General features: G+C 70.8%; 41 protein-coding genes, 1 tRNA gene and 1 pseudogene. 16 read left to right on the top strand and 27 right to left on the bottom strand.

Annotation, left to right across the window (positions count from 1 at the left end; genetic code table 11):
• A pseudogene (locus ACFHWU_RS22820) lies at window positions 1–212 on the bottom strand (hypothetical protein); the annotation flags it as partial.
• 796 nt (window positions 213–1,008) lie between these two features.
• On the opposite strand from ACFHWU_RS22820, the gene ACFHWU_RS22815 reads away from it, so the two are divergent.
• Window positions 1,009–1,767, top strand: a complete 759-nt coding sequence (locus ACFHWU_RS22815) for an XRE family transcriptional regulator (protein ID WP_416591530.1) — start codon at window positions 1,009–1,011, stop codon at window positions 1,765–1,767.
• A 5-nt stretch (window positions 1,768–1,772) separates the two neighbouring features.
• On the top strand, window positions 1,773–2,243 hold the full coding sequence (locus ACFHWU_RS22810) for an NUDIX hydrolase (RefSeq protein ID WP_416551904.1): 471 nt from the start codon (window positions 1,773–1,775) through the stop codon (window positions 2,241–2,243).
• Here the strand turns inward: ACFHWU_RS22810 and ACFHWU_RS22805 are convergent.
• Window positions 2,240–2,791 (bottom strand): HD domain-containing protein, encoded by a 552-nt coding sequence (locus tag ACFHWU_RS22805; RefSeq protein WP_416551905.1) that lies wholly within the window; start codon window positions 2,789–2,791, stop codon window positions 2,240–2,242. The two genes, ACFHWU_RS22810 and ACFHWU_RS22805, sit on opposite strands and share 4 nt — an antisense overlap.
• A gap of 735 nt (window positions 2,792–3,526) precedes the next feature.
• Complete coding sequence (locus ACFHWU_RS22800) at window positions 3,527–4,297, bottom strand: phosphatase PAP2 family protein (protein WP_416591529.1); 771 nt, start codon at window positions 4,295–4,297, stop codon at window positions 3,527–3,529.
• Between the two features lie 150 nt (window positions 4,298–4,447).
• Here ACFHWU_RS22800 and ACFHWU_RS22795 point away from each other — a divergent pair, with 150 nt between their 5' ends.
• Window positions 4,448–5,668 carry a DUF4032 domain-containing protein gene (locus ACFHWU_RS22795; protein WP_416551907.1) on the top strand — a complete coding sequence of 407 codons (1,221 nt, stop codon included), beginning with the start codon at window positions 4,448–4,450 and terminating at the stop codon, window positions 5,666–5,668.
• 37 nt (window positions 5,669–5,705) lie between these two features.
• Here ACFHWU_RS22795 and ACFHWU_RS22790 read toward each other — a convergent pair whose 3' ends face one another.
• Complete coding sequence (locus ACFHWU_RS22790; RefSeq protein WP_416591528.1) at window positions 5,706–7,457, bottom strand: NAD-binding protein; 1,752 nt, start codon at window positions 7,455–7,457, stop codon at window positions 5,706–5,708.
• 122 nt (window positions 7,458–7,579) lie between these two features.
• On the opposite strand from ACFHWU_RS22790, the gene ACFHWU_RS22785 reads away from it, so the two are divergent.
• Window positions 7,580–9,148 carry an FAD-dependent oxidoreductase gene (locus ACFHWU_RS22785; protein WP_416551909.1) on the top strand — a complete coding sequence of 523 codons (1,569 nt, stop codon included), beginning with the start codon at window positions 7,580–7,582 and terminating at the stop codon, window positions 9,146–9,148.
• Window positions 9,149–9,184: 36 nt separating this feature from the next.
• On the opposite strand, the gene ACFHWU_RS22780 is transcribed toward ACFHWU_RS22785, so the two are convergent.
• Window positions 9,185–9,889 carry a hypothetical protein gene (locus tag ACFHWU_RS22780; RefSeq protein WP_416568720.1) on the bottom strand — a complete coding sequence of 235 codons (705 nt, stop codon included), beginning with the start codon at window positions 9,887–9,889 and terminating at the stop codon, window positions 9,185–9,187.
• Between the two features lie 384 nt (window positions 9,890–10,273).
• On the opposite strand from ACFHWU_RS22780, the gene ACFHWU_RS22775 reads away from it, so the two are divergent.
• Entirely contained in the window at window positions 10,274–10,552 is a 279-nt protein-coding gene (locus ACFHWU_RS22775; protein WP_416591531.1) for a Fic family protein, read from the top strand.
• 665 nt (window positions 10,553–11,217) lie between these two features.
• On the opposite strand, the gene ACFHWU_RS22770 is transcribed toward ACFHWU_RS22775, so the two are convergent.
• Window positions 11,218–11,294 (bottom strand) — tRNA-Thr (locus ACFHWU_RS22770).
• Window positions 11,295–11,656: 362 nt separating this feature from the next.
• Between ACFHWU_RS22770 and ACFHWU_RS22765 the strand changes: the two genes are divergently transcribed.
• Window positions 11,657–12,748, top strand: a complete 1,092-nt coding sequence (locus tag ACFHWU_RS22765; protein ID WP_278171834.1) for an ABC transporter ATP-binding protein — start codon at window positions 11,657–11,659, stop codon at window positions 12,746–12,748.
• Between the two features lie 120 nt (window positions 12,749–12,868).
• Here ACFHWU_RS22765 and ACFHWU_RS22760 read toward each other — a convergent pair whose 3' ends face one another.
• The 7 genes from ACFHWU_RS22760 to ACFHWU_RS22730 form a co-directional block, all read right to left on the bottom strand.
• Window positions 12,869–14,689: a family 16 glycoside hydrolase gene (locus ACFHWU_RS22760; protein ID WP_416591527.1), complete on the bottom strand. Its 1,821-nt coding sequence runs from the start codon at window positions 14,687–14,689 to the stop codon at window positions 12,869–12,871.
• A 130-nt stretch (window positions 14,690–14,819) separates the two neighbouring features.
• Window positions 14,820–16,172: a pectate lyase family protein gene (locus tag ACFHWU_RS22755; RefSeq protein ID WP_416552086.1), complete on the bottom strand. Its 1,353-nt coding sequence runs from the start codon at window positions 16,170–16,172 to the stop codon at window positions 14,820–14,822.
• Window positions 16,173–16,418: 246 nt separating this feature from the next.
• The gene (locus ACFHWU_RS22750; protein ID WP_416551912.1) at window positions 16,419–17,603 is read right to left on the bottom strand and encodes a Gfo/Idh/MocA family protein; all 1,185 of its coding nucleotides are present in this window, start codon (window positions 17,601–17,603) and stop codon (window positions 16,419–16,421) included.
• A gap of 31 nt (window positions 17,604–17,634) precedes the next feature.
• Complete coding sequence (locus ACFHWU_RS22745; RefSeq protein WP_416552087.1) at window positions 17,635–19,098, bottom strand: mannitol dehydrogenase family protein; 1,464 nt, start codon at window positions 19,096–19,098, stop codon at window positions 17,635–17,637.
• A 23-nt stretch (window positions 19,099–19,121) separates the two neighbouring features.
• Entirely contained in the window at window positions 19,122–20,432 is a 1,311-nt protein-coding gene (locus tag ACFHWU_RS22740; protein WP_416551913.1) for an enolase C-terminal domain-like protein, read from the bottom strand.
• Window positions 20,429–21,898, bottom strand: coding sequence for a glucuronate isomerase (uxaC, locus tag ACFHWU_RS22735; protein ID WP_416551914.1), 1,470 nt, complete (start codon window positions 21,896–21,898; stop codon window positions 20,429–20,431). The genes ACFHWU_RS22740 and uxaC overlap by 4 nt, the downstream gene beginning before the upstream one ends.
• A gap of 88 nt (window positions 21,899–21,986) precedes the next feature.
• Window positions 21,987–23,315: a Gfo/Idh/MocA family protein gene (locus ACFHWU_RS22730; RefSeq protein ID WP_416551915.1), complete on the bottom strand. Its 1,329-nt coding sequence runs from the start codon at window positions 23,313–23,315 to the stop codon at window positions 21,987–21,989.
• 271 nt (window positions 23,316–23,586) lie between these two features.
• Here ACFHWU_RS22730 and ACFHWU_RS22725 point away from each other — a divergent pair, with 271 nt between their 5' ends.
• The 5 genes from ACFHWU_RS22725 (at window position 23,587) to ACFHWU_RS22705 (ending at window position 28,609) form a co-directional block, all read left to right on the top strand.
• Complete coding sequence (locus ACFHWU_RS22725; protein WP_416551916.1) at window positions 23,587–24,621, top strand: LacI family DNA-binding transcriptional regulator; 1,035 nt, start codon at window positions 23,587–23,589, stop codon at window positions 24,619–24,621.
• Between the two features lie 48 nt (window positions 24,622–24,669).
• Window positions 24,670–25,989 (top strand): ABC transporter substrate-binding protein, encoded by a 1,320-nt coding sequence (locus tag ACFHWU_RS22720; RefSeq protein WP_416551917.1) that lies wholly within the window; start codon window positions 24,670–24,672, stop codon window positions 25,987–25,989.
• A 111-nt stretch (window positions 25,990–26,100) separates the two neighbouring features.
• Window positions 26,101–27,093 carry a carbohydrate ABC transporter permease gene (locus ACFHWU_RS22715; RefSeq protein WP_416551918.1) on the top strand — a complete coding sequence of 331 codons (993 nt, stop codon included), beginning with the start codon at window positions 26,101–26,103 and terminating at the stop codon, window positions 27,091–27,093.
• Window positions 27,093–27,992: a carbohydrate ABC transporter permease gene (locus ACFHWU_RS22710; protein ID WP_416591526.1), complete on the top strand. Its 900-nt coding sequence runs from the start codon at window positions 27,093–27,095 to the stop codon at window positions 27,990–27,992. The genes ACFHWU_RS22715 and ACFHWU_RS22710 overlap by 1 nt, the downstream gene beginning before the upstream one ends.
• Before the next feature lie 5 nt (window positions 27,993–27,997).
• Window positions 27,998–28,609 carry a hypothetical protein gene (locus ACFHWU_RS22705; protein WP_416551919.1) on the top strand — a complete coding sequence of 204 codons (612 nt, stop codon included), beginning with the start codon at window positions 27,998–28,000 and terminating at the stop codon, window positions 28,607–28,609.
• Here the strand turns inward: ACFHWU_RS22705 and ACFHWU_RS22700 are convergent.
• The 3 genes from ACFHWU_RS22700 to cysS all read right to left on the bottom strand — a co-directional run bounded on the left by ACFHWU_RS22700 (window position 28,596) and on the right by cysS (window position 33,840).
• On the bottom strand, window positions 28,596–31,220 hold the full coding sequence (locus ACFHWU_RS22700; protein WP_416591525.1) for an Hsp70 family protein: 2,625 nt from the start codon (window positions 31,218–31,220) through the stop codon (window positions 28,596–28,598). The two genes, ACFHWU_RS22705 and ACFHWU_RS22700, sit on opposite strands and share 14 nt — an antisense overlap.
• An 89-nt stretch (window positions 31,221–31,309) precedes the next feature.
• A complete protein-coding gene (gene rlmB / locus ACFHWU_RS22695) occupies window positions 31,310–32,425 on the bottom strand; it encodes a 23S rRNA (guanosine(2251)-2'-O)-methyltransferase RlmB (protein ID WP_416551921.1) in 1,116 nt (371 codons plus the stop codon).
• Window positions 32,425–33,840: a cysteine--tRNA ligase gene (cysS, locus tag ACFHWU_RS22690; protein ID WP_416551922.1), complete on the bottom strand. Its 1,416-nt coding sequence runs from the start codon at window positions 33,838–33,840 to the stop codon at window positions 32,425–32,427. The genes rlmB and cysS overlap by 1 nt, the downstream gene beginning before the upstream one ends.
• Window positions 33,841–33,882: 42 nt before the next feature.
• On the opposite strand from cysS, the gene ACFHWU_RS22685 reads away from it, so the two are divergent.
• Window positions 33,883–34,533, top strand: coding sequence for a helix-turn-helix domain-containing protein (locus ACFHWU_RS22685; protein WP_416551923.1), 651 nt, complete (start codon window positions 33,883–33,885; stop codon window positions 34,531–34,533).
• A 30-nt stretch (window positions 34,534–34,563) separates the two neighbouring features.
• Here ACFHWU_RS22685 and ACFHWU_RS22680 read toward each other — a convergent pair whose 3' ends face one another.
• The 4 genes from ACFHWU_RS22680 to ACFHWU_RS22665 form a co-directional block, all read right to left on the bottom strand.
• Window positions 34,564–35,244: an HAD family hydrolase gene (locus ACFHWU_RS22680; RefSeq protein WP_416551924.1), complete on the bottom strand. Its 681-nt coding sequence runs from the start codon at window positions 35,242–35,244 to the stop codon at window positions 34,564–34,566.
• A 19-nt stretch (window positions 35,245–35,263) separates the two neighbouring features.
• The gene (locus tag ACFHWU_RS22675; protein WP_416568722.1) at window positions 35,264–36,712 is read right to left on the bottom strand and encodes a class II fumarate hydratase; all 1,449 of its coding nucleotides are present in this window, start codon (window positions 36,710–36,712) and stop codon (window positions 35,264–35,266) included.
• Window positions 36,713–36,765: 53 nt separating this feature from the next.
• Window positions 36,766–37,212, bottom strand: coding sequence for a hypothetical protein (locus ACFHWU_RS22670; protein ID WP_416591524.1), 447 nt, complete (start codon window positions 37,210–37,212; stop codon window positions 36,766–36,768).
• A gap of 76 nt (window positions 37,213–37,288) precedes the next feature.
• On the bottom strand, window positions 37,289–38,428 hold the full coding sequence (locus ACFHWU_RS22665; RefSeq protein ID WP_416591523.1) for a winged helix DNA-binding domain-containing protein: 1,140 nt from the start codon (window positions 38,426–38,428) through the stop codon (window positions 37,289–37,291).
• A gap of 247 nt (window positions 38,429–38,675) precedes the next feature.
• On the opposite strand from ACFHWU_RS22665, the gene ACFHWU_RS22660 reads away from it, so the two are divergent.
• Entirely contained in the window at window positions 38,676–39,740 is a 1,065-nt protein-coding gene (locus tag ACFHWU_RS22660; RefSeq protein ID WP_416591522.1) for a helix-turn-helix transcriptional regulator, read from the top strand.
• Window positions 39,741–39,931: 191 nt separating this feature from the next.
• Here ACFHWU_RS22660 and ACFHWU_RS22655 read toward each other — a convergent pair whose 3' ends face one another.
• The gene (locus ACFHWU_RS22655; protein ID WP_416551929.1) at window positions 39,932–40,645 is read right to left on the bottom strand and encodes a hypothetical protein; all 714 of its coding nucleotides are present in this window, start codon (window positions 40,643–40,645) and stop codon (window positions 39,932–39,934) included.
• Between ACFHWU_RS22655 and ACFHWU_RS22650 the strand changes: the two genes are divergently transcribed.
• Window positions 40,588–41,580, top strand: coding sequence for a CU044_5270 family protein (locus ACFHWU_RS22650; protein ID WP_416591521.1), 993 nt, complete (start codon window positions 40,588–40,590; stop codon window positions 41,578–41,580). The genes ACFHWU_RS22655 and ACFHWU_RS22650 overlap by 58 nt on opposite strands.
• Here the strand turns inward: ACFHWU_RS22650 and ACFHWU_RS22645 are convergent.
• Genes ACFHWU_RS22645 through ACFHWU_RS22630 form a run of 4 tightly spaced genes read right to left on the bottom strand, consistent with a single transcriptional unit; the run spans window position 41,577 to window position 51,764 of the window.
• Window positions 41,577–43,721: a DEAD/DEAH box helicase gene (locus ACFHWU_RS22645; RefSeq protein WP_416591520.1), complete on the bottom strand. Its 2,145-nt coding sequence runs from the start codon at window positions 43,719–43,721 to the stop codon at window positions 41,577–41,579. The genes ACFHWU_RS22650 and ACFHWU_RS22645 overlap by 4 nt on opposite strands.
• The gene (gene brxD, locus ACFHWU_RS22640) at window positions 43,718–45,046 is read right to left on the bottom strand and encodes a BREX system ATP-binding protein BrxD (protein WP_416551932.1); all 1,329 of its coding nucleotides are present in this window, start codon (window positions 45,044–45,046) and stop codon (window positions 43,718–43,720) included. Before brxD ends, ACFHWU_RS22645 begins: the two co-directional genes overlap by 4 nt.
• A complete protein-coding gene (gene pglZ / locus ACFHWU_RS22635; protein WP_416591519.1) occupies window positions 45,043–47,931 on the bottom strand; it encodes a BREX-2 system phosphatase PglZ in 2,889 nt (962 codons plus the stop codon). Before pglZ ends, brxD begins: the two co-directional genes overlap by 4 nt.
• Window positions 47,928–51,764 carry a phage resistance protein gene (locus tag ACFHWU_RS22630; protein WP_416591518.1) on the bottom strand — a complete coding sequence of 1,279 codons (3,837 nt, stop codon included), beginning with the start codon at window positions 51,762–51,764 and terminating at the stop codon, window positions 47,928–47,930. The genes pglZ and ACFHWU_RS22630 overlap by 4 nt, the downstream gene beginning before the upstream one ends.
• Window positions 51,765–52,249: 485 nt before the next feature.
• Between ACFHWU_RS22630 and ACFHWU_RS22625 the strand changes: the two genes are divergently transcribed.
• Both ACFHWU_RS22625 and ACFHWU_RS22620 read left to right on the top strand, forming a co-directional pair.
• The gene (locus ACFHWU_RS22625; RefSeq protein ID WP_416591517.1) at window positions 52,250–52,735 is read left to right on the top strand and encodes a hypothetical protein; all 486 of its coding nucleotides are present in this window, start codon (window positions 52,250–52,252) and stop codon (window positions 52,733–52,735) included.
• Window positions 52,725–53,333: a hypothetical protein gene (locus ACFHWU_RS22620; RefSeq protein WP_416568732.1), complete on the top strand. Its 609-nt coding sequence runs from the start codon at window positions 52,725–52,727 to the stop codon at window positions 53,331–53,333. Before ACFHWU_RS22625 ends, ACFHWU_RS22620 begins: the two co-directional genes overlap by 11 nt.
• Window positions 53,334–53,336: 3 nt before the next feature.
• Here ACFHWU_RS22620 and ACFHWU_RS22615 read toward each other — a convergent pair whose 3' ends face one another.
• Both ACFHWU_RS22615 and ACFHWU_RS22610 read right to left on the bottom strand, forming a co-directional pair.
• Complete coding sequence (locus tag ACFHWU_RS22615; protein WP_416568733.1) at window positions 53,337–53,744, bottom strand: nucleotide triphosphate diphosphatase NUDT15; 408 nt, start codon at window positions 53,742–53,744, stop codon at window positions 53,337–53,339.
• 53 nt (window positions 53,745–53,797) lie between these two features.
• On the bottom strand, window positions 53,798–55,395 hold a 1,598-nt coding region (locus ACFHWU_RS22610), incomplete at its 5' end, for a hypothetical protein (protein WP_416591516.1).

Raw genomic sequence — 55,395 nt, 5'->3', positions numbered from 1 at the left:
CGGCCCACGGCGGCGTCCAACGCGTCACCGTCGAGTCGGGCACACAACCCCCGCACCGTCTTCTCGTCCGGGCCGACGTACCGGCCGGTCACCGGGTCCACCCGGGCACCGAACGCCTTCAACGTCTTCTGCGAACATCCGGCGATCCACTGCCCGACCGCGTACACCGACGCACTTCCGGCCAGGACCGCGGCGAGGGCCAACCCGACCACCGTCGGAAGCCGATGCCGGACACCCCGCGCGTCTCGCGGATCGGGAACCCGCGACAACGCCGCCACCAGGCTTTCCTGCCCGTCACGGCCCAACAGGACAGGCCGTGTCCTCTCATCCGACTGGCCTTGAACAGCGCTGATCAGCAATGATGCAGGCGCGGGCACGGTACTCCACAAGGTGATCCGAAGGCGTAGACAACCTCGAGATCACCGGAGCCGTGCCCGTTTCGTCAAATCCACTCCGGACCTCAACGCGGAGTCCTCAGCCGCACACTCTCCGACTTTGCCGTGCCCGTGACGCTCGCCTCCCGCCCGATCAGCAGCACATCTCCTGGGCTCGGTTCCGGGGTCCGGAGCAGCCGGTTGTTCACCGGGTCACCCGTCGCCACATGGCCTTTCCACGCCGTCGGCGCCTCGCTCCATCGGCCAGGTGGCGCATCCGCAGCTGGGGCACCATCTGGACTTCACTCGGAACGACCACAGCCCCGCGCAGAAGCCGAGCAGCGCCGCCCCGACGAACGCGCCGACGCCTAGCATCGAGACTTCCAGATGGGTTGAATTGGCGTGAGGATCATGACCACCTCGTCTTCTCGTAGGTGTCGATCCACTCAGGTTCGCGCCAAGGACCGAGTGAGTACGGACCTCCTGTCCAACGCGCAACCCTTGCGGACGACTGCTCGCTGACGAGGTCCACTCTCGCCGGAGGGGAAGCCACAGCGTCACAACGCACTTTGCACGTCTAGGGACGTCCTGGTTAGGATAAAGTCGTCCCTCGAAGGGTTGCGAAGGGGTAGTCATGGCGAACGGCCGTCTACGGGAAGCCATCCTGAACGCCGGCCTGACACCGCTGAGTTTGGCTGAACGTGTCGGAGTCAGCCCCAAGACGGCCGAGCGGTGGATAACGCTCAACCGTGTCCCCTACCCACGACACCGACACGCCATCGCCGGCCTGCTGAAAGAGCGTGAGTCGTACCTCTGGCCCAACGCCGCATCACCCGAGCGCGTCGCACGGGTGGCGGAATCCGAGGTCGTGCACGTCTACTCCCGCCGGTCCGCCGTGCCGTACGACCTGTGGCGGCGACTGATCGAGCAGTCCAGCGAACGAATCGGCATTCTCGTCTACGCCGGCCTGTTCCTACCGGAACTGGTGCCTACCCTGATCCGAGACCTTCAAGAAAGGGCGCTAGCCGGTGTCGACGTCCGACTACTCCTCGGCAACCCGGAGTCGGAGGCCGTGGCCCAGCGAGGAGCCGAGGAGGGGATCGGCGACGCAATAGCGGGCAAGGTGCGCAACGTGATGGCCTTCTACAATCAGCTCCAGGACGTGCCAGGTGTACATGCCCGGTTCCACAGCACGACTCTCTACAACTCGATCTACCGGTTTGACAACGAGATGCTTGTCAACACGCACGCCTACGGGTTCCCCGCCGCACATGCCCCGGTCTTCCATCTCCGGCGGCTCTCCGGGGGCGATCTGTTCGACACCTACGCTGACAGCTTCGACCGCGTCTGGTCCAGCGCCGCACCGATCTGGCCCCCGCCCGTGGCAGGCTAGGAGCCGTGGCCAGGACCGAGCACTTCAACAACCCGGACGCCCCTCGACCGAACTCGATCGTTGTCGCTGTGACCGCCTTCGTCCTCGACGCGGACAACCGCGTTCTCCTGGTACGACGCACAGACAACGACCTGTGGGCGCTACCGGGCGGGGCGCAGGACTTCGGCGAGTACATCGCCGAGACAGCCGTGCGTGAGACCAAGGAGGAAGCCGGGGTTGACATCGAGGTGACCGAGATCGTCGGCCTCTACACCAACCCGAACCATGTCATCGAGTACAGCGATGGCGAGGTACGGCAGCAGTTCTCCATCTGCTTCCGCGCCCGGTACCTGTCTGGCGAACCCACCACAAGCGACGAGTCGTCCGAAGTCCGATGGGTCGCCAAGGATGAGCTGAGCACGCTGACGATCCATCCGTCCATGCGGCTGCGCATCGATCACGGCTACGAGGGGCGTTCGAAGCCGTACATCGGTTAGGACACCGCGAGCCGACCCGTGGTGCGCTCGACGGCTTCCAGCAGTGTCGGTCTGGCCCGTACCCAGAATCTGGTGACCAGGTGATCCGGGCCATAGCGTTGCTCGATCTCCGCCAGCCGGTCCGCAACGGCGACGTCGTGTCCGTCCGGGCCGGTCGTCATGTCCGCGTACCAGAGGGCATCAGCCGTGAGCGACTGTTCCTGCGGGAACTCAGCGGCCAACTCGTCCCGAAGGCCACGTTCCTCCGCCTCGAACAACGCGCACGAGTGATGAGCCACCAGAGCGGCCACGCGATCGGACACCCCGACACGACGCAGCCACCGCCCGCCATCGAGAGCGTGCAGGCCGGTATCCGCCACGCCAGGGGCGTACCCGACATCGTGCAGCCACGCGGCAGCGACGAGAACCTCAGCGTCCGTCGGGTCCAGGACATGACTGACCTCGCCGGCCTTCCCGGCAACGGCCTGCACATGACGCCAGCGCCGAGGTAGAGCAGCAGCTAACTGTTCCTCGGCAAGCTCAGCCGCTCGCGCCACCAGTCCCGACATACCCGAGAGCGTACGGCGGCCCTAGAAGTCCCGACCGGCTTACGGCGGTCGGTTACGCGCCCGGTGCCGGCCGCCCGCCCGCCGCCGACTGCCGATGTTCAGCACGTGTGGTGTTGGGCCGGCCACCAGCCGGGGCGCGGAGTGGCCGAGCGCACGCCGCGCCGATCGCACGGGAGCCGGGCGCGTGCGGGGTTGCGGTCGCTGCGCCTCCGGCGGGGGCGCTCCGGCTTCAGGAATGGACGGGCCGCCGTCGGCTCGCGGTCCGTGGGTGGTGACGGTGGGGAGCCATTCCGCCCGCCGTCGACCCGGGCGAGCCGAGCAGACCACTGACCGACCCGCCAGCGTCCGTACGCACGTCAAGGCCGTCTTGACGTGGCGGGCCGGGCGGGCGGCCCGCTCCACGGTGTGCGGGGTCGACGGCAGACGGGATGGGGGGTGGATGCCCCCTATCGCTTCTCGCATTGCAGAGAGGGAGGCCCCGAGATGGTGATCTTGGCTCGTCCTCCGCAGCGAGCTACCCGGAGACCGGTGTGCCAAGTCCGACCTGCACGTGACTGACCTCGCCGGCCTTCCTGGCAACGGCCTGTACATGACGCAGGCTCAGCCGCTCGCGCCACCAGCCCCGACATATTCGAAGCGTACGGCGTCCCTAGACGGGCTAAGGTGCGGGTCAGGGGCCAGGTGAGGCGTGCAGCCCGCAACTCGACGCGGCACCGAACAGCGAGGGCTTACTGGTTAGAAGAGCCCGGCCTGGCGGTCCAGGCCGCCGGGCAGCGCCGGCAGCCGTACGGTGTCCCACGGCACCCGCTGCAGCAGGCGCAGCAGCAGCCAGCCGAGCAGCAGCCCGGCGACCGAGTCGGTCAACCAGTGGTAGCCGAGGTAGACCGTGCTGCAGAACAGGACCGCCGCCGGCAGCAAGCGCAGCGCCAGGTAGCCGGGAAACGGCCGCCGGGCCGGGACCTGCCGGCCGTACGACCGCAGCAGACCGGTGATCAGCAGGGCGATCACCGCGTACCAGACGATAGCGTTGGTGACGTGCCCGGACGGGTACGCCATCGCCGGGGTCGCCTCGGTGAACAGCCGCTCCGGGAACGGGTCGTCGAAGTTGTGCGGGTAGCCCCGGGGCAGCAGCACCTTCATCGCGCCGACGCTGAGGTAGGTCGCCACCACCGCGCCGAGCACCGGCAGCAGCGGGCGCACCGAGCGGACCCGCCGGGCCAGCCAGAGCGCCAGCACGGTCGAGACCGGGATCAGCAGCCAGCCGCCCTGGCCGAAGAAGTTGAGCACCCGGGCAGCCCAGTAGGCCACCGGCGGCCGGTGCGCGTCGACCCAGTCCCGTACCGCCAGGTCGGTGTCGAGAAACACACCGGCGGCGAGCGCCCCGGTCAGCCCGGCCAGCGCGGCCAGCAGCACCGCGTCGAGCCACCAGCCGGCCGGCGTCGGCCCGGACCGGCGCGGCGCGCCGGCCAGCGGCGCGGACGGGCGGGTGGCGGTCGGCTCGGGCACGCCGGCCAGGTTACCGAACCGACGCGGTGACGATGTCGTGTCGCTACGGCGACAGCTTGACGGCGGGACCACCACAAAAACCCTGAATATGGATCAAATCAACAGTGTTAGCCGAGCCACGGCAGGGGGCATCGCGGCGTCGTACCCGTCATGCTTGATCCCGTGCGGATCACCTCGGCCCTTGTGGACCCGGCGCTGCTCGACCTGCCCTGGTCGACACCGCTGGAGCAGTGGCCTGCCGACCACCTGGTGGCGCTGCCGCAGGGCATCTCCCGGCACGTCGTCCGGTTCGTCAAACTCGCCGGCACCGTCTACGCCGTGAAGGAGACCGGCGAACGGGTCGCCGAACGCGAGTACGACCTGCTGCGCGCCCTGGAGCGGATCGACTTCCCGTCGGTCGAGGCGGTGGCGATCGTCGCCGACCGCACCGACGCCGACGGCGAGCCGCTCGACCCGGTGCTGATCACCCGGCACCTGCAGTTCTCGCTGCCGTACCGGGCGCTGTTCTCCAACCAGCTGCGCCCGGAGACCCTGGCCCGACTGCTCGACGCGCTCGCCGCGCTGATCGTCCGGATGCACCTGACCGGCTTTTTCTGGGGTGACTGCTCGCTGTCCAACACGTTGTTCCGCCGCGACGCCGGCGCGTTCGCCGCGTATCTGGTCGACGCCGAGACCGGGGCGCTGCGGCCGGGCCTGTCCAACGGGCAACGCGGCGAGGACCTGGAGATCGCCCGGGTCAACATCTTCGGCGAGGCGCTCGACCTGCAGGCCGCCGGCCTGCTGCACGAGTCGATCGACCCGGAGACCGTCGCCGACGAGGTGGTCACCCGCTACGAACGGCTGTGGCACGAGATCACCTACGAGCAGCACATCGAACGGGAGTCCCGGCACGACATCGAACGGCGGATCCGCCGGCTCAACGAACTCGGCTTCGACGTCGCCGAGGTGGCGATGTCGGTCGTCGACCGCGGCTCCTACCTGGTCCGGCCGAAGGTGGTCGACGCCGGCTACCACAGCCGACGGCTGCTGCGGCTGACCGGCCTGGACGCAGAAGAGAACCAGGCCCGCCGGCTGCTCAACGACCTCGACGCGCACCGGGCGGAGAGCGACCTGACCGACGAGCAGCAGGCCGCGCACCGCTGGCTGACCGAGGTCTTCGAGCCGGTGGTCCGCGCCGTCCCGGCCCACCTGCGCCGCAAGGTCGAGCCGTCGGAGCTGTTCGCCCAGGTCATCGAACACCGGTGGCGGCTGTCCGAGGAGGCCGGCCGGGACGTGGGGCTGGCCCCGGCGGTCCAGTCGTTCCTGGCCGACGTGCTGGTGCACTACCCGGATGAGCAGGCGGTGCTCGGCACCGAGGTGCCGGCCGCCTGACCGACCCGGCCCTGATCAAGGGCCTGCCCGGCCCGGGTCAGGGTGCCGGCTCGGCGTCGTCGACCGCTTCGGTGGCCTGCTTGAGCAGCCAGCTCAGCCCGGACCGGCGGGCCACCACGGTGATCCGGTCCCGGGCCCGCAGCCGGAATCCCGACGCCGGCAGCCACACCGGTCCGGGTTCGCCGAACTGCGCGAACGCGATCACCCGTACGCCCGGACTGTCGCCGGCGGCGGCGAGTGACCCGCCGTCCAGCGCCGACCCGGCGGCGACGATCACCTCGGCGACCAGCAGCACGTGCCGGGCCACCGGGATGGTCGCGATCACCTCGCGGTCCATCAGCGCGGCGGCGAACGCCGGTGCCGCCAGGTACGACACGCTGCGGGATATGCCGATGTTGAAGGTGCGCTGGATCCGGCTGGCGAAGTCGCCGTCGAACAGCCGCAGCACGACGTGCACGTCGCTGTGGATCTCCCGGGCGTACAGCGCCGCCTGCAGGTTCGTCACGTCGTCGGTGGAGACGATCACCAGCGCACGGCAGGTCGCCACCGAGGCGGCGCGCAGCGTCTCCTCCTGGGAGCCGTCGCCGACGATCAACGGAATGTCCAGCTCCCGCGCGACCGAGACGCCCCGCGCGTCCGGGTCCTTGTCGACCCCGACCACCTCGACGCCGAGGTCGTGCAACTGCCACATCACCCGGGTGCCGACATTACCGAGCCCGACGACCACCACGTGCCCGGCCCGCTCCGGCCGGGTCTGCCGGTCGGCGATCGCCAGTCGGGCGTTCACCAGACCGTCCACCACGGCGGCGGTGAGCAGCGGGATCAACGCCAGCCCGGCCAGGCTGAGCACCACCTGCATCACCTGTACGGCGGCCGACTTGCCCAGGTCCGGATCGGCGCCGCTGAGCGTCATCACCACGGTCAGGTAGACCGCCTCGGCGACGCTCACCCCCTCGGCACGTGACAGCAGCATGCCGAAGACCACCACCACCGCCAGTACGCCGAGCGTGGCCATCCCGATCTTGCGGGTGGCGAAGGACCGCAACGCCCGGACCGGGTCCCGCCACAGCCGGGCGCGCTGGCGGGCCCGGACGATCCGACGGGCCGCCCGGGCCGGCGTCAGCTGGCTGCCGGCCGCCTCGGCCAGCACCAGATCGGCGGTGTGCTGGTCGGCCGGCAGCACCCGAGGGCTGCCGGCGTCGCTCAGGTCGGCCAGCCCGCAGATGACGTGCTCGGGGCGGACCTCGTCGCGCTGCGCCACATGCAGCGTCCGGCCGCCATGGCGGAAGTGGGTCGGCGACACCACCCCGAGGGCTGCCGCGACAAACGCAGGTGCCGCCATCGACGCGTCGGACAGCACCTCGCAGTCGGCGAACAGCCGCTTCACCCGGCTACCCAGCCGGGTGTTGAACATCCGCATCACCACCCGCAGGTCTGGCTCGACCTCCTGGGCGCACAGCGCGGCGTTGATGTTGCCGACGTCGTCCTGGTTGAGCAGCGCCAGGCCGCGCGCGCCGGCCAGCCCGGCGCTGCGGAACGTCTGCTCGGTGAGCCGGTCGGCCCGCAGCAGCCGGATCCCTTTGATCGACCGCATGTCCGGGCCGTCCGGCCGGGGCCGGGTCGGCACGATGACCGTCACCGTGGCGGCCGCCGCCACCAGCTCGCCGACCAGCCGGTAGGCCAGCGGGTCGTGCCCGCAGACGACGTAGTGCGGCCGGTTGTCGCCGTTGCTGCGCAGCCGACCGCCGACGGCGCGGCGGGCGCGGTCACGCCACGGGTCGACAGCCATGGTCCGGATGGTAGCCACCGACGGCACGCGCGGGGTGACCCCAAAGTCGCCTCCCCGCCCGACCGGACCGGCACACTGGACCCCGACACCGGACCCATCACCGCGGGCGGGAGGACGAACTCTTGGGACTGTCCCGAACGGTCGGCCGGCTCTTCGGCGTACGGTCCGAGCTGGTCCGGGCGGATCCGGCCGGCACCGACCGGGTGGCCGCCGGCACCGACGCGCTGGTCGTCGGCGGCGGCATCGCCGGCATGTGCGCGGCGATCGTCCTCGCCGAACGCGGCGTACGGGTCACCGTACTGGAAGGCGCCGCCCAGCTCGGCGGACGGCTGGCCGCCTGGCCGGAGACGCTGACCGACGGTACGGTCCAGCCGGTCGACCACGGTTTTCACGCGTTCTTCCGCCAGTACTACAACTGGCGGGCGATCCTGCGCCGGGCCGACCCGACGCTTGGCATGCTGCGGCCGGTCGACGGCTATCCGGTGTGGTCGGCGCAGTGGCCGCCGGAGGAGTTCGGCCGGCTGCCGACCACACCGCCGCTGAACCTGCTGGCGCTGTTGCTGCGCAGCCCGAGCCTGCGGCTGCGCGAACTGCGCGAGATGGACCGTCGGGCGGCAATGCCGCTGCTGGCCTACCATCCGGATCGGACGTACGCCGAGCTCGACCAGCGGTCCGCCGCCGAGGTGCTGGACTCGCTGCGGCTGCCGGACCGGGCCCGCGCCATGCTGTTCGAGGTCTTCTCCCACTCGTTCTTCAACCACGAGCGGGAGTTGTCGGCGGCCGAGCTGGTGACCAACTTCCACTTCTACTTCCTGGGTAATCCGGAAGGGCTCGGCTTCGACGCGCCGGAGCAGGACTACGACGCCGCGATCTGGCAGCCGCTGCACGAACATCTGCGCCGGCACGGCGGCCGGGTGGTCACCGGCGACGCGGTACACACCGTCATCCCCCGGCGGGCCAACGGTTGGCAGGTGCGGTGCGCCTCCGGAGCCGCGCACACCGCCCGGTACGTGGTGCTGGCCGTCGACCCGCCGGCGCTGCGCACGCTGCTGGCCGGCTCGCCACGGCTGGCCGAGGCCGCGCCGACGCTGGCCGAGCGGGTCGGCACGCTGGTCGACGCTCCGCCGTACGCGGTGGCCCGGCTCTGGTTGGGTGGCGACGTCGCACCCGACCGGCCGGTGTTCAGCGGGGTCTCCCGCCAGCCGACCCTGGACTCGGTCACCCTCTACCACCGGCTGGAGCGTCAGGCGCGGCAGTGGGCGCAGCGCAGCCGGGGCGCGGTGCTCGAACTCCACGCGTACGCCTGCCCGGAGCAGGTGCCGGCGGAGGTGCTGGCCGACCGGATGCGCGCCGAGTTGGCGTCGCTGTGGCCGGAGGTGGCCGACCTGCCGGTGCTGGAGTCACGGGCGCGGGTCGAGGCGCAGGCCCCGGCGTTTCCGCCCGGGGCGGCGGCGGGGCGGCCCGGTGTGGTCACCGACGCGGACGGGTTGTTCCTGGCCGGCGACGGGATCGACACTGATCTGCCGAGCGCTCTGATGGAACGGGCAGCGGTGACCGGGATCCTGGCCGCGAACCACATCCTGCGTCGGGAGGGCGCGGCCACCGAGCCGCTGCGGACAATCCGGCGGTACGGGCTGTTGGCGCGGGCGCCGCACTCGTCGGCCCCGCCCGGCGTCGACCCGCCGCAGTAGTAGTGCGGCGGGTCGACGACGTCAGGCAGTGCTCCGTCAGCTGGTCTGCTCGACCGCGTCGCGGATCTCGACGAGCGAGCCGGCGGCTTCCTCGCCGGTGCTGAAGTAAAACACGTACATCACCAGCGCGCCGCGGCTCGCCCAGACGCAGACCCCGCCGGGGATGCCTTCCAGGTCGGCGTCGCCGCACCGCGCCGACCCGCCCTTCGGACCGGCGTCGACATCGGTGACGTTGGTCATCCCGAGGCCCGTCGCGTCGCCTTCGGTGGCGTCGGCCAGCTCCTGGTCCGGGTCGGCCATCACGCCGGAGACGCCGGCGATCATCACCAGGTTCTCCTGCTCGATGTCGCCGTAGAAGGCGCCGATGCTGCTGGTCGACTCGGGCACGTCGGCGGCCAGCCCAGTGGCCACCTCCTCGGCGAGACCCTGGAAGGTCGGGTCGGTGTTCAGCTCGCGGCCGGCCAGGGTGTCCGGGGTGACCAGCCGGGTCTGGGTCGCTTCGATGACCTCACCGACGGTGTCCCGGACGAGGAAGAAGGTCACGGCCGCGCCGCCGAGGCAGAGCACCAGCACGGCGGCGAGGGCGATCAGGATGATCCGGCCCGCCTTGGACTTCTTGGGCGGCGGGGCCATCGGAACGCCAGGCTGGCCGGCGTAGGCCGGCCCGGGAGCGGCTCCAGCCGGCGGCACCGGCTGCCCGGCGGGCGCGCCCGGGTACTGCGGCTGAGAGGGGTCAGACATGTTCTACCTACTTCTGATGAGGGCCCCGTGACTCCTGACCGGCAGGCGGCTCGGAGCTTTCCTGGCAACCCGCTGTACGCGGGGCCGGCCGATCGTAGCGGTGGGCGGCGACAACTGAGTCGCCCGACAGGAACCGACGGGGTGGAATCACCACCGAACCGTTACCCGGGGCAGGAGCCACGCCACGACAGCCAGCACCAACCCTCAGCCACCAACTGCAGTCGTTACCGATACGCAACGTCATCTTCTGTGGTCGGGCACCGGTTGAGCCTGATGCCAGAGGTGAATCAGGATGCGCTTGTGGCATCAGGTCCACAGGAGCACCTTGGGTCGGCGGCGACACCGCTGTTGCCGTCGCTGGAGCCTTGAGCCAGCGCGGTAACGATCCATGATCGCATCAGCCACGAGGGCATGTCACACATCGGCCGAGGACGTCCCCCGAAACACGCCACCGGCACATGCAGCTCGCTTCGTTCACCTCCAGGAATTGATCTCAGGGCAAGACTTCAAGACATTCTCTACTGGACGACAGATAGCGAAGTACTGGAAGAAGTAGATCCGGTTGTAGCAGCAACAGTCGCCCACTATCAGTTTGAAACACTACATCCTTTTCATGACGAAACGGCAGAACCGGGCGATTCCTCGTCGTTGCACACCTGCTGAAACAGGGGGTTCTACTTGAACCCACACTCACTGCCTCCCCTTGGTTCGAGGCTAGGCGAACCGAATACTACGACCACCTTCTTACAGTCAGCACAAATGGCGACTGGGGTTGCCCATGTAAACGCAAGCGGCCTTGAGTCTTCCGCCAACATCACTCACAAAAAATGCTCAAACTCGTCGAAGCCCGTGAACACATGAAGGAGGTGATCAGAAATTCGACACTCAGAGCGGACACTGCCCACGCGCTCGTCAATTTCGCGATCGCGCATATCGCATTCACGGTCAGATTGACACAAAAAGAACTTGGAATATCTTACGGCCGCGCAAACGTATTGGTACAACAACTGGTTGACCTCGGCATGTTGGCCCCACTAGCATCAATCAAGCCACACGACTCGTCGGTTCTATGCAGCAGACGCATTCTCGGTACTTGTGGACTAGAAAAAATATCGTTGGGTTGGCCTGTTGACCTTCGCTGGCAGGTGGCCTCGAGGGGTCAGCGGTACAGCACACCTGCACGCGCCGTGCGCGCAACCGCCCCGGCAGGCACGCACAGGGTCTGCTCAAGTCTGCCGAGGGTGGCCGGCTGCACCTGCGGTACGAGCCCAGCGCCGCTGTCACGGCGACCCGCCGTGCGTCGCACGGCGGGACCTGCGCGGCAGTGCTGGAGCCCCCGGCCGGGCTCGAACCGGCGACATCTCGCTTACAAGGCGAGTGCTCTGGCCAACTGAGCTACAGGGGCAGCGTTCGTTCAGCGTCAGCATAGCCACTGACGTGGCGATACCGCCGCATCGGCCGGTCTGTCCGATCGATCTCTCCCGTTCTGCGTACGGTGTCCGTCGCTGCGGCGGTCGCCGTGGACCACCGGCCAAGGGTGACGAACAGTGGCATACCCCACGTCGATGTCCGTTTTGGCCAGTTATCGGAGGTAGTTGCGGGCCGTCCCGGTCTTGGCAGCCAGGCAAATCCCGTTTACCGTGGCGTGACACGCGCAACACGTCGCCCCGGCGGCTACGGGTACGCGTGGGCCGGCGCTCGGAGCGCCGGTCGCTCCTTCACTCGGATCGTCCGGCACGTTCCTGCCGGTGAAAGGAAGCACTGACCATGGCTACGGTCACCTACGACCAGGCGTCCCGCATCTACGCGGGCACCGAGCGACCCGCTGTCAACAAGCTCGACCTCGAGATCGGCGACGGCGAATTCCTCGTACTGGTCGGCCCCTCCGGTTGCGGTAAGTCCACCAGCCTGCGGATGCTCGCCGGCCTGGAGGACGTCGACGAGGGCCGCATCCTCATCGACGACCGCGACGTCACCCACCTGCCGCCCAAGGCCCGCGACATCGCGATGGTCTTCCAGAACTACGCGCTCTACCCGCACATGACGGTGTACGAGAACATGGCCTTCGCGCTGAAGCTGCGCCGGACCTCGAAGTCGGAGATCGACCGCCGGGTCAAGGAAGCCGCCGCACTGCTGCAGCTGGAGGAGTACCTCAACCGCAAGCCGAAGGCGCTCTCCGGTGGTCAGCGCCAGCGGGTCGCGATGGGTCGGGCGATCGTCCGGGAGCCGCAGGTCTTCCTGATGGACGAGCCGCTGTCGAACCTCGACGCGAAGCTGCGGGTGCAGACCCGTACCCAGATCGCCTCGCTGCAGGCCAAGCTGGGGGTCACCACCGTCTACGTCACCCACGACCAGGTCGAGGCGATGACGATGGGCCACCGGGTGGCGGTGCTGCTCGACGGCGTACTGCAGCAGGTCGACACCCCGCGGAACCTGTACGACGTACCGGCGAACGTCTTCGTCGCCGGCTTCATGGGCTCGCCCGCCATGAACATCAAGACCGTCCCGCTGACCGAGCAGGGTGCCGTCTTCGCCGACCTGGTCGTCGAGCTGAGCCGCGAGCAGGTCGAGGCGGCCAAGGCCAACGGCGGCGGCAACAAGGTCACCGTCGGGTTCCGTCCCGAGGACTGCGACCTGGTCGGCGCCTCCGAGGGCGGCATGCCGATGTCGGTCGAGTTGGTCGAGGACCTCGGCTCGGACGCCAACGTCTACGGCTACGCGACGCTCGACGGCAGTTCGGAGCGGTTCGTGGTGCGGACCGACCGCCGGCACATGCCGCGGATGAACGACACCGTCTTCGTCCGACCCCGGCCGGGCCAGCACCACGCCTTCCACGCCGCCAACGGCCAGCGGCTCTGACCACCGCCGCCCCGGCTGGGAGTCACGACGTTTGATTCGTCGCGTGCGGCCGGTCTTCCCAGCTGGGAAGACCGGCCGCACGCTTTCCGGTGGACGGTCCTGGTCAGTGGACGAAGCCGGTCACGGTGTCACCACCCGTCCCCCGAAGGTGACCACGAGACGACCGTCCGAGGCGAACGACCAGCCCAACGAGCCCGAGTATGCCGAGCACCGGGGGCCGTTCGAGCCGGACCAGAACTGGTTCGAGCTGTCTGAGTTGCCGATGATCCGGTCGTTCGAGCCGCTGTCGCACGACGTGTTCCCACGGAACACCGAGCTACCACCGTCGAAGTTGAAGTTGCGCTCCTCGCTACCGATGCTGACGTTGTTCGACACCGTCATCGTGCCGAGGTTCCGGTTGTACGTGAACCCGTGCTTGCCGTTGCGGTACGCGATGTTGCTCCGGATGGTGTGATTGACGCCGATGTCCTCGCCGCCGAGCTTGTAGCCGTTGCGGTCGCCGTCGCCGGCCTGACCACCGTTGCTGAGCGTGCCGTTGTCGTACGCCAGGGAGTGCTCGATCGTCACCGCGCCGATCGGTCCGGTGTCACTCTTGGTGTAAAGGTCGTACCCGTCGTCGATGTTGTTGTGCGCCACGGTGTAGCGGAAGACGTTGCCGGGACCGACGGTGAGCTTCGGGGCGAATCCGTCGGCGTCCTCACCGTCAGAGTCGACATTGTCGTGCGACACCGAGCTCAACACCAGGTTGTTTGACGGCCACTGGTCGCGCGGTGCTCCGGCGATGAGCCGCGACAACTGCAGGCCGGTGTCCCGGTTGTGCCGGGTCACCACCCGTTCGATGATGTTGTGGTTGCCAGCGAGCAGGATCCCGTTGTCGCCGGCCCGTTCGACGATGATGCCGTATACGTGCCAGTAGGACCCGCCGATCGCCAGCCCACGGTTGGCCGAATCCTCACTCTGTGCCGAGAAGTTCAGGATCGGCGTCTCGCCCGGGTAGGCGTACAGATTCTTACGGGCACTGGGCGTACCGCTGTTGCCCTGACCGATGGTGATGGTCTGCGAGTATCGGTAGGTGCCGCCACGCAGGTAGATCGTGCCGCCGGGGGCGACCCGGGTGATCGCCGAGGTGAGCGTCGTCGGGTCGGACACCGTCCCGGACGCGCTGTCGCTACCGTTCGGCGCAACGTACAGGGTGTCACCGGACGGCGGCGGGCTGGTCGGCGGCGCGGTCGTGGGCGGCGCGGTGGTCGGCGGCGGGCTGGTCGGCGGTGCGGTGGTCGGCGCGGGGGTCGTGGGTTCCGGTACGGAGCCGAGAGTGTCCACCCTGACGTCGTCGTAGCTGGCCCCGGCGTAGCCGGTGACCAGGGCTATCCGGCCGGAGTCGTATGAGTCGTCGCTGCCGGAGCCGATCTGGCTGCCGTCGACGTAGCCGCGGACGGTGCTGCCACTCGACTCGATCCGCAGGGTGTACCAGGTGCCGGTGGCCACGCTCAGTGCCGCCGAGCCGAGCACAGTGATCTGGCTGCCGTTGACCACCTGCAGCTCGGCGCGATTGTTGCTGGTCAGCGCCAACCGGTACATCCTGGTGTTGCTGGTGACCCGGGAGGCGATGCCGACGAATCGGTCGGATCCGTTGAACGACAACGGCTTGACTCTGGCCTGCAGTTGGTAGTCGGTCCAACTGGTGCTGCCGGCGAAGAACCGGGCCAGGTTGCTGCCGGTGTTGTCCTGCCGTAGCACCTGGCTGCCGTCGGAGACGACCTCCCAACTGCCGCCCGACTTGGACCAGCCGCTGGTGCCGCCGCTTTCGAAGTCGGCCTGGAACAACGTCGCGGCGTGAGCGTTGCCGCTGGTCGCCGCGAGGACCAGCGTCGCGGTGACCGCGCTCGCGCCCAGCGTGGCCAACAGCCCACGACGGCGTCTGCTCGTTCTGCTCTGCACGTGCGCTCCTTCGGTTGGCACCACGCCGGTGGCGGTGCGGATAAAGGGGTGGGCCGGCGGGCGTCTCGCCGGCCCACCCCGCTTGTGACCCGGCCAGGCTGGTCAGTCAGACCGGCAGCCTGCCGACAGGTCAGACCGGGAGCTTGCCGGCGCCCGCGGTAAGCCGGGTGTAGATCGGGACGACGGCGGCGGGCAGCACTGGCCCGTGCCGCAGGGTCGGGGTCCAGCCAGCGTCGTCGCCCAGGTCCGGGTCGTTCGCCGCGTTGTACGCGTCGAGCAGGCTGGCCGGGCGCAGCGGCCGGTGACCCTGCCCGACCCAGCTGCCCTTCTCGGTCAGCACGGTGCCGCCCCAGTCGTGCAGCAGGTCGGCGGTGTCGATCCCGGAGCCCAGCCGGAACGAGTTGTTCTCCAGGTACGGTGCGCCCTGTACGCCTACTCCGACGGCGTACTCGAAATCGTCGCCGAACAGGTCGTAGTGGTTGTTGTAGACGTCGATCTGACCGAACCGGATCCGGGGCAGCCGTTGCAGGCTGCCATCGAAGACGTTGTGGTGCAGGGTGACGTTGAGCCGGCCGACGTCCGGGCCGACAGTGTTCGACGAGCCGATCAGCATGACCTTGTCCCGGCCGTCGAACCGGTTGTAGGAGACGGTCACCAGGCTGGCTGTGTGGGTGATGTCGAGCGCTCCGTCGTGCACCTGCAGCGGCCGGCCAAAGTGGATCGGTTGGGCGCTGTCCGGGTTGTCGCCGTCGGTGAAGGTGTTGTGGTCGACCCAGACATTCTCTGAGCGACGCACCGACATCAGGTCGAACTGGGAGTTCCAGTTGCCGGCGTCGCCGTCATCCGGCGACCAGGCGGGAAAGCAGTCGTACGCGTCGTCGAAGACGATGTTGCGAACGATGACGTTCCGGACGCTGTCCACCATCAGGGTCAGGTTTTCCAGCCGGGCTCCGCGCAGCCCGATGATGGTGGTGTTGGCTCCGACGTTGATCTGGGTGTACCGGGTCTGGTTGGTGACCGACCGTCGACGGGCGTCCTCGAGCGGGCCACTCGGGTCGTTCTCGTATCCCCAGACGGCCGGGTCGTAGGTGACCAGGAACTCGTCGAAGTCGTACTCGGGGTCGGCGAGGTCAGCGCAGGTCAGCAGGTTGCCGTCCGGCCCTTCGAAGCCGTTGACCGTGCCCTTGATGTAGATGATCTTCGGGGTGTCGTTGTTCCGGTTGGTGGCGTTGTCGCCGCCGAGGGCGTCGATCAACTCGGCTCGGCTGTCGACCACGTGGACGTTGTCCTGGCTGGCCGCCGATCCTCCGGTGGTGCCGGCACCGGCGGCCGCCCAACCGTCGTTCGGTGGCAACGCCTGGCGGCCCAGCGACCGGGCCGTCCAGGACAGCCGGTCGGAACCGGTGTCCCGGCCGGCGGCGGCCGGGGCCGGCAGCACCGCCACGATCGCGATTCCGGCAACAGCGGCAGTCAATCTCCTCAGTCGCATTACCACACTCCGCAAACTATTGTCTGGACTCGATCACGTAACACTGACGCAATCTTCCTGAACCCAAACGATAAGTTTCATCACGAAATGTGTCAATGCAAGTTGTTTGCAGATTGTTTGCATTGCATTCGGGCGAGACCTATTTACCCGACATCAATTTGCCGAGAGGACGACTAATCTGTCCGACTTCGCGACACCGGCGGCGGCCGCCAGTTTGCAGTACGTTCTCCGCCGACCCGGTCAGCGGCCCACCACCCCCTGCGCCAGCCGGGCCCGGTGTGGCCGGACCGCCCACGGCACCTCCTGCTCGGAGAAGAGCGCCAACTCGGCCGCACCGCGCCGGACGACCGCGTTCACGCCCTCGATCGTCAGCACCCGGTCCGTTCCAGCCGCCCCGGTCGCGACCGTTCGGTCGGGACCGATCAGACACGGCTCCGGAGCGGCCTGAACCACCTCCAGCAACGCGGTGAACGCCTCGGTCCGGCTCAGCGGGGCGATCAGCGGTACACCGGACGGATCCCTGCGGTGCGCCAGCAGGTTCTCCAGCAGCCCGGTCCGCCCCGGCACCGGCCGCATCGCCTGCTCGCCGGGCAGCCGCAGCCGGTCCGTCGGATACTCGAGCACCGCAGTGCCGGCGGTACCGTGCACCAGCACCTCACCCGGAATGAACTTCTCCCCGGCCAAGGTCACCGCGACCACGATCGACAACCCCGAACTCAGGGTGATCCGCATCGACGCGGTGTCGTCCACCTCGATCGGACGCACCCGGTAGCGCTCCAGCTCGACCAGCACCGGCGGGCTGGGATCCACCGCTGCCGCCACCGCCAGGCACTGCATGGTGGCGTGTGCCAACGGGTTGGCCAGCGCACCGTCCAACGACGGGCGGCCGTCGACCGTACGCCGCCCGGCCCACGGCGACCGCCGGTAGTACGCGTCATCGCGCTGCCAGGACGCGACCGTCGAGATCCCGGTGACCGAGCCGAGCCGACCGCCGGTGGCCGTTGCAATCAGCTCAGCCAGCGCCGCCGATCCGAGCGCCTGGAAACCGACCTGACAGGCCCGGCCGTGCCGGGCCAGGGCAGCGGTCAGCCGCCGGTGCTCGTCCAGCGACAGCACCGGCGGCTTCTCCAGCAGCAGGTCCGCGCCGGCGGTCAGGGCGTCCAGGGCGATCGGCAGATGGGTGTGCGGCGGCGTACAGATCACCACCACGTCCGGCCGGGTGTCCGCCAGAATCCGCCGGTGGTCGGTGTCGACCTGCACCCCGTCCGGGACCGGGGCGTAGGGTGCCGGCTCGACCGGCCGTACGTCAACCAGGCCGACCAGGCGCAGTTCACCAGCGGCGTGCAGCGGGGCGATCTGCCGCCGGTGCCACATGCCATGCCCGTTGGCGCCGATCAGGGCCACCCGGGGCGGGTTGCTCGTCACGTCGGGAACCTCCACCTGTCGACGGCCGCCGTCAGCCGACCGCGCCGGTCAGCGCGCCGACCACCCCATGCTGGTCCAGCGTGGTCAGCCAGGTCGTGATCATTTCCTGGACCTCCGGGTCGGCCGCCAGCTCCGCCGGGAACACCTCGGTGAGCCCGAGCAGCGTGGCGACCACGCCCGCCGGGGTGGCACCGGATTCAGCCAGCGCCGCCCGGATCCGCCCGGCAAGTGGATCGTCCAGCGGCAGCTCGGCCCCATCGTCGGCCCGCCCCTGCACGAACCGCATCCAGGCGGCGACCACCAGCGCAGACCAGTACGGCCGGTCCCCTGTCGCACGCCGCTCGGCGATGGTGTGCAGCACCCGCTGCGGCAGTTTCTGCGAGCCGTCCATCGCCACCTGGATGGTGCGGTGCCGGATCGCCGGGTTGGCGAACCGCTCCAGCACCGACTCGCCGTAACCGACAACCGAAACCCCGTCCGGCGGGGTGAAGCTGGTCGCCACGTCCTCGGCGATCAGCCGGCGCAGCACCTCGGGCAGGCCGGGGATACCGACCAGCGCCTCGGCGATGGTGTCGTACCCGGCCAGCGCCCCGAGGTAGGCGATGGCCGAGTGCACCCCGTTGAGCCCGCGCAGCTTGAGCCGCTCCCACGGGCCGGCGTCGCCGGTCAGCACCGCCCCGGCGGTCTGCCAGGCCGGCCGGCCGCCGGGGAAGTCGTCCTCGACCACCCACTGCGAGTACGGCTCCCCGGCGATCGCCGCCAGGTCGCTGACGCCGAGCGCGGACCGGGCAGTGGCCAGGGTCTGCGCAGTGGCGGCCGGCACGATCCGGTCGACCATGGTGCCGGGGAAGGTGACGTTGGCGTGCACCCAGTCGGCGCTTTCGTCGGGCACCTTCGCGTACGCCAGAGCCTCGCTGACCAGACCACGCAGCCGGCGCCCGTTCGACGGCAGATTGTCGCAGCTGACCAGGGCGAGCGGGCCGGCGTCGGCGGCGGCGCGGGCCGCCAGCCCGCGCAGCAGCAGGCCCGGAACGGTCACCGGCGGCCGGTCGGTGGTCAGGTCGGCGGCGACCGCCTCGTCCGGCCGCAGCCGCCCGGTGACCGGATCCAACTGGTACGCCTTCTCGGTCACGGTCAGCGTGACCACCCGGATCGCCGGGTCGGCCAGCAGCGCCACCACCGCCGCCGGGTCGCTGGCGGCGTGCCGGACCCCGGCGAGCCCGCCGACCACCCGGGTCCGGGCCGCGGCGGTGGACAGCGTGGTGACGCTGAACAGGCAGTCCTGGTCGGTGAGCCGACGCACCACGTCGATGTTGCGTGGCGCGACACCGACGATGCCCCAGTCACCGCCGGCGGCGGCGACCGCCTGCTCGGTGTAGACCGCCTGGTGGGCCCGGTGGAAGGCACCGAGGCCCAGGTGGACGATACCGGCGTCGACGTCGCCGGGGCGTACCAGCGGTCGGCTGTCCGCGGGCACCCGGCCCAGGGTGCCCATACTGAGCAACGGGATGTCGTTGTTCACCGCCACACCGGCCCGTCCGGGAAGGAGAACTCGGCGATCGACGCCGGTTTCATGGTGGCGCTGTAGCCGGGCTGCTCGGGCACCAGGTAGCGGCCGCCCCGGGTGCGGACCGGGTCGACGAAGTGTTCGTGCAGGTGGTCGACGTACTCGACCATCCGGCCGTCCAGCGAGGTGCCGACCCGCAGGTAGTCGAAGATCGCCAGGTGCTGCACGTACTCGCACAGTCCGACGCCGCCGGCGTGCGGGCAGATCGGCACACCGAACTTGGCGGCCATCAGGATCACCGACAGCACCTCGTTGACCCCGGCGATCCGGCAGGAGTCGATCTGGCAGACCCGGATCGCCTCGGCCTGCATCAACTGCTTGAAGATCACCCGGTTGGCGGCGACCTCGCCGGTGGCGACCCGGCACCGCCCGTCGGACAGTTCGGTGACGGCGGCGGCGATCCGGGCGTGGCCGAGCACGTCGTCGGCGTGCGTCGGCTCCTCGATCCAGTACGGGTCGACCTCGACCAGCCGGGCCATGTTGGCGATCGCCTCGTCGACGTCCCACACCTGGTTGGCGTCCATCATCAGCAACGCGTCCGAACCGATCTCGGCACGGATGATCCGGGCCCGGCGCATGTCGTCGTCGATCGGGCCGCCGACCTTCATCTTCATCGCCCGCCAACCCTCGGCGTACGCCGCCCGGGTCAACGCCCGGACCTTGTCGTCGGGGTAGCCGAGCCAGCCGACCGATGTGGTGTACGACGGAAAGCCGTCACGTTCCAGCTCGGCAAGCCGGTCGGCCTGCCCGGCCAGCCCCTTGTCCAGGATCGCGGCGGCCTCGTCCGGCGTGATCGCGTCACTGATGTGGTGGAAGTCGACATTGGCGACCAGTTCGTCGGTGGGCATCTCGGCGAGCAGCCGCCACAGCGGCTTGCCCTCCAGCTTGGCCCGCAGATCCCAGACGGCGTTGACCAGCGCGCCGCACGCCATGTGAATGACGCCCTTCTCCGGGCCGAGCCAGCGCAGCTGCACGTCGGCGGTGAGTGACCGCCAGAAGGCGACCGGTTCGGCGACGATCTCGGCGACGGTCCGGCCGGTGACGTGGTGGGCGAGGGCGCGTACGGCCGCGCAGGTGATCTCGTTGCCGCGGCCGTTGGTGAAGGTGAAGCCGGCCCCGAAGACCCCGTCCGGCGAGTCGGTGCGCAGCTCGACGTAGCTGGCCGAGTAGTCGCCCCGGTTGATCGCGTCCGAGCCGTCGCCGGCCGCGGCGGTCGGAAACCGTACGTCGTGCACGTCGACGCCGGTGATGGTCACATTCATGGCAGCTTTTCCCCGATCTTGAAGACCCGCTTGGGCAGCCGGTACGCCAGGTCGACGATGGTCTCGGCCGCCTCGTCGAGGCCGAGCCGGTGTTCGGCGACGAGCCGGGCCAGGAAGGCGGCATCGACCCGACGGGCCACGTCGTGCCGGGCCGGGATGGAGCAGAACGCCCGGGTGTCGTCGACGAAACCGGCGGTGTTGTAGAACCCGGCGGTCTCGGTGACCGCTTCCCGGAACCGGCGCAGCACCTCCGGCGAGTCCAGGAACCACCAGGGCGCGCCGAGGTAGAGGGCGGCGTACCCGCCGGCGAGCGGGGCCAGCTCGCGGGTGAAGGTGTACTCGTCGAGGGTGTAGACGACGATTCGTAGCCGTGGGTCGTTGCCGTACGCGTCGAGCAGCGCGGTCAGCGCGTGCAGGTACTCGGTGGCCTGCGGGATGTCGCCGCCGACGTCGCGGCCGTGGGTGGCGTACAGCCACTTGTTGTGGTTGCGCACCGAGCCGGGGTGCAGCTGCATCACCAGTCCATCCTCGATGGACATCTGGGCGAACTCGACCAGCATGTGCGCCCGGAACGCCTCGGCGTCCTGCGCCGTCGCCTCGCCGCGCAGCCCTCGGTCGTACAGCTCGGCGGCCTCCCGCTGGTCCAGCCGCAGGGTCAGCGCGGTCGGGTGGCCGTGGTCGGAGCTGGTCGCCCCAGCCGCGATGAACGCCTGCCGACGGGCCCGCAGAGCCGCCAGATAGCCGCCGTATGTGCCGGTGTCGGAGCCGGTGATCGCGCCCAGCGCGGCGACGTTGTCCGCCCAGCCGTCGAACTCGAAGTCGACGACGTTGTCCGGCCGGAACGTGGTGATCACCCGACCGCCGGGCCCGCCCCAGCCGTCGGCGGCGAGCTTGGCGTGCCGGGCCAGGTCGTCCAGCGGCGACTCGGTGGTGGCCAGCACCTCGATGTTGAACCGTTCGAACAGGGCCCGGGGTCGGTACGCCGGTTCGGCCAGCTTCGCCGCGATCGCGTCGTAGACGTCGTCGGCGGTGTCCGGGCCGAGTACGGCGTCCACCTCGAACACTTCGGCGAACGTCTTCTCCAGCCACAGCCGCGACGGGGTGCCCCGGAACAGGTGCCAGTTGGCGGCGAGCCGGCGCCAGATGGTCCGGCCGTCGGTCTCGGTGGCGTAGTCGCCGTCGCCGGCCGGCGGCCGGGCCCGGATCCCCGGCCGGGTCGGTACGCCGAGCTCGCCGGGTGGGATGCCCTGGCTGAGCAGCATCCGCGTGACGTAGTGGTCCGGCACGACGAGCAGCCGCGCCGGGTCGGGGAACGGCTCATCGTCGGCGAGCAGCGCCGGGTCGACATGGCCGTGCGGCGAGATGACCGGCAGGTCCCGGGCGTGCGCGTACAGCTCGCGGGCGATGGACCGCTGGGCGGGTTCGGCTGGGAACAGCTGGTCCGACCGGTCGGGTTGCGGGGACACGGAAGCAGGCTCCTCGGGGTACGAAATCAGGGGTCGTCGCTGTGCGGTGGGGCGGTGCCGGCCGGTACGCCGTGGCCAGACCCGCCGGTCAGTCGACGGTGAGCAGGTCTGACACCCGGACCGGCTGGCCGGTCTCGAAGGACCGGTTGGCGGCCAGCCCGGTCAGCAGCGCGAGCGCACCGTCGCGGGCGGTGGCGGCCCGGCCCATCGGGTCGGTCTCGCCGCCGAACAGCACAGCGGTCATCTTGGCGTCCGCGCCGCCGTGCCCGGACCGGGTGTAGCCGGCGACGGGCACCTGCCGGGGCTGCTCCCAGAACGGTCGGACGGTCAGCTTGGCCCAGCCCTCCTCGACCGCGGCCTGGACGCCGTGCAGCGCGGCGCCCTTGAGTTCGCCGGCGGCGTACGGACTGACGAAGTCGCTCTCCACCACCTCCAACTCGAGCCGACCCCTGCTGCCATTGAACATCACCCGGTAGCCCTCCCAGGGGGCGTACGCGGTGAGGTGGTACGTCATCGTGGCCCCGGTGGAGTAGCTGGCCAGCACCGACATGTCGTCCTCGATGGTCACCCCGGGGGCGAAGACGTTCTGGTCGCGGCGGTAGCCGTCCTCGGCCTCGGCCTCCAGGTAAAGCGCGCGCAGCCGGGGGTGCGCGGCCATCTGCAGGGCGAACGGGTCACCGGCGGCGGCAACCTCGCCGTGCGCCCGGTCGTAGTCGCGGGCGTAGCCGTGCCGGCGGCCGGACTCGCCGTAGAAGAACAGCCGGCCGGCCGCATAGACCTGCACCGGGACCGCGTCCAGCCACCAGTTGACCAGGTCGAAGTGGTGGCTGGCCTTGTGCACCATCAGGCCGCCGGAGTTGGCCTTGTCGCGGTGCCAGCGGCGGAAATAGTCGGCGCCGTGGCGTACGTCGAGCAGCCATTCGAAGTGCACCGAGCCGATCTCGCCGATCTCGCCGTCGGCGAGCACCTGCCGGACCCGTTCGTGCAGCGGGTTGTACCGGTAGTTGAAGGCGACCCGGACGGTGCGACCGGTCCGGCCCACCGCGTCGAGGATCCGCTGGCAACGCGGCACGTCGACAGTCATCGGCTTCTCGGTGATCACGTCGCAGCCGGCGTCCAGGGCGGCGACGATGTACTCGTCGTGCACCCGGTCTACGGTGGTGACCAGGACGACGTCCACCCGTTCCTTGCTCAGCATGGTGACGAAGTCACTGGCCGGGTAGGTGGGTACGGCGTCGCGGCCGAGTTCCTCGAGCCAGGAGTTGTGCGCGTCCATCCGGGCCTGGTTGCTGTCGGCGAAGGCGACGAGTTCGGTGCTGTCCCGGTAGTCGAGGACCAGGGACCGGACGAACATCTCGGCGCGGGCGCCGGCGCCGACGAGCGCGTAGCGCAGCCGCCGATCGGGTTCTGGGGACATCCTGCTCCGCCTCCGGGTTTGGCTGCAAAGGTTTGCAGCAGAAGTTGCCACGGGACGGACACCTTCGTCAATGCCCAGGGATCATCTGGCCCGTTTTATGTCAGTACGCGAGGGTCTGATCACCCAGTACGACCACGGTCGCAACAAACTCGCAATCGAAGACCGTTGACACCTGAGCAACCGTTTGCATTAATTGGCGAACCGACGTGACCCCAGCCACACCGGTCGCCGCCCCGCCAGGGGCGACGGCCGCATCGACGAAGGACGACGCGTGCCAGCCACCATTCGAGACGTCGCACGGGCCTGCGGAGTGCACATCTCCACCGTGTCCCGCACGTTCTCGGCGCCGCACCTGGTCAACCCGGAGACCCGCAGCCGGGTGCTGGCCTGCGCGGAGCATCTCGGCTACCGCCCTAACCGGGCGGCCCGCGCGTTGATCACCGGCCGGACCCACAACATCGGCCTGATCGTCGCCGACATCGCCAACCCGTTCTTCCCGCCGCTGATCAAGGCGGCGGAGAGCCAGGCCCGGCACCGCGACTACCACATCTTCGTCACCGACACGAACGAGGATCCGGCGGTCGAGGAGGAGCTGGTCCACGCCCTCGCCAAGCAGGTCGACGGGGTGCTGCTGTGCAGCCCTCGGATGAGCAACAGTCTGATCGAGCAGCTCAGCCGGGACGTGCCGCTGGTGGTGATCAACCGGCAGGTGACCGGCCTGCCGAATGTGGTGATCGACGTCGGCCAGGGTGCCCGGCTCGCCGTCGAGCACCTGATCGGCCTCGGCCACCGGCGGATCGCGCTGCTCGGCGGGCCGCGCGGATCGTGGACCAATCGGGAGATCCGGCGGACCGCCACCTCGGCGGCCCGTTCGGCGGACGTCACGTTGACCGTGATCGGCCCCAACCCGCCCACCGAGGGCGGCGGCATCGCCGCGGCGGAACAGGTCCGCCGGGCAGAGGTGACCGCTGTGCTCGCCTACAACGACCTGATGGCGATCGGCCTGATCGAAGGGCTCGACGCACAAGGGGTCGTGGTGCCCCGAGACATCAGCGTGGTCGGCATCGACGACATCGCGCTGAGCCGGCTCACCCGACCCAAATTGACGACGGTGGCCACGCCGAATGCGGCCGCCGGTCGGGCGGCCGTCGACATGCTGCTTCAGCATGGCGACGACCGTCGCACCACCGCCCAGGTAACGCTCCAGACCGAGTTGGTCATCCGCGACTCGACGGGCCCGGGGCCGCACCGTCATGCGGACCCGGGCGGCGCGGCTACCGCCGCGCCAGCCGATGTCGCCTCCTAACCCCAAGGAGTGAGCGCAATGCACCCCGCAACATCACCGACGGCGAACATGCCTGCCCAGCGTGCTCACCGTACCCCCTTCGGCCGGCGCCGCCTGCTGCGCGGTATCGCCGCCACCGCTGTCGTGCCGCTGGTCCTCGGCGCCGCCGCCTGCGGAGACGACGGCGGCTCGTCCGACCCGGACGCGCCGGTCACCATCGAGTTCTTCTGGTGGGGCGGCGAGTCCCGTGCCGAGCTCACCGAGCAGGCCCTCGACCTGTACGAGGAGAAGAACCCAAACGTCACCATCAACCCGACCTGGCAGGCGTTCACCGGCTACTACGACAAGCTGGCGACCATCTCGGCCGGCGGCAACGCGCCGGACATCTTCCAGATCGACGACAACGGCCTCGCCGAGTACGCCGGACGCAACGTCACCCTGGATCTCACCCCGTTCGTGGAATCCGGGGCCATCGACCTGAGCAACCACCCGGAGAGCCTGACCCAGTACGGGCAGATCGACGGCAAACAGGTCGCGGTCGCCGCCGGCGAGAACACCCCGGCCCTGGTGTACGACAAAACCAAGATCACTGAGCTAGGCCTGCCGGAGCCGGAAACCGGCTGGACCTACGACGAGTTCATCGCCTGGGGCGTTCAGGTGACCGAAGCGGCCGGCGACGGCTACTGGGGCGCGATGGATCCGAGCTCCGACTACAAGGCGCTCTGGCTGTGGCTCCGCTCGCAGGGCAAGGAGTTCTACGACGGGTCGCAGCTCGCTTTCACCGAGGCCGACCTCACCGAGTGGTTCCAGTTCTGGCTGGACGCCCGGGAGGCCGGGGCCACCCCACCGGCCGACGTGGTACACGAGGCCGTCGGCGGCGGCGTCTCCGACCAGCTGGTGGTGACCGGCAGGGGCGCCACCTCATTCATGTGGTCGAACCAGCTCTCCGAGCTGGGCAAGTCGACCGAGAGCGAACTCGGCATGGTGGCCTACCCCGGCGACCCGAAGGGCCAGTGGGCGCGGGCATCGCTGTACTGGGCCGGGTCGCGCTCCACCGAGCATCCGGAGGTCGTCGCCGACGTCATCGACTTCCTGGCCAACGACCCGGAGGCGGCGCAGATCCTCGGCGTCGACCGGGGCCTGCCATCCAACATCGACAACCGGGAGACGGTCCAGGCGGGTCTCGACGACCCGTACATGACCGCGACGGTCGAGTTCGAGAACGCGCTGATCCCGCAGATGGGACCGGCACCGGCACCGCCGCCGCAGGGCCACGGACCGCTGCGGTCCACCCTGACCACGGTCGCCGAGAGCGTCACCTACGGCCAGGCCAGCCCGGCCGACGCCGCGGCGGAGTTCTTCCGACAGGCTGAAGCCACCCTCAAGTAGGTCCGGGCCGGACTTGCGCGGTCGTGGTGCCCCCGGCGGACGCCGTGGGCACCACGACCGCAATCCGGGCCGTGGGCACCACGACCCGTGATCCGAGAAAGGAGCCAGATCGTGGCCCTGACCACGAAACCCGTCCCGGCCACGAGTACCAACACTGCCCCGGCGGACACGAACAAGCGGCGGGGCAGCGCCAAGGGCGGCAGCCGGCGGCACGGCGAAGGGCTGGCCGGGTACGTCTTCCTCTCCCCTTGGCTGCTGGGGCTGATGGCGATCACCGCCTTCCCCATGCTCTTCTCGCTCTACCTCAGTTTCACCAACTACGACATCCTGTCGTCCTGGGAGTTCGTCGAGTGGGTGGGCTTTGAGAACTACTGGGACCTGTTCGTCAACGACCAGACGTTCCGCCACTCAGTGCAGGTCACGCTGATCTTCGCGTTCGTCGCCGTACCGCTGAAGTTGGCCGCAGCCCTCGGCGTCGCGCTGCTGCTCAACCGGGAGTCCCGCGGGGTGGGGCTGTTCCGCAGCCTGTTCTACCTGCCGTCGCTGCTCGGCGGCAGCGTGGCGCTGGCGTTGATCTGGCGGGCGATGTTCAGCGGCGACGGCGCGTTCAACGACTTCCTCGGGCTGTTCGGCATCCCCGGACAGCCGTGGGTCAACGACCCGGACTGGGCGTTGGAGACCCTGATGGTGCTGGCCATCTGGCAGTTCGGCGCGCCGATGGTGATCTTCCTGGCCGGGCTCAAGCAGGTGCCGACCGAGCTGTACGAGGCGGCCTCGGTCGACGGCGCCGGCAAGATCCGGCAGTTCTTCAACGTGACACTGCCGATGCTCTCCCCGGTGATCTTCTTCAACCTGGTGCTGGAGACGATCAACGGGTTCCAGGGCTTCACCGCCGCGTTCGTGATCAGCAACGGCACCGGCGGCCCGGTCGACTCGACCATGCTCTACACGCTGTACCTCTACACCAAGGGCTTCACCGAGTTCCAGATGGGATACGCGTCCGCGCTGGCCTGGGTCTTCCTGATCGCGATCGGCCTGATCACGGTGCTGTTCTTCAGCACCGGCCGGTTCTGGGTGCACTACTCGGACGGAGACAACGACTGATGGCTACCGAAGCTGCTCCGATGTCGACGGCGGACGGCGACAGCGCCGCACGCCGCCGGGCCGCCGGCGGCACCGCCCGAGGCGTCGCCCGGGTGGCGGTGCTGGTCGCCATCCTGGTCGTGGTCCTCTACCCGCTGATCTGGGTGCTGGGCTCGTCACTCAAGTCACCGACCGAGGTGGCCAGCAACCTGTCGGTCATCCCGCAGGACCCGACCTGGGCGAACTACCCGGACGGCTGGAACTACCTGAGCAACATCTCGTTCGGCCGGTTCTTCTGGAACAGCACGGTGATCTCGATGGCGACCGTGGTCGCCAACGCGGTCTCCTGCCTGCTGGCGGCGTACGCCTTCGCCCGGCTGCGGTTCCGGGCCCGCAGGTTCTGGTTCGCCATCATGATCGGTACGCTGCTGCTGCCCAGCCACGTGCTGATCGTGCCGCAGTACATCATGTTCAACTCGTTCGGCTGGATCGACACCCCGCTGCCGTTGATCGTGCCGAAGCTGCTGGCCACCGAGGCGTTCTTCGTGTTCCTGATGGTGCAGTTCATGCGGGGCATCCCCCGGGAGCTGGACGACGCGGCCAAGATCGACGGGTGTTCGCCGTTCGGGGTGTTCCGGTACGTCATCGTGCCGCTGGCCCGGCCGGCGCTGGTCACCACGGCGATCTTCTCGTTCATCTGGACCTGGAACGACTTCCTGACCCAGCTGATCTACCTGCCGAGTGTGGAGAGCTACACGGTGCCGATCGGGCTGCGGCTGTTCATCGACTCCACCGGGCAGACCTCGCTCGGCCCGATGTTCGCCATGTCGGTACTGTCGCTGCTGCCGGTCTTCCTCTTCTTCCTGGCGTTCCAGAAGATGCTGGTACAGGGCATCAACACCAGCGGTCTCAAGGGGTGACGTCGATGGCTCCCGCAGAGTGGCCGGACAACCCGGCACCGGCCCGTGCCGACTGGCGCGACACTCTGCGGGCCGCCACCGACCTGGCGCTGCTCGGCATCGTCACCGCGCTCGCGTCGGCGGCCGTACTGACCGCCGGCGCGGCGCTGGCCACCGCCAGCGCCGCGATCCACCAGTGGACGGTCGACGGCCACTGGCCGGATCTGCGGGACCTGGCCGGGCGATTCTGGCGCGGGCTGCTGCCCGGAGCCGTCGCCACCGTGGTCGCCGTGGTCGGCACGCTCCTGCTCGCCGGCAACGCCGTGCTGATCTCGGCCGAGGTGGTGCCCGGCGGCACGGCGATGCTGGTCGGCACCGTGCTGCTTGCCGCGCTGGTGGCCGGCTTCGCCGGCCTCGTCGTGGTCGAGATCGGCCGGGGCGCCGGTGGCTGGCGGGCGGCGGTGCGGGCCAGCTGGCGGATCGCCGAACGGCGACCGCTGGCGGTGCCGGCCGCCGCCGGGGTGGTCGGTCTCGCCGCCGTACTGACCGTGCTGGTCATGCCGATCCTCGCGCCGATCCTGCTCGGCTACACCCTGTTCGCCCTGCACACCGTGCTGCGCCGGTTCAACCGGCGGTGAACCGGTGCGTCACGAACCCGTCAGCGGTCGGGCAGAAGATCACCCTACGGTCCCACGAGCAGGCCACGGTACGCACGCCCTGCAGTACGCCGAGTTCGAGCCGGGCGGCCGGTGCGGCAGCCGGTACGCCGGCGACGCTGGCGTCCTCCGGGTAGCTGCCCGGGTCGTCCAGGAACCACAGCAGGTTCGCCCGGTCGATCCTTACCGCCACCCCGTCGCGGCTCAGCAGCTCCTCGCCGTCGGAGTCGAGCAGCAGCGACAGGTAGGGAGTCGTCGTACGGCGCAGCAGGATCTGGTCGCCGACCGGCACGACCACCTCGAAGTCGGCGGCCGGCACCCGCCACTGCACGCCGTCCTCGGCCGGGTCGATCACCACGAGTTCGTTCGTGTCGCTGCCGTAGCCGGTCGATTCCAGCAGGCAGATCCGGGTACCACCGCATGGCGTGAGGCTCTGCAGCCGCCGCTGGTCGTCGGCCGGAGTGTAGAGATTCACCGGCTCGCCGGAGACTGACAGGTCGTAGGACGCCAGCCGGTACCCGCTGCTGTCCGACGGCGCGATCACCAACCGGCCCGCGTAGACCAGCGCTGGGTCGGTCGGCGCGGCCACGTTGGACCGGTCGCCGAGCAGTTCGCCGGTGCCCGCGTCGAACACCCGGGCGTGCCGGGTCGAGGTGAGCTGCACGATCCGTCGGTCGTCGGCCAGGTCGGGCGTGGTGGGGGCGCCGTCGAAGCCGGCCGGGCCGGTCAGGTCGGCGGCGCTCACCGCCGGGTACACCGCGGTGTCGGTGGCGTCGTACTGGTCGGCTGGGTTGTCGTACGCCCAGCGTTCGGTGCCGTCCCGCAGGTCCAGCCCGACCAGCCGGGCACCTTCCACGTCGGACCAGACGAGGATGTCGTCGAAGACGAACAACTGGTCCTTGCCGAGGATCTCGAAATCCCACAGCTGCCGGCCGTCGGTCGGGTCGAGCACCGCGACCGGCCGGGTGGCGCTGCTGTAGGCGTCGGCGACGGCGATCACCGCGTCCGGGGTGGCCCGCAGGCCGAACCACCGGTCGGCGCGCACGGTCGTCGCCTCGTCCCACCGCTTGTCGCCGGTCGCCGGGTCGACGGCGACGACACCGAGCCGGCCGTCGTCTCGGACGTAGCCGCCGTACGCCTGGCCGTCGACCAGTTGGGTGAACCCGGCGTCCGCGTCCTCGGGCACCGTGATCGCCTTGCCCACCTGGCTGAACGCCCGGAACTCGATCGGCCGGGCCGGATCCCGCAGCAGGTAGACGACGCTGGCGACGGTCACCGCGACCAGAGCCAGGGCGGCGCCGCCGACCAGCCACGGCAGCCGCCGCCGACGCCGCCGCGCAGGGCCGGACGGTGCGGGTGAGACCGGGGATGGTGCGGGTGCAACCGGCGGTGCGGCTGCAACCGGCGGTACGGGTGACGCGACGGCGGACGGCGCGGCCGGAACGGATGCCGGCGCAGGCAGGTCGGCCAGCGCGCCTTCGGCGACCGGCAGTTCCGGCTGCTCCAGCACGGTCGGTGCGATCCCCAGCTCGCTGTGCAGCATCCGGGCCACCAGCGGCACCCGCGACGAGCCGCCCACCAGGAACAACCCGGCGAGCTGGCCGACGCCGAGGCCGCAGGCCGCGATCACCCGGGCCGTCTCCCGTACGCCCCGACCGATCAGCGGGGTGGCGACCTGCTCCAACTCGTCGCGGGTCAGGTGCACCGCCCGGTCCACGCCGGGCACGGCGACCGGTGCCGACGACGCCCGAGAGAGCATCTCCTTCGCCCCGCGTACGTCGTCCCAGAACTGCCGACGGTTGCGCCACTGCGCCGGGGTGGCCGGCGCGGCCAGCTGCTGCCGTACCTGCGGATCGAGCACCGCGCTGAGCTGTTCGACCAGCGCCGCGTCCAGGTCGAGACCGCCGAGCTCGGTGAGGCCGCCGGAGCCGATCACCGCGAACCGGGCCCGCCCGTGCGGGTCGACTCCGTCGTTGCGTACCACGGCGATGTCGAGGGTGCCGCCGCCGAAGTCGAACACGGCGAGGGCCTGCCCGACCGGCACCGGTCGGCGTAGCACGTCGGCGAAGTAGCGGGCCGCCGCGACCGGCTCCGGCACCAGCCGGGTCCCGGGCGCGCCGGACCCGACCGGCGGCGGGCCGGAGGTGGCCGGCCCGCCGGAGGTCACCGGCGGCCAACCGGCGCGGGCCACCGCGTGCGCCAACACCTCCCGGCGGCGGGCACCCCAGCCGGCCGGGTAGGTCAACGCCGCGGGTGGCAGGAAGCCGACCGCCTCCACCGCCGACCGGGCCACTGCGGCGAGCACGGCTGCCAGCAGGTCAGCGGTGGGCACGTCATGGTCGCCGAGCAGCACCGTCGGCTCGTCGACCCGGCGTTTCGGGTTCGGCTCGAACCGGGCCGGGTCGGCCTGGGCGAGCCGAGACGCGTCCCGGCCGACGTACAGCCGGTCGCCGAGGAACACCCCGGACGGCAGGACCGGCACGCCGTCGAAGAGCAGCGGTCGGGTCCGCCCGTCCGGCCAGCGCAGCACCGCGACCGTGTTGGAGGTGCCCAGGTCGACACCGAGGGCGAAGCCCCCGTCCTGCCCTGTCATCAGCTGTTCCTCCGCCGCACCCCGAACCCGCCCGACACCGACCCCGGGCATGCTACGGGTGACTGACCCGCTGATCAGCGATCGGCCGGTCAGCCGACCAGACGGCGGCGGGCGACCTCGGCGAGGGTGACCGCGGCGGCCACGCTGGCGTTGAGCGACTCGACGTCGGAGTGCATCGGGATGCGTACCCGCAGATCGCAGGTCTCGCCGACGAGCCGGGACAGCCCCCGGCCCTCGGAACCGACCACCACGACCAGCGGACCGACCGCGGCCTCCAGGTCGTACAGGTCGGTCTCGCCGTCGGCGTCCAGGCCGACCACGGTGAACCCCTCGGCCTGGCACTTCTTCACTGCCCGGGTCATGTTGACCACCTGGCTGACCGGGGTCCGGGCGGCGGCACCGGCACTGGTCCGCCACGCGGTGGCGGTCATCCCGGCGGCCCGCCGCTCCGGCACGAACACGCCGTGCGCGCCAAACGCGGCCGCCGAGCGCACCACCGCGCCGAGGTTGCGCGGATCGGTCACTCCGTCCAGGGCGACCAGCAGCGGCTCCGGCTGCTCGGCGGCGGCGGCCAGCAGGTCCTCGAACGGCTCGTACGCGTACGCCGGCACCTGCAGCCCGACGCCCTGGTGCAGCACACCGCCGGTCATCCGGTCCAGCTCGGCCCGGGTGATCTCCAGGATCGCGATGCCCCGGTCACCGGCGGTCCGTACCAGCTCGGTCACCCGGTCGTCGACGTCGATGCCCTGGGCGAGGTAGAGCGCGGTCGCCGGCACGTTGGCGCGCAGTGCCTCGACCACCGGGTTGCGGCCGACCAGCAGCTCCGGGGCGTCCTTCGGCGGGTGCGCCTTGCGGCCCGGGGAGACCCGCGGCCCGGACCGGGCACCGCCCCGGGCCAGCCGGCCGGTGGCCGGACCGCCCCGGCTGCGGCCACCGCCGCCCCAGGTGGTGTCCTTCGTCCCGGGTACGCCGATCTTCGGGGTGCGCCCCTCGGCGGCCGCCGCCCGGCGTTCCTTCTCCTGCTTCCAGGCCGTCTTGTTCGGCAGCTTCTCGGTGCCGGAGTAGCCCTTGTGCCACGGCCGTTCATCGGCCGGCAGGGTGCGGCCCTTGCCGGCCAGGCTGGACCGGTTCTTGCCGCCGGAGCCCTGGGTGGTGCCCTTCTTGGGGGTGACCCGCCGGCCACGTCGTTGCGAGTTGCCGGGCATCAGGTCTGCTCTCCAATGGTCCAACGGGGGCCGTGCGGGGTGTCCTCGACCGTGACGCCGGCCTGCTTGAGCTGGTCACGCACCGCGTCGGCGGCGGCCCAGTCGCGCCGGGCGCGGGCCTGCGCCCGCTGGTCGAGGGCGAGGGCGATCAGCGCGTCGACCGCGCCACGCAGCTCGTCGCGCGGGGCGGCGTCGCCCCACGCCGGGTCGAGCGGATCGAGGCCGAGCACGACGAGCATGGCGCGGACCCGGCCCAGGCTGGCCCGGACCGCGTCATCATCACCGCCGGCCAGCAGGTTGTTGCCGTCGCGGATCTCGTCGTGCAGCACGGCGAAGGCGGCCGACGTGTTCAGGTCGTCATCCATCGCGGCGGCGAATTCCGCCGGCATGTCGGTGGCGGCGACCGCGCCGACCTGCTCCGCCGCCCGCCGGACAAAACCCTCGATCCGCCGGTACGCGGTGGCACTCTCCAGTAGGACGTCGTCGGAGTAGTCGATGCGGGACCGGTAGTGCGCCGCAGTCAGGTAGTAGCGCAGCTCGACCGGACGCACCCCGAGCCGGGCGACGTGATCGAGGTCGATGACGTTGCCCAGTGACTTGCTCATCTTCGCGGCACCCAGGTTCAACAGCCCGTGGTGCACCCAGTAGCGGGCGAACGGCAACCCGGCCGCCTTGGACTGGGCGACCTCGTTCTCGTGGTGCGGGAAGGTCAGATCCAGCCCGCCGCCGTGGATGTCGAACTCGGGGCCGAGGTAACGCCAGCACATCGCCGAGCACTCGATGTGCCAGCCGGGCCGGCCCGGACCCCACGGCGAGCGCCAGGCCGCGTCGGCGGGCTCCCCCGGCTTGACGCCCTTCCACAGTGCGAAGTCACGCGGGTCGCGTTTGGCCCGATCGGCGCCGTCGCCGGCCGGCTGCATCGCGTCGGGGCGCTGCCCGGACAGCGCGCCGTAGTCGGCGTACGAGGCGACGTCGAAGTAGACGTCGCCGCTGCCGTCGCCGGCCGGGTAGGCGTGGCCGCGCTCGATCAGCCGCTCGATCAGCTGGTGCATCTCCGGAATGTGCCCGGTGGCGCGCGGCTCGTACGTCGGCGGCAGCACGTTCAGGCTGCGGTACTCGGCAACCAGCACCTGCTCGTTGGCGTACGCGATCGACCAGAACGGCTGACCGGCGGCGGCCGCCTTGTCCAGCACCTTGTCGTCGACGTCGGTGATGTTGCGGATGAAGGTGACCCGCAGCCCCTGGTGGGTCAGCCAGCGGCGGAGCACGTCATAGTTGACGCCGGAGCGAAGGTGACCGATGTGCGGTGCGGACTGGACGGTGACGCCACACAGGTAGACGCTGACCTCGCCGGGCTGGCGGGGCACGAAGTCCCGCACGGACCTGGTCGCGGTGTCGTACAAACGGAGCGTCACGCTACGAGGGTACCGACTGGCACCCGTCCGTACTCTGTCGGTGTGCACGCGCGAGGGGCGGAGACGGCGCAGACCCTGGATCGGGGGCTGCGCCTGCTGGGCCTGGTCGCCGAGGCGACCGGCGGGATCACCGTCACCGAGGCCGCCGGCCGGCTCGGTATCGGCCGGGCCGCCGTCTACCGGCTGGCCACCACCTTGGCCGCGCACGGCATGCTGCGCCGCGACACCGCCGGTCGGCTGCGGCTCGGTGCCGGGCTGCTGCAGCTGGCCCGGCGGGCACAGCCGCTGCTGGCCGATGCCGCGCTGCCGGCGCTGCGCCGGCTCGCCGAGTCCTCCGGTGCCACCGCCCACCTGACCGTCGCCGATGGTGCCGAGGCGGTGGCGCTGACCGTCGTCGAGCCGAGCTGGACGGCGTTCCACGTGGCGTACCGGGCCGGGTCGCGGCACCCGGTCGGTCGCGGGGCCGCCGGCCGGGCGATCCTGGCCGGCCGCGACGGTACGCCCGGACCGGTGACCAGCAGCGGCGAGTTGCAGCCCGGCGCGTACGGGGTCGCCGCCCCGGTGCTCGGCGTGCCCGGCATGGAGGCCAGCGTCGGGGTGGTGGCGATGGGCGCCCTGGACGTGTCTGCGATCAGCGTGCAGGTGCAGGCGACCGCCGAGGCGGTGTCCCAGCTGCTCGCCGGCGAGCTGTGACCGCTTTGCTGTGCAGCAGCGCAGTCGGGTTCAGAACAGGTCGGCGAGGGCGTCGGGCAGCTGCGCCAGGCTGGTGACCTGCGCGTCCGGGCACACCTCGGGCGGGCAGGACTCGCCGCGCCGGTTCAGCCAGACGGCCCGCAGCCCGGCCGCCTGGGGGCCGACCACGTCGTGCGGGATCGAGTCGCCGACGTAGACCACCCGGTCGGCGGCGGTGACCCCGGCGGCGGTCAGTACGGCGTCGTAGAACCGCTGGTCCGGCTTTTTCGGCAGGCCGTCGACGTGGGCGTACACCTCGAAGGCGAACTGACCGCGCAGCCCGCACCGGTCGGCGCGGCTGTTGCCGTTGGTGGCCAGGCCGACGGCGTACCGGCGGCGCAGCCGGTCCAGGGCGGGCAGCGTGTCGGCGTACGGCCGGCTGAGCGCGAACCGGCGCTCGAAGAAGATCCCGGTGATTCGGTCCAGCTGCTCGGGCAGGCCGACCCGGTCCAGCGAACGGGCCAGCGCGCCCCGGCGGATCTGCATCACCGGCGCGGACGGGTCGGCGGCGAACGCGGCCGCCCAGTCGTCGGCCATGTCGCCGAGGGTCAGCTCGGCGGCGCGCGGGGTCAGCCGGCGCAGCTCGGTGAGGACGGTCTGCAGCGCGCCGGTGACCGCGGGCCGCAGGTCGACGAGGGTCTCGTCGACGTCGAACACCACGGTGGTAATCACCCCACCAGGGTATGCCGACTCAGCTTGGCCGCGTCATCCGCAGAACGTCCAGCGCCGCATCCAGCTCGGCGGCGGTCAGCGTGCCGGCGTCGACGTGGCCGCGTTCCAGCACCACCGCGCGGATCGACTTGTTCTCGGCGAGCGCCTGCTTGGCGATCGAGGCGGCCTCGTCGTAGCCGAGGTGGCGGTTGAGCGGGGTGACGATCGACGGCGACCCTTCGGCGTACGCCAGACAGGTCTCCGGGTCGGCGGCGAGGTCGGCGACGCAGCGCTGGGCCAGCAGTCGGCTGGCGGCGGCCAGCAGCCGGACCGCTTCGAGCAGGTTGCTGCCCATCACCGGCAGCATCACGTTCAGCTCGAAGTCGCCCTGGCTGCCGGCGAACGCGATCGTCGCGTCGTTGCCGATCACCTGGGCGCAGACCTGGCGTACCGACTCGCAGACCACCGGGTTGACCTTGCCCGGCATGATCGACGACCCGGGTTGCAGGTCGGGGATGCGCAGCTCGCCGAGGCCGGCGCGCGGGCCGGAACCCATCCACCGGATGTCGTTGGCGATCTTGTAGAGGCCGACGGCGATGGTGCGCAGCTGCCCGGACGTCTCCACCAGGGCGTCGCGGGCGCCCTGGGCCTCGAAGTGGTTGCGGGCCTCGGTCAACGGCAGCCCGGTCGCCTCGGCCAGCCTGGCGATGACGGCGGCGGCGAAGCCGGGCGGGGTGTTCACCCCGGTGCCGACGGCGGTGCCGCCGAGCGGCAACTCGGCCAGCCGGGGCAGGATCGAACGCAGCCGTTCCTGGCCGTAGCGGACCTGCGCGGCGTAGCCGGAGAACTCCTGGCCGAGGGTGACCGGGGTGGCGTCCATCAGGTGGGTACGCCCGGCCTTGACCACGGTGGCGAACTCGTCGACCTTGCCGTCCAGCGCGGTCGCCAGCTCGTCGAGGGCCGGGATCAGCTCGTGCACCACCTGGTGCGAAGCGGCCAGGTGGATCGAGGTCGGGAAGACGTCGTTGCTCGACTGCGAGGCGTTGACATGATCGTTCGGGTGGACGGGGTGGTCCAGTTCGCGGGCGGCCAGGGTGGCCAGCACCTCGTTGGTGTTCATGTTCGACGAGGTGCCCGAGCCGGTCTGGAACACGTCCACCGGGAACTGGTCGTCGTAGCCGCCGGAGGCGACGTGCGCGGCGGCGGTGACGATCGCCTCGGCGACGCCGGCCGGGATCACCCCGAGGTCGGCGTTGACCTGCGCGGCGGCACCTTTGATCTGGGCGAGGGCGCGGATCTGGGCGGATTCGAGCGTACGGCCGGAGACCGGGAAGTTGTGCACCGCTCGTTGGGTCTGCGCCCGCCACAGCGCGTCGGCGGGGACGCGCACCTCGCCCATCGTGTCGCGTTCGATCCGGTAGCCCTCGTCCCGGACGCCGTCCTCGCTGATCCCACCGTCGCTGATGCCCTCGTCAGTCACCCTTCCCATCCTGCCCCGACCGGCGGCACCCCGCAGGGCGGTTACTCACGGGTGGCGGCGGGCTACGCCTCGCGGGTGGTGGCGTCGCTGGTCGTGCCGCCGGCCGGCGTACCCATGCCGCCGCTGGTGGCGTCGCCGGTCGTCGTCGGCGCCACCTTGCCCCGACCACGACCCTTCTTCCCCCGGCCGGGCTCTTTGGCCCGACCGGGACCGGTGGCGCGGCGGGTGCTGGCCGGGCCGGCGGTACCACCGGTGGTGGTCAGGCCGCCACCGGAGCGGGTCGGGCCGCCGTCGCGCAGCGTCTCGGCCGGGATCGGCACGTCGGCCGGGTCGTCAAGGTCGCGCTCCTTCACCTCCCGGACCGGGTCGTTCGGCGGCGCGACGACGTCGTCCAGGATCTCCTGACGGTACGCCGACCGCTGCTCCAGGTCGTCGACGAACGCCTGCCCGCGATCACGCTCGGAGAACTGGTCCCGGCCCTGGTCGGCGCTGCCGTCTCGTCGCCCCATGTCGTCACCCCTCCCGTCCCTGGTGCCGGGTGTGCCCGGATCGGCGGCGGCGAAACCTGAGCTGACCGGCCTGCCCTCAGCCGTTGGTGAGTCGTACCCGGTGGCTGTCGCCGTCAGTAAGGAACGCCACCACGCGCTCCCCTTCCTCGGCCACGGCGGCACGCTCGGCGCGGGTGAGGCCACACAGCCCGGTCACGGTGACGGTGCCGGCGTCGACGGTCCAGGTGGCGGCCACCCGGCCGTCGACCAGCACCACGCGTGCCCCGGCGACGGACAGCCCTCGGTGGGCGTCGTCGATGATCCGGCTGCGGTCGTCGTAGCCGAGGATCGCGTTGTCGAACGCCGGCAGGAACCGCACCGGGGCAGGGGTGTCCGGGTCGGGGCGCGGCGCGTCGGGCAGATCGAGCAGTTGCCGGCCGCGCTGGTCGCGGAAGACGACCAGTTCGTCGCGGACGGCGGCGACGGCGGCCGGCAGCCCGGCCAGCCCGCACCAGGCACGCAGGTCGGCGCTGGCGGCCGGCCCGTACGCCGCCAGGTAACGCCGTACCAGCGTCTGGCCGACCGGGTCGGTGCCGGCTACGGCCGGGTCGGTGCTAGCTTCGGCCGGGTCGGTCCCGGCTGCGCCGGTCAGCTGGTCCGGCTGCTGGCCCGCCCACTCCGCCAGCGGCCGGTAGCGTGCCCCGCCGGCAGTACGCCACAGCCCACGCGGCGGCAGCTGCACCATCGGGATCAGCGCCGCGACCAGCGCCTCCCCCAGCGCTCTCGGGTCGCGCTGCCGCCACGGGTCGGGCAGGGCGCGGGCCAGGCCGGTCATCGTCCGGGGTTCGCCGTCGGCCAGCACCGCCCGGCCGGCCGCCGCGAGCGCGTCGAGGTCGACCCCAGCGAGCTCCCGGCGGTACGCCCCGAGCACCCGTTGCCGCAGCATGGCGTCGTGGCGGGGACGCCAGGCCACCGCGTCGGCGGCGGTCAGCAGATGGACGGTGCGGCGCATCAGATGGGTCCGGACCACCGCGCGGCGCAGCAGCAGGTCCGACAGGTCAGCCGGGTCGAAGCCGCGCAGCCGGCTCCACAGCCCGACGAACGGCTCCTGCGGCTCCTGCGCCTGCAGGCCGCCGAGATGGGCGACGGCGGCGTACGCCGGCAGGTCGGCGCGGTCAAGCAGCAACTGCCGGGCCAGCGTCGCGCGGTTGAGCGCCCGGGTGTCGAGCACCGTCATCGGTCGCGCTCCCGACTACCGGTTGTACGGGGCAGCGACGTCGACGACCTTGTCCCAGTAGCCGGTGACCTCCTCGACCGTTTCGCCGCGTACGCGCGCCTCGCCGCGGAAGTTGAGGTGGTGGTGGTGATCGACAAGGTCGGCCTCTTGCTGTGTGGTTCAGGCCCGACGGGTCTCGGGCGCAGGGGGCAACATTCGCAGCGGTAGCGGCCAGGTTGTGTCCGCTACTACGGTCAGAATGAGAAACATGCCGAAAACCTCGGAGCGGCTGCTGATGCTGCTGTCGCTGCTGCAGGCCCGCCGCGAGTGGCCGGGCGGGCTGCTCGCCGAGCGGCTGGCAGTCAGCGCGCGGACCGTCCGGCGCGACGTCGACCGGCTGCGCGATCTCGGCTACCCGATCACGGCGGTCAAGGGACCGGCCGGCGGCTACCGGCTGGACGCTGGCGCCCGGCTGCCGCCGCTGCTGTTCGACGACGAGCAGGCGGTCGCGCTCGCCATCGCGCTGCGGACCGCCACCGCCAGCGGTGCCGGCATCGGGGAGGCAGCGACGCGGGCGCTGCACACCGTCCGGCAGGTCATGCCGCAGCGGCTGCGCCACCGGATCGACGCCGTAGCGGCCATCGAGGCGATCGGGGCCGTCACGACCGGGCCGACCGTCGAGCCGGCCGCCGCGCAGCCGGTCGACAGCGCGACGCTGCTGGCGGTGAGCGACGCCGTACGGGCCCGTGAGGTGCTGCGCTTCGACTTCCGATCAGCGCCCATCCCCCGCCGGGTCGAGCCGCACCACCTGGTCACCTGGCGGGGACGCTGGTACCTGGTCGGCTGGGATCTCGACCGCGACGACTGGCGGATCTTCCGGGCCGACCGGATCACCCCGCGCACCCCGACCGGGCCGCGCTTCACCCCGCGCGAGCTGCCGGCGGACAGCGTCGCCGCGTTCGTCACGGCCAGGTTCCGGGGCGCGGACGGCACAAGCGGTGCGGCCGGCTCGGCGGGCTCAGCCGGCTCCGACGGCTCGGCGAGCTCAGGTGCCTGGCCCTGCCGGGGCCAGGTGATCCTGGACCTGCCAGCCGCCGAGGTCGCCCGGTACGTCTACGGCGGCGTCGTCGAGGAGATCGGTCCACGCCGCTGCCGGCTGACCCTGGGCTCCTGGTCGTGGGTGGGTCTGGCGAGCGCCGTTGGCATGTTCGACGCCGGCATCGAGGTCGTCGGCCCGCCGGAGCTGGCCGCCGCATTCACGACCCTGGCCCGCCGGTACGCCACCGCCGGGCAGCCTCCGAACGCCGACCACCGCCCGGTAGCCGCACCCTGACACCAGGTTGCCGCCGGTCGGACCCTTCGGCGCAACGGCACCCGCCGAACGCGACCCGACCATCATCGCCACGGCCCAGTCCACGCAACCGGTCACCGACTGCGGCACCGGCGGCTGACGTGATCGGCTGACCAGCCGTCGCATCTGGCCTAGGCTCTCTGGCCGTGACACGAGGTCGTCTTTCGGCAGCGTCACACGTGGGTGACGACGTCGAAGTTACTGGCACCGACCGTCGACTCCAGGGTCCGCATGATCGCGCGGGGGTCGTCGTACGGGCCGGAGATGTAGAGCGGTTTACCGTCGCGGCCGAACTGGATCGGCGTGGGGGTGGCCGGTGCGCCGAGGTAGGCGGCCGTCGGGCCGAAGTCCGGGTGCGGTTCGAAACCCAGACCCCGGGCGTACGCGACCGCGCCGTGCACCAGATGCTGGGCCAGCTCCAGCGGTGCGACCAGCGGAGACACGTCCAGGGTGCCGAAGAACTCGCGGCGGAAGTCGTCGATGGCGCCGACGCTCATCGGCAGCGGGCCGATGGCGTTCTTGACGCCGAGGCAGTAGACGTCGATCAGGAAGCCGCAGACGGTGGCCCGGCTGGCGCGCTCCTGGCGGGCGACGAGCACGTGCACCAGGCCACTGGGGCCGACTTCGACGCCGGCCTGCGGGTCGGTGGCCACCCACTCGTCGGGTGCTTCGGCCAGACCGAGGCCGACGCTCCAGCCGGGGTTGATCCAGCAGCCGAGCAGCGCCCGGTCGGCCGGGTCGGTGTGTGCCTGCTGGGCCGCCGCGATCTGGCGGACCAGCGGCGCGACGGCCGACGGCGCCATCCCGAGGGCCTTGGCGATCTGCTTGGGTGAGCTGCCCCGTTCCCGCAGCTCCCGGACACGGGCGAGAAGGTCCTGATCGGTCATCCGAGCGATTATGCCGGCGGAGCAGGCGGCTCGACGAACCGGGCGCGCGAACAATGATGCGGCGCGGCGGCGCGGCCCTACGGTCGGCTCGTCGGTGGAGTCTCGGCCTGGCCGGCGGGGCGTTGGCGGCGTTGCTCGTCGTGGTCACCGTCGGCGCTCTGGTACGGGGTGGCTGGCCGGCTGGCGGATCGGCACCGCCACCGGGTACGGCCGAGGCAGCCGACATCCTGCGTACCGCCGCGTTTGTGGCGCACGAGGCGGACCTGCCCGTCCCACGAGCCGGGCAGTTCGTGTTCACCGAGACGGTGGCGAGCCCGATCAACCAGGTGCAGCAGCCGGACGGTGGCTTCAGCACCGCTCAGGGGCCTCGGGTGTTGCGGCAGACCTGGCTGTCGGCGGACGGCACCCGGGACGGGCTGGTCCGCGACCGGCCGTACCGGCAGGACCGGGCCGCATCCGACGAGCTGGTGCTGCCGGCCTGCCCCGCCGTTTTGTCGGCCGACGCGGTGTCGGGCCGACCGTGTACGCCGCAGCGGGGCTTCGACGCCGGCATGCCGGACAGCCCGGCGGCGGTGCTCGACTGGCTCCGAGCCGGTGTGTCCTCGGCGGCGGGGCCGAAGGCGGCGTCCGTTGCCGCCCCCGGTGGCGGCGTCGCCGATGCGCTCGTCTTGCAGCGGGCCGGTGAGCTGCTGGTCGGCGGTCGGTATCTCACCTCGGGTCAGCGGAGCGCCCTGTTCGCCGCGTTGGCTTCGCTGCCGGGGGTGACCGTCCGGCAGCAGGTGCGGGACCTTGCCAACCGCCCCGGGGTGGGGGTCGGCCTGGCCGACGGGACGACCCTCGTCTTCGACGCGACGTCGTACGCGTTCCTCGGCACCACTAACAGCGCCCTGCTCCGCCAGGCCACCGTCGACGGGTTAGGAGACATACCGTCCTAGATCGATATGAAACGGGTGCTCTGGCGAAGGACGGCCAGGGCGGCAACCGGGTCGGCCAGTCGGGCGGCGAGGGTGGCCGTCGCGAGCCGCGCCGGCAGGGCAGCGCTGAACTTGAGCCCGGCCAAAGCCTTCTCGTCGACGTCGGGCAGGCAGATCCGGTCGGTGGCGTCTGCGGTGAGGGAACACCAGTCGGCGGGGGTCAGGTCGGCGCGCAGCCGGATCTGGCAGTCGTCGAAGCGCTGCACCGGGTCGACCACTTCGCTGAGGGTCGCGGCGAGGGTGGCGTTGGCCCGGTATCCGGCCCAGGTCCACCAGCGCAGGTCGCCGGAGCGGTCGCGCAGGATGACGTTGCCACCGGGGTGCACCAGCGAGGAGCGCTCGTCGCGTACGCGGTGCAGCCGGTCGACCGCGCGGCGGGTGAGCCGTACCGGTGGATCGGTGCCGAGCAGGACGTCACGCATGGCCCGGGTCAGTTCGTAGCCCAGCCCGGCGAGGCCGCCAGCCGTCCAACGGGCCTTCCCTCCGCCGTCGGCAGGTTCGACGAAGCAGCGCCGTCGCCGCCAGTCGATGTACGTGACCCGCCAACTCTGCCCGGTGAGCAATAGCCGGCGGTCACCCCGGACCTCCTCCGTGAGCAGGCTCGGGTCGATCCGGCCGAGCTCGGATTGTCCGTAGAGGACGGTGAACTCGGGTGGACCGGTGAAGACCGCGGTCATCGACATGAAGTGCCGGTGCCCGAACCGCTTTTCGGCTTCGGGGCCGATGAACAGCATGCCGCTGTCGGTGTCGAGGTATCCGCTGTCCACCAGGTGCCGCAGGATCGGCCGGGCGCTTTCGTCGAACGGTGCCAGCCCGTTCCACCACCCGATGCACTCCTGGTCGCCGACCTGACCCTGCTGCAGGCTCAGGGCGAGGATCTGCTGGGCGACGATGTGCCGGGGCTCGGGTGGCGGGACGACCGGCTCCACCCAGCCACGGCCCCAGAGCGTCAGCAGTGCCGCCGCTTCGATCAGTGCGTCGCCGTCGCGGGCGAGGAACAGGCAGTTGCGGGTGGCACCGGGGCGGCGTCCGGTCCGGCCGAGTCGCTGCAGAAACGACGCGACGGTCGCCGGGGCGTCGATCTGGACCACCCGGTCGAGGTCACCGACGTCGATTCCCAGCTCCAGCGTGCTGGTGGAGACGATGACGCAGTCCCGGGCCTCGGCGAACGCCTGTTCGGAGCGGCGTCGTTCGTCGGCGGAAAGCGAGGCGTGCGACAGGAACGTGGTGATGTCGCGTTGGCGCAGCAGCTGGCCGAGCTCTTCGACGGTCTGCCGGGATTCGCAGAAGACCAGCCGTTTCTCGCCCGCGTGCAGCGCGGCGATCACGGTGGCGGCGTTGGACAGCGAGCCGACGAAGTCAAGCTCGACGTCGCCGGGCGGTGCCCGGTCCGCGACGGCTGCCCTCGCGACCGGGGCGGAAGCGGCAGCCGGGGCGGAAGCGGTGTCGGGGGCGACGACCCGGCTCGGGCGGCTGGCCGCGCCGGAGCCCTGCAGCCAGGTCAGCAGGGCGTCCGGGTTGCCGACGGTGGCCGACAGCCCGATCCGTTGCAGCGGTCGGCCGATCAGGTGGGTGAGCCGTTCCAGGACGGCCAGCAGATGCCAGCCACGGTCGTCGTCGGCGAAGGCATGCACCTCGTCGACGACCACGGCCCGCACCCCGGCGAAGAACGACCGGTGGTCTACGTTGGCGCTGACCAGCATCGCTTCCAGCGATTCCGGGGTGGTCAGCAGGATGTCGGGCCGGCTGGCGAGGATCGCCCGGCGGCGGGCCGGGGTGACGTCACCGTGCCAGAGGGCGGCCCGGCGGCCGAGCCAGTCGGCGTAGCGTTCCAGCCGGGGCAGCAGGTTGTTCAGCAGCGCCTTCAACGGGCACAGGTAGAGCACCGAGGTGCCGGGCCAGCCGGCGTCGGCCATCTTCGACAGCAGCGGAAAGACGGCGGCTTCGGTCTTGCCGCCGGCGGTGGGGGCCAGCAGCAGGGCGTCCGCACCGGCCAGGATAGGGCCGACCGCGGCCCGTTGCATCGGCCGCAGGTCCCGCCAGCCCAGGCTGTTGACCAGGTGGTACGTCAGGACCGGGTGCAGCTCGCCGGTGTCGGTCACGGCAGGTCCAACGGGACCTCGCCGGCGCTGGCCGCGTTGCGTTCGACCGGGGTCAGCTCGTCGGAGCGCACCGTCAGCTGGTAGTGCCGGCGCGGGTCCCAGTCGGTGAACTGGTCGGCCCGGTCGAGCACGTCGGCGACCAGCTTCTTCAGGTAGATCCGGGGCGCCATTCCGACGGTGCCGCCGAGTCTGCCGGTGACCGAAGTCGCCAGCTCGGTCAGGTACGCGTCGTCGACCCGGCCGGCGAGCCGTCCGCTGCCGTAGATCCGGCGGACCCGTACGCCCAGCTCGACGAGCGCCGGCACGGTGAAACCGGGCAGCCGCAGCTGCACCGCACGCGGGTTGTCCCAGCGGGGGTCGCCGCCGAAGTCGGTGGCGAGGCGTTGGGCCAGCGGGGCGAGGCGCTGCACCCCCTGTGCGCCGTCGTAGAAGGCGGGGGTACCGGTGATCACCAGGAACAGGCCGGGAAACCGTCCGCCGTGGACGTCGTCGACGAGTTGGCGCAGCGCGTTGAGGGCCTTGTCCCGGGAGTCGGAGCGGACCCGTTGCAGGGTCTCCACCTCGTCGAGGACGAGCAGCAGACCGGGGTGGCCGCTGTCGCGCAGCACGGTGAGCAGGCCACGCAGGAAGCTCAGCGCGGCGAAGTGGTCCAGGTCGCCTTTCACTCCGGCGGCCCGGCGGGCGGTGGCGGCGACGTGCGGCTGCCCGGCGAGCCAGGCGGCGAGCCCGTCGGCGGTGGGCTGGTCGCCGGCGGCGGTGGCGGCGCGGTAGCCGCGTAGCGCGGCGGCGAACCCGGGGGTGCTGCGGGAAATTTCGGCGAGGCGGCGTTCCAGCAGGTCGCTGACGGCCCGGTCGAGCCCGTCGCGGTCCGATTCACTGACGGTGCCCGACGCGAGTACGTCCTCCTCCAGCGCGAAGATCCAGCCGTCGAGGACGGGCCGTAGCGCGCTGGCGGCGAACTGTTCGGTGTTGAGGTGCTCGACGAGCCGGCGGTAGACGGTCTCCATCCGGTGCAGCGGGGTTTCCAACTCGGAGATCTGCACTTCGGCGGCGGCGAAGCCGCGCCGTTTGGCCCGTTCGGCCAACCAGCGGGCGAAGAACGTCTTGCCGGCACCGTACTCGCCACGGACGGCTTTGAAGACGCTGCCGCCACCGGCGACCCGGTCGAGGTCGTCGTCGATGGCGGCGGCGAACCGGTCCAGCCCGACCGCGAGCGCGTCGAGGCCGTTGGCGGGCACGGCACCGCGCCGCAGCGCGTCGATGATGTCGCGGCGGCGACGCGGCGAGATTTCCGGTGGGCTGCCCGGCGGGGTCGGCACGGTCACGACGACTCGCCGAGGTCGAACTGCTCGACCAGCAGCGGCCTGTCGAGCACGACGGTCTGCCCGTCGGCGTCGATGGTCAGCACCGGGTACCCCTCGACCTGCAGCAGCCGACGCAACGCGGTCACCGTGCCCTGGATCCGATGGGCGGGCACCCCGGCCTGCGCGGCGAGGGTTTCCAGCCCGGCCCGGCCGTTGCCGGCCAGCAGCACCCGGAGCAGGGCGGCGACCCGGTCGTCGTCGAGCGGGGTACGCGGGTTGCGGCGCTGGGCGTACCGCTCGCTGGCGAGCAGCCGGTCGATCAGCGCCCGGTCCGCATCGGCCGGCGCGGCGACCGGCGGCGCGGCCGCCGTCGGCTGCTGCGGATCGGCGGGTACGTCGAACAGCTGCTCGGTCTGGACCGGCTTCGCCGACTGGCCGCCTTTGCCGGCCCGCCTGCCGCCCGTACCGGACCGGCCGCCGCCACCTCCGCCGGTGCCGGGCTGTGCTGTCGACGACACCGGTTCCCGCCACCAGTCAGGGCTGGCGACCGGAGCGGGCTGCCAGTCGGGCACCGACTCTTCGTTGCCGGCGGTGAACATCAGCAGCGGGATGACGGCTTCGGCCGGGGCGGCGCCGCCGTGGTAGCCGGCCTTGCGGGGGCCGTAGCGCAACTCCTCCCGCCACGGCAGCACGACGGTGCCGCCGCCGAGCAGCACCCGCCGCCCGGTGACCACGGTCTCGCCGTCACCGAGCCGGTCACTGGCGCTGTCGCCGCTGCTGTCCGCGGTGCTGTCGGTGGTGCTGCTGGTGACCGGTCGCCACCGGTTGTTCTGCCCGTCGCCGCCGGGCAGGGTGACCGCCTCGGGCCCCCGGTCGACGACGTGCCCGTGGTCGGAGACGATCACCACCACCCGGTGCCGGGCGACGGCGAGCAGGTCCCGTACGGCCGGGACGGTGTCCTGGCCCCAGACGGTGCTGCCGGGCTCGCCGTAGCCGAGGGAGTCGTCGATGGTGTTGACGACGGCGGCCACCACCGGCACGGCCGGGTCGTCGATCGCGGCCCGCACCTCGGGGTCGATGGCGGCACCCGCCCCCGCGCGCAGGGAGTTCTTGTGCAGCAGTCGACCGCCGGTGAACCGCCCTTCGAAGGCGCTCTGCTCGGTCTGCCGGTCGCCGACGGCGAGCTGGCCGCTGAGCAGGCTGCACCGGCTGGCCGCGGTCACCGTGGGCAGCGCGGCGAGGACACCGGCCCGGGGGCCGCCGGCCTGGGTCAGCTCGATCCAGCTGCCGTCGCGGGTGAGCGATTCGGCGAGTTCGGTGGCGGCGGCGACGCCCATGCCGTCCATGACCAGCAGCAGCGCCTGACGTCCGGCGTCGAGGATCGGGGCGACGACCCGGTCCAGGACGTCTTCGACGCGCAGCATCCGGCCGGGTTCGGCGTCGGCGCGGGTGGCTTCGGCGAGCAGGCCGGCGAACTGTTCGTCGTGGCGGGCGCGGCGGGCGTCGACGGCCCGGTGCAGCGCCTGGTACGCCTCGGCGACCTCGGGGTCGACGTCCCCGGCGAAGACGTCGAGCCGGGCCCGGTCCACCCAGCCGTCGACGGTGACCTGCCGTTGCAGGGCGGCGTACAGGGTCCGGGGTGGCTGGCCGGCCGGTCGGCTGAGCCAGCGCAGCAGGCGCAGGGCCATGTGGGCGGTGGTCCGCCTGCCCTGGTCGGCAGCCCGGTGTTCGGTGAGGCGTTTGAACGCGGCTTCGGCCCGGTTGAGCCCGGCCCTGGTGACTGTGCCGGCGGCGGGTGCGCCGGGCGGCGGCAGGGCGGCGTGTACGGCTGCGGCGAAGGCGCGCAGCCGCCAGGTGACCCCGGCGGGCAGCAGGCTGGACGCCGCCAACTGGCTGGTCAGCTCGATGTCGGCGGCGATGGCCTCGGCCCGGCGGACCAGCCGAAGCCCTTGCTGGCGGACCATGTCGTCGTCGGAGTCGAGGGCACGGGCCACCCAGGCGTCGGCGGCGTCGTGCAGCGCCGCGGCCTGCACGGGGGTCATCCGCAGGGCACCGAAGCGGGGTTCGAGCCGGGTCCGGGCGACGGCGACTTCGACTCCGGCCGGTCCGCTGGCCGCCGCGCCGGCTGGCCTGCCGGCTGTGCCGCCGGCCGGCGTGGGCCAGAGCACCTCGGCGAGCAGTCCGATGGGGATGACGTCGACGCCGTGGCCGGCGCGGACCGCCGCCATCACCGGCTCGGCGATCGGCCCGGCGACGTCACGGAGATAGGCGGTGATGCCGTCGGCGACATCGGCGGCGACCCTGTCGGTGAACCGCTGCTGCGCCTGCGCGTCGATGGTCCACTGCAGCATCCCGGAGGCGTCGAGCTGGTCACGGTCGATGCCGAGCAGTTCGGCGGTGAGGCAGCGCAGCGCGTGGTCGCGGGTGAGGATCGTGCCGGGCGGGGTGGGCCAGCCGTCGACGGGGGCGTGGTCGGCGAGCGCGGCGGGCAGCCAGCGGCGGTCGGTCGGCAGGCTCGGGTCGAGTCGCACGCCGCCGAACATCTGCCGGACGAGTTCCCAGGCGTTGACGCTGCGGACGGACTGCCGGCTGAGGTGGGCGAGCAGCCCGTCACCGAGGACGGCGTCGGGCAGGTCGGTGAGCAGCACCAGCTTCTCGTCGGCGGCCCGGTCGTGCAGGGCGGCTCGGGCGGCGAGCGGCGTCGGGCAGGCGACGACCCGCAGCCGGACGCCGCCAAGGATGATCACCGGGTCGCTGTCCCAGACCGGTGCGGCGCGCAGCGCGATGGCGTCGGCGCCGTCGCCCTCCTTCAGCCAGGCATCGACTTTGCGGCGTACGGCGTCGGGCCGGACGATGTCCGGCCGGCCCGGTGGAGTCGTGGTCGGCTGGGTAGGTACTGCGGTCACTCGGTCTCCCAGGTGATCCGGACCCGTCTGCCCTGGGCGAGCTCGCCGCCGATCTCGTCGGTGAGTTCCTTGAGGCCGGCCTCGTCGACGATGGTCCGCTGGCGCGGCGGCTTCACACCAGGCACGGCAGGCGAGCCGCCGCCGGTGTGGTCGTAGCCCATGGCCCGCGTACCGCTGGGGTCGGCGACGGTGACCGTGGCATCCCCGTCGGGCAGCTGCGGGTTCGGCCTCGGATCCGGAGCCGGGTCCGGGTCCGGCGGGGGCGACGGCGTCGAGGTGGGGCGGCGTTCGGCGAGCAGTGCCGCCGCCGCACCGAACACGGCGTGCAGCTCGCCGACCAGGTCGAGGGAGTGCTGGTGGTGGCCGGCGGCGGTGTGCAGCCGGTCGACCAATGCGCGGGCCCGCTCGTCGTCGGCGGCCATCGAGGTGATGGCGGTCAGCACCGCCCACTGGGTGTCCCGCAGGGCGCGGACCATCGTCGGTGCGCTGGCGATCGCCGTACCGGCGGTCGCGTCGTCGATGTCGCTGAGGTCGGCGCCGGCGAGTTGGGCGATCAGGACGACGTCGTCGCGTTCGTGGCGCAGGTCGGTGAGCAGCCGGGCGAGGCGGCGGGTGACGCCGATCCGGCCGGTGTCGGCGGCGGGGTCGAGGCCGAGGGTGCCGGCGTGCGCGGTGAGCTGGTCGAGGAGGTCGCTGACGGCCGGTCCGCGTTCGGCGGCGACTTTCCGGACCTGGGCCGCCGCCTTGGCGAGGTTTGCTGGGATGAGCCAGGCCGGCAGCACCTGACCGAACAGGTGCTGGGCGCGTTCGATCGCCCGTTGCCAGTCGGTGTCGCTCGGCATCGGCGGGAACTTCAGCTCGTGGGCGTCGGTGACGGCGTCGACCCGGTCGACGGTGACCTGGCCCTCGTTGAGGTACCAGGCGAGCTGGTGGTCGAGGGCGAAGACGCAGAGGATCAGGTTCTGCAGGCTGCGGTCGAAGCCCCGGGGCTCCGGCTGGTCGAGGTGGCCGCGCAGTCGGTGCACCGGGAAGCTGTCCCGGTGGCCGTCGGCGGCGGCCCGCTGCAGCAGGTGCCGGGTCCAGTAGCTGGTGCTGGTGGTGAGCACGTACCGGTGGTCGGCCAGCTCGCCGAGCTGCAGGTTGTTGCAAATCCGCCGCAGGGTCCGCTGGTCGGTGGCCGGGACGGTGACGCCCCGGGTGGGGTCGGCGACAGCCTGCCGGGCGTAGGTAAGGACCTTGGCCAGCTCGGCGCTGGTCGGCGGTTTCTCGTCCTCGGGCAACGCCGGCCGGCCCGGGTAGGTCGCGGCCAGCAGCTGTCCGGTGAGATTGTGGAACGCTTGGGCCAGGGTGCCGCCGCGCGGGTCGCCGAGTTCGCCGTCGACGGCATCGTCGAGGGTGTGCAGCACCCCGACGCTGTCCTCGACGACGTCGCCGGGCTGCGGGGCGGCGACGCCGTACGCCTGTTTGAGGGCGTTGGTCACGGTGCCGCGCAGCTGGGTCTGCCGCTGCTGAAGGTAGACGCGGCCCTGCTGGCGTTCGCTCACCGACCAGTCCCGGACGGCGTCGTTGTACCGTTCGCCGGTGCCGCCCAGCAGGTAGTTGATTTTCGACAGTTGGGCGAGGTGGCCCATCATCTGGTCGCTGAAGTAGAGCGGCAGCCAGAAGACGCTGCGTTCGCCGCGCGGCAGGGCTTCGATCCGGGCCCGGTCGTCGCTGCGTGGGCGGCCCTGCGGGTCGAACGGGTAGTCGATGACGATGCGCCAGGCTTCCCCGGTGGGTAGCAGCGCGGCGACGGGCATGCTGTCGCCGTCGCGTACGTTGCCGAACTTGACCTGGACGGTGTGTCGCCGGCCGCGCCACTCGCGGGGGTGTTGCAGCTCGCCGAGCTGCCCGGTGGCACCGGTCAGCCCGATCTCGGTGCTGACCAGCTCGCGCAGCAGCTGCTGCAACGCGCCGCCGGTGGTCGCCTCTTCGGGCCGGACCCAGTCGAGGAGCTTGTCGTAGTCGACGGTGTGCAGCTCGATGGTGACGACCGGGTCGGCGCCGTCGGTGAGGTGCAGCTCGCCGGCCTCGTTGGCGACCTTGTTGAGCCGATTGAGCACGATCTGGTGCTCGTAGCCGGGGATCGGCGAGGTGATGGTGCCGAAGTTGAGCGCGTGCAGTTTGCCGGCGGTGAGGTTGTGCAGGGCGGGCACCTCGGGCACCAGCGCCCCGAGCAGCACCGTCTTGATCAGCTTGTCGTCGAGCTCGAACTGGGTGTTTGCGGCCGCGTCGGCTTCGGTGATGCTGTTGAGCCGCAGCAGCAGCGGGCGCAGCTTCTTGCCGTACAGGTCGCGGGCGGCTTCGAAGCGCTGCCTGAGCTCGACCCGGTCAGGTAGTTCGCCGCGCAGCACCAGCGGCTCGAACAGCGCGGCCACCCCGATGAGGTCGTTGATCCGCAGGGTGTCGCGGCGTTCGACGAGCAGCTCGGTCATCACCTTGATCGCGGTCCGTTCCCGCTGCAACGCCTGGGAGAGGGCGACGAGGGTGGCGACCAGGGCTGGTGAGAAGGGGTAGAGCTTGCGGAAGGCGGTGGCGTCGGAGCCGATGCCGGCGTCGCCGTACTGGGCGCCGAGCAGCAGGATGTCCCAGACCTGCCGGTTGCCGCGGACCACGGCGAACGCCCGGTCGATTTCGGCCTTCGCTTCGTCGCTGCGCGGCTTGAGCAGCCGTTTCTCGGTGATTTCCGGCAGGTTGGTGTCGGCGAGCGGGATCTCCCCGAGCCGGCCCTGGACGCTGCGTAGGACCAGCGCGAGGACTTCGCGTTCGGTGCCGCCGACCTGCGGGCCGAGGAACTCCTCCAGGTTGCGTTGCCGGGCGACGAAGGAGATCAGCGGGATCGGCCGGTCGGCGTCGGCCGACTCGACCAGCTTGTTGAGCTTGGCGCCTTCGGTGTTGACGAAGACGTGGTCGCTCATCTTGGTGGACAGCCACAGGATCATCTCGTCGAGGAAGAGGACGATCCCGTCATAGCCGAGGTCGCTGGCATGCCGGGTGATGACGGCGAGGCCGGTGTCCAGGTCGAGGTACTCGCCGCTGCGTACCGCGTTGGTGAAGAACGCGGTGGTGAGGGCGGTGACGAGCCGATCGCGGTCGGCGGTGCCCGGCGGCTCGGCGGCGGCAGCGGCGTACCGGTCTGCGGTCCAACCCTGTCGCTGGCTGTGTAGCACGGCCAGGCCGGGGGTTTCGTCGTCCGAGCTGACGGCGGAGGCGGATCCGGCGGCGCTGCCTGCGCCGCTGCTGGCCGACCCGGCGGCGACGCCGGGGTCGGCGTCACTGAGCGCGGCGAAGAACGCCTCGTCACCCATCCGGGCGCGCAGCCCGGCCGCGTCGGTCAGCAGCGCGTCGGACCGGTGTACGGCGGGCGTCGGCGCGTCGGGGTGCAGCGCGGTGATCTGGTTGAGGTAGCCCTCCAGCACGGCCTGTTCGACCGAGCGGGCGTCGAGCATGTGGAAGGTGAGGGTGAGCAGCCGCCCGGTGAGCCACCTGTCGGCGGCGACCACCTGCTCGCCGAGGTTGCGCAGGGCGCGGGCCTCGGGGTTGCCGTGCAGGATCTCCCGCAGTACGGCCATGAAGTGCGACTTGCCGGAGCCGAAGGAGCCGTGCAGGAAGGTTGCCTGGGACCGGCCGGTGGTGACGGCGTGCTCGACCTTGGCGAGTGCCTTGGTGAAGCTGTCCCGGAGCTGGTCGGTCACGACGTAGTTGGCCAGGTCGGCACCGGCGGCGGCGCGTACGACGAAGTCGGAGTCGCCCACCGAGGTCGGGATGTTGATCAAATCCCGCAGCAGTGTCATCCCCGATCCCTCCACCTGGTTGAACACGTGTGAAGCTGTGACCGCCTCAGCCCGTCGATCCTAGGCGGCAAGCGCCGGCAAGCCCAGACACGTCGCCCACAGTTCGCCTCGTCCCGTAATGAAGCGCACGCGCCATACCTGGTAGCGCGGCGAAGATCGTGCAATCAGTTCGATGTAGGCAAACTCCCACTACATCCACGTTCATCAACGCCGCTAAGATTGAACACGATATCGATGTTGCGGTATCATCACCGTACGCACACCCCCGACAACCAAGGGTTGATCAAGAAAGTCAGATAGCCGACAGATGTGACCTCGCGAGCAAAGATCAACACTATCCGCACACCAATCACCACCAGCAGTTACCCATGATCATCAGCCAGATAACGGAGAGATGCGAAGAAGAGCCCAACAGCCCAGCTTGCCCGATTAGCTGTTTTTGCACGTCAAACTCAACAACACGAAAGCTCTTATGATCCTCAGTCATGCGGGAGAGCAACAAAGACGATCATGATGAGGTCAGCGAACACCCACAGAAGCAGATAGACGACCTCGAAAAAGAGAAACTACGGCTGCAAATCGATCGAGCAAACCTGCGAACTGAACGGACCGAGCAGGCACTCAAGCAGCTGAGGGAAGATAGCAGAAAGGGCCACAAGTTCCAGATTATTCAAGGGATTGTCGACGGCACGCGGTGGATCGCGGTCATCGCCGTAGCATGGATTCCACTTCAAGCGGTGCAGCCTATCGCCGCCACCTTTTCCGGCGAGACAACAGCCGTGAATGCCGACATAAGAGTAAGCATAGCAGTTGCCTACTCCGTTGCATCCACCACCATCCTTGGCGTGACAGCAAATCAGAGTCGCCTGAGGAAGAAGAAAATCAAGCAACAGAGAGAGCGCCTTGACAAACTAGAGAAGGAGCTGGAGAGCGCGAATAGCCGACAGAAAGAGGAAGAAAATGCACATTGACTCGCTGGCATTCTTCATAATGCTGATCTCTGCAGCCCTGTCACCATTCCTGCTAATTTATCAGCTTACCCGCCTAGCGCACAGCCAATTTCGCAACGAGCTGTGGCTAATTCGAGACGGACTAGTCGACGACCTACGAACCGGGAGGATTCAACGCAGCCCCGCCGCAGAGCGCCTTCTCAAACTAGTGAAGACCCATATCAGCGTCGCCGGGCGACACACTTTGACCGATGCGCTGATCGCACTCGCCATCTTCAAACCTTCCAACAGCACCCCGATTGCGGACCAGATCCTAGGCGACGTGCCACCACGCGACCGTCCGATACTAGCCGAGTATCTACGGCGGCTGCAGGACGCGAGCCTGAGACACATCAGCCGCGCTTCTGCGGCCAGTTGGCTGATGGCGGTGTCCTTCAAAGCGCTCCGCCGAGCCGCGCGCACCTCCGGCAAACGGGAACGGGCCGAGAAGCACAGCATGCAGACGATCCGCGAGGATCTGGATCACGTCGAGGTACAGCTCATGCCACGGCTGATGCCATCACGGAGCGCCCGGAAAAGCAGAAGAAACCGGTCGGAGATGCCGACCCTCGTCGGCTGATTGTCACGGCAGCAGCTGCGCCAGGTCGTGCTGGTCGAGCAGGTTACGCATGGGGAGGAAGAGTGGATCAGGCATCGTGGGCGGGGCGGTCCAGCGGAGGTCGACGAACTTGTCCGGCTCGCGGACCTGTGGACTGCCCCGTAGGTGGTCACTGATCATCCAGATCGTCACGTAGTGCCGGGCGGCGTCGAACACGTCGTTGGTTACCGCTCCGAAGCGTACGTTGGTGATCTCGACGCCGGTCTCCTCCTCGACCTCCCGCCGCGCGGTCTGCTCGAAGCTCTCCCCGTGTTCGAGGTGGCCGCCGGGCAGCGACCAGGTGCCGGCCCCGTGGGCACCTTTGCGGAAGCCCATCAGGAAGCGACCTTCGCTGAGCACGAATGCCGCCACACCGACCCTGGGTTGCTGCACGCCCACCACCTAAACGCCCAGCAACCCGAGCCGTCAACATCGTCAGGCAGAGGCTACCTCGGGTGGTCTGTGGTGCCGGTGTGGGTGCCGTCGGGGTGGAGGCGGACAGTGACAGGTTCGCCGGGCCGGGTGGCGGCGTGGCGGCGTACCTGGGTGATGCAGGTTGTGGTGTCGGGGAGGGTGCCGGCCGCTGCGGGCTGTTGCGGCACGGGGATCGGCGTGGTCGGGTCGGTGGGGATGGTGGCGCGCAGTGCGCCGTGTAGATAGCGGTAGCACAGCGCGACGGCTTCGGGCAGGGCGGCGCTGGTGGGCACGGGGTCGACGGCCAAGCGTGTGGCCGGGTCGACGACCCGGACCGACCAGGAGTGACCTTGGGACAGTTCGGGTCGGCCGGTGGTGTTGCGGTGGTCGATGACGGTGACGTCGAGGGCGAGGCCGAGGCCGCGAACCAGGGCGGCGAGTTCGTCGAGGGTGGGGCCGGGCCAACCGGTGGCGAGGACCATGACGCGGGCGCCGTCGTAGGTGGCGCCGACTTCACCGAGGTACGCGTCGAGCGGGTCGCCACCGGTGTGGGGGACCTGGCTGACGCCGTTGCGCAGGTGCTGGTCGATGACGTGTTCGCCGTCGATGTCGGTCAGGTCGGTCGGCTCGACGCCGAACTGCGCCGCGAGCGAGCCGATCTGGTAGTGCTCGTCGAGCTGCCACACGGTGGTGCCGGACGGCCGGTCGGTGAGCACCAGGGTGGGCGGTTGCGGGCCGACGGCGGCTTCCGGGTCGCCGGTCGGTTCGCTGTCGGGTCGCCAGTTGCGGTGCACGGTCCGGCCACGCAGGTCGGTGACGGTGAGCACCGCGCCGCGTCGCACCTGGCGGGTGCCGTAGCAGTCCAGGCAGTACGGCGGGTCGAGCCGGTCGGCGCAGCGGCCGCAGGGGTGGGCGGGGATCGGCTCGCCCCAGTGTTTCGGTGCCGGCGGTTCCCAGCCGCGCACGAACGTGCCGGCGGTGTCGGCGGGCCGCAGGCTGGTGTGCCACCAGTGCCGGTTACGCCAGATGGCCTGCGCCCCACCGTGCTGCTCGGCATCGGCGATCATGCGTCGTTCGACCTGGTCGAGGTCGTGGCCGCCGGGGTGCCCGTCCAACCCGACCGGTATCGCACGCCCGGTGAGGGCGGCGTCGGTGAGGTAGTGGGCGGGCAGCAGCGGGTTGGCGACGGTCAGGCCGGTCACCGCCCGTTCGGCGGGGATGGTGGCGAGCGCGGTCGGCAGGTCGGCGATCCACCGGTGCTGGTAGTCGGGCACCGCACCGCCGGCATGCTCGAACCGGACGTCCCAGCTCAGCCCACGCCCGATGGAGCTGGGCCGGACTTCGAGGACCAGGTCGACGTGCAACTGGTCGGCGAGCGCACACAGCCGACCGAGCAGCCGGCCCGGATCGCCCGGTGGCGGCGGCTCGACGCTGCGGCCGATCAGCACCAGCCACGGCGACACCAGCCGGTCGGTGAGCGCGACGGCTTCCCACCGCAGCCGGTCGGACTGCGGGATGCCGGGCTGCCACTGCCGGGGCAACGTCAACCCGGACGACGGCAGCCGACCGGGCTCGTCGGGGAAGTCCGGGTCACGCAACGTCGCCTCGACAACGCCCGCGCGGGCAGCGA

It is taken from the genome of Micromonospora sp. LOL_015 (assembly GCF_048060275.1).
Lineage (GTDB): Bacteria > Actinomycetota > Actinomycetes > Mycobacteriales > Micromonosporaceae > Micromonospora_E.
This window is presented reverse-complemented; position numbering and strand designations above follow the sequence as displayed.

Excerpts from the sequence above, each read along its gene's own strand:
- ACFHWU_RS22625 (WP_416591517.1), top strand. The coding sequence starts at position 52,250 with ATGCGGGAGAGCAACAAAGACGATCATGATGAGGTCAGCGAACACCCA.
- ACFHWU_RS22670 (WP_416591524.1), bottom strand. The coding sequence starts at position 37,212 with ATGGGGCGACGAGACGGCAGCGCCGACCAGGGCCGGGACCAGTTCTCC.
- ACFHWU_RS22665 (WP_416591523.1), bottom strand. The coding sequence starts at position 38,428 with ATGACGGTGCTCGACACCCGGGCGCTCAACCGCGCGACGCTGGCCCGG.
- ACFHWU_RS22740 (WP_416551913.1), bottom strand. The coding sequence starts at position 20,432 with ATGAATGTGACCATCACCGGCGTCGACGTGCACGACGTACGGTTTCCG.
- ACFHWU_RS22705 (WP_416551919.1), top strand. The coding sequence starts at position 27,998 with ATGGCTCCCGCAGAGTGGCCGGACAACCCGGCACCGGCCCGTGCCGAC.
- ACFHWU_RS22745 (WP_416552087.1), bottom strand. The coding sequence starts at position 19,098 with ATGGGCACCCTGGGCCGGGTGCCCGCGGACAGCCGACCGCTGGTACGC.
- ACFHWU_RS22655 (WP_416551929.1), bottom strand. The coding sequence starts at position 40,645 with ATGACCGATCAGGACCTTCTCGCCCGTGTCCGGGAGCTGCGGGAACGG.
- ACFHWU_RS22675 (WP_416568722.1), bottom strand. The coding sequence starts at position 36,712 with ATGGGAAGGGTGACTGACGAGGGCATCAGCGACGGTGGGATCAGCGAG.
- ACFHWU_RS22795 (WP_416551907.1), top strand. The coding sequence starts at position 4,448 with ATGCTTGATCCCGTGCGGATCACCTCGGCCCTTGTGGACCCGGCGCTG.
- ACFHWU_RS22620 (WP_416568732.1), top strand. The coding sequence starts at position 52,725 with ATGCACATTGACTCGCTGGCATTCTTCATAATGCTGATCTCTGCAGCC.
- ACFHWU_RS22710 (WP_416591526.1), top strand. The coding sequence starts at position 27,093 with ATGGCTACCGAAGCTGCTCCGATGTCGACGGCGGACGGCGACAGCGCC.
- ACFHWU_RS22805 (WP_416551905.1), bottom strand. The coding sequence starts at position 2,791 with ATGTCGGGACTGGTGGCGCGAGCGGCTGAGCTTGCCGAGGAACAGTTA.
- ACFHWU_RS22630 (WP_416591518.1), bottom strand. The coding sequence starts at position 51,764 with ATGACACTGCTGCGGGATTTGATCAACATCCCGACCTCGGTGGGCGAC.
- rlmB (WP_416551921.1), bottom strand. The coding sequence starts at position 32,425 with ATGCCCGGCAACTCGCAACGACGTGGCCGGCGGGTCACCCCCAAGAAG.
- ACFHWU_RS22765 (WP_278171834.1), top strand. The coding sequence starts at position 11,657 with ATGGCTACGGTCACCTACGACCAGGCGTCCCGCATCTACGCGGGCACC.
- ACFHWU_RS22660 (WP_416591522.1), top strand. The coding sequence starts at position 38,676 with ATGCCGAAAACCTCGGAGCGGCTGCTGATGCTGCTGTCGCTGCTGCAG.
- ACFHWU_RS22730 (WP_416551915.1), bottom strand. The coding sequence starts at position 23,315 with ATGTCCCCAGAACCCGATCGGCGGCTGCGCTACGCGCTCGTCGGCGCC.
- ACFHWU_RS22790 (WP_416591528.1), bottom strand. The coding sequence starts at position 7,457 with ATGGCTGTCGACCCGTGGCGTGACCGCGCCCGCCGCGCCGTCGGCGGT.
- ACFHWU_RS22780 (WP_416568720.1), bottom strand. The coding sequence starts at position 9,889 with ATGTCTGACCCCTCTCAGCCGCAGTACCCGGGCGCGCCCGCCGGGCAG.
- ACFHWU_RS22720 (WP_416551917.1), top strand. The coding sequence starts at position 24,670 with ATGCCTGCCCAGCGTGCTCACCGTACCCCCTTCGGCCGGCGCCGCCTG.
- ACFHWU_RS22700 (WP_416591525.1), bottom strand. The coding sequence starts at position 31,220 with ATGACAGGGCAGGACGGGGGCTTCGCCCTCGGTGTCGACCTGGGCACC.
- ACFHWU_RS22815 (WP_416591530.1), top strand. The coding sequence starts at position 1,009 with ATGGCGAACGGCCGTCTACGGGAAGCCATCCTGAACGCCGGCCTGACA.